The 57,272-nt window shown below is 37.1% G+C and carries 62 protein-coding genes (1 of these 62 only partly in view); 32 read left to right on the top strand and 30 right to left on the bottom strand.

Annotated elements, in window-relative coordinates; translation table 11 throughout:
- A protein-coding gene (locus L3V46_RS11025) for a TetR/AcrR family transcriptional regulator (RefSeq protein ID WP_004720703.1) crosses the window boundary here: on the bottom strand, window positions 1-30 show its 5' end (the start). Its footprint begins 624 nt before the window's first position; only the first 30 of its 654 coding nucleotides appear in the window; the start codon lies at window positions 28-30; its stop codon lies off the left edge, out of view.
- Between the two features lie 236 nt (window positions 31-266).
- Here L3V46_RS11025 and prpB point away from each other — a divergent pair, with 236 nt between their 5' ends.
- Together prpB and prpC are read left to right on the top strand one after the other, a co-directional pair.
- Entirely contained in the window at window positions 267-1,151 is an 885-nt protein-coding gene (gene prpB / locus L3V46_RS11020; protein WP_004720700.1) for a methylisocitrate lyase, read from the top strand.
- 4 nt (window positions 1,152-1,155) lie between these two features.
- Entirely contained in the window at window positions 1,156-2,292 is a 1,137-nt protein-coding gene (gene prpC, locus L3V46_RS11015) for a 2-methylcitrate synthase (protein ID WP_239045703.1), read from the top strand.
- Window positions 2,293-2,348: 56 nt separating this feature from the next.
- Here prpC and L3V46_RS11010 read toward each other — a convergent pair whose 3' ends face one another.
- From L3V46_RS11010 to L3V46_RS11000, 3 genes are all read right to left on the bottom strand, one after another.
- On the bottom strand, window positions 2,349-2,936 hold the full coding sequence (locus L3V46_RS11010; protein WP_239045702.1) for a hypothetical protein: 588 nt from the start codon (window positions 2,934-2,936) through the stop codon (window positions 2,349-2,351).
- 12 nt (window positions 2,937-2,948) lie between these two features.
- A complete protein-coding gene (locus L3V46_RS11005) occupies window positions 2,949-3,572 on the bottom strand; it encodes a hypothetical protein (protein WP_239045701.1) in 624 nt (207 codons plus the stop codon).
- A 209-nt stretch (window positions 3,573-3,781) separates the two neighbouring features.
- Window positions 3,782-5,452 (bottom strand): FMN-binding glutamate synthase family protein, encoded by a 1,671-nt coding sequence (locus L3V46_RS11000; protein WP_004821337.1) that lies wholly within the window; start codon window positions 5,450-5,452, stop codon window positions 3,782-3,784.
- Between the two features lie 186 nt (window positions 5,453-5,638).
- Here L3V46_RS11000 and L3V46_RS10995 point away from each other — a divergent pair, with 186 nt between their 5' ends.
- Entirely contained in the window at window positions 5,639-5,854 is a 216-nt protein-coding gene (locus L3V46_RS10995) for a hypothetical protein (protein WP_096734042.1), read from the top strand.
- Between the two features lie 87 nt (window positions 5,855-5,941).
- Here the strand turns inward: L3V46_RS10995 and L3V46_RS10990 are convergent, their stop codons facing one another.
- Entirely contained in the window at window positions 5,942-7,105 is a 1,164-nt protein-coding gene (locus L3V46_RS10990) for a cupin domain-containing protein (protein ID WP_239045700.1), read from the bottom strand.
- Window positions 7,106-7,248: 143 nt separating this feature from the next.
- On the opposite strand from L3V46_RS10990, the gene L3V46_RS10985 reads away from it, so the two are divergent.
- Window positions 7,249-8,019, top strand: coding sequence for a PDZ domain-containing protein (locus tag L3V46_RS10985; RefSeq protein WP_239045699.1), 771 nt, complete (start codon window positions 7,249-7,251; stop codon window positions 8,017-8,019).
- A 60-nt stretch (window positions 8,020-8,079) separates the two neighbouring features.
- On the opposite strand, the gene L3V46_RS10980 is transcribed toward L3V46_RS10985, so the two are convergent.
- Both L3V46_RS10980 and L3V46_RS10975 read right to left on the bottom strand, forming a co-directional pair.
- Window positions 8,080-8,673 carry a Maf family protein gene (locus L3V46_RS10980; protein ID WP_239046771.1) on the bottom strand — a complete coding sequence of 198 codons (594 nt, stop codon included), beginning with the start codon at window positions 8,671-8,673 and terminating at the stop codon, window positions 8,080-8,082.
- Between the two features lie 21 nt (window positions 8,674-8,694).
- Window positions 8,695-9,078, bottom strand: coding sequence for a DUF2237 domain-containing protein (locus tag L3V46_RS10975; RefSeq protein ID WP_004720680.1), 384 nt, complete (start codon window positions 9,076-9,078; stop codon window positions 8,695-8,697).
- Between the two features lie 139 nt (window positions 9,079-9,217).
- Here L3V46_RS10975 and L3V46_RS10970 point away from each other — a divergent pair, with 139 nt between their 5' ends.
- The 6 genes from L3V46_RS10970 to L3V46_RS10945 all read left to right on the top strand — a co-directional run bounded on the left by L3V46_RS10970 (window position 9,218) and on the right by L3V46_RS10945 (window position 14,438).
- On the top strand, window positions 9,218-10,405 hold the full coding sequence (locus L3V46_RS10970) for a phosphoglycerate kinase (RefSeq protein ID WP_004720679.1): 1,188 nt from the start codon (window positions 9,218-9,220) through the stop codon (window positions 10,403-10,405).
- Window positions 10,406-10,553: 148 nt separating this feature from the next.
- Window positions 10,554-10,832, top strand: a complete 279-nt coding sequence (locus L3V46_RS10965; protein WP_151803120.1) for a hypothetical protein — start codon at window positions 10,554-10,556, stop codon at window positions 10,830-10,832.
- Window positions 10,833-10,960: 128 nt separating this feature from the next.
- The gene (fba, locus tag L3V46_RS10960; RefSeq protein WP_004720677.1) at window positions 10,961-11,998 is read left to right on the top strand and encodes a class II fructose-bisphosphate aldolase; all 1,038 of its coding nucleotides are present in this window, start codon (window positions 10,961-10,963) and stop codon (window positions 11,996-11,998) included.
- Between the two features lie 116 nt (window positions 11,999-12,114).
- Window positions 12,115-12,966 carry a DMT family transporter gene (locus L3V46_RS10955; protein WP_239045698.1) on the top strand — a complete coding sequence of 284 codons (852 nt, stop codon included), beginning with the start codon at window positions 12,115-12,117 and terminating at the stop codon, window positions 12,964-12,966.
- Window positions 12,967-13,067: 101 nt separating this feature from the next.
- Window positions 13,068-13,676, top strand: a complete 609-nt coding sequence (locus L3V46_RS10950; protein WP_004821359.1) for a GNAT family N-acetyltransferase — start codon at window positions 13,068-13,070, stop codon at window positions 13,674-13,676.
- Between the two features lie 150 nt (window positions 13,677-13,826).
- Entirely contained in the window at window positions 13,827-14,438 is a 612-nt protein-coding gene (locus L3V46_RS10945) for a GNAT family protein (RefSeq protein ID WP_239045697.1), read from the top strand.
- A gap of 21 nt (window positions 14,439-14,459) precedes the next feature.
- Here the strand turns inward: L3V46_RS10945 and L3V46_RS10940 are convergent, their stop codons facing one another.
- The 6 genes from L3V46_RS10940 to L3V46_RS10915 all read right to left on the bottom strand — a co-directional run bounded on the left by L3V46_RS10940 (window position 14,460) and on the right by L3V46_RS10915 (window position 18,953).
- A complete protein-coding gene (locus L3V46_RS10940) occupies window positions 14,460-15,002 on the bottom strand; it encodes a CbrC family protein (protein WP_239045696.1) in 543 nt (180 codons plus the stop codon).
- A gap of 40 nt (window positions 15,003-15,042) precedes the next feature.
- Entirely contained in the window at window positions 15,043-16,083 is a 1,041-nt protein-coding gene (locus L3V46_RS10935; RefSeq protein WP_239045695.1) for an ATP-binding protein, read from the bottom strand.
- Window positions 16,084-16,281: 198 nt separating this feature from the next.
- Complete coding sequence (locus tag L3V46_RS10930) at window positions 16,282-16,923, bottom strand: DUF4304 domain-containing protein (protein ID WP_239045694.1); 642 nt, start codon at window positions 16,921-16,923, stop codon at window positions 16,282-16,284.
- A gap of 21 nt (window positions 16,924-16,944) precedes the next feature.
- Entirely contained in the window at window positions 16,945-17,544 is a 600-nt protein-coding gene (locus tag L3V46_RS10925; protein WP_239045693.1) for a hypothetical protein, read from the bottom strand.
- Between the two features lie 48 nt (window positions 17,545-17,592).
- Complete coding sequence (locus L3V46_RS10920) at window positions 17,593-18,276, bottom strand: hypothetical protein (RefSeq protein WP_239045692.1); 684 nt, start codon at window positions 18,274-18,276, stop codon at window positions 17,593-17,595.
- Between the two features lie 26 nt (window positions 18,277-18,302).
- Complete coding sequence (locus L3V46_RS10915; protein WP_004720662.1) at window positions 18,303-18,953, bottom strand: hypothetical protein; 651 nt, start codon at window positions 18,951-18,953, stop codon at window positions 18,303-18,305.
- 100 nt (window positions 18,954-19,053) lie between these two features.
- On the opposite strand from L3V46_RS10915, the gene ispF reads away from it, so the two are divergent.
- Entirely contained in the window at window positions 19,054-19,545 is a 492-nt protein-coding gene (ispF, locus tag L3V46_RS10910) for a 2-C-methyl-D-erythritol 2,4-cyclodiphosphate synthase (protein WP_004720660.1), read from the top strand.
- Window positions 19,546-19,698: 153 nt separating this feature from the next.
- Here the strand turns inward: ispF and rpsT are convergent, their stop codons facing one another.
- Window positions 19,699-19,965, bottom strand: a complete 267-nt coding sequence (gene rpsT / locus L3V46_RS10905) for a 30S ribosomal protein S20 (RefSeq protein WP_004720657.1) — start codon at window positions 19,963-19,965, stop codon at window positions 19,699-19,701.
- Between the two features lie 213 nt (window positions 19,966-20,178).
- On the opposite strand from rpsT, the gene L3V46_RS10900 reads away from it, so the two are divergent.
- From L3V46_RS10900 to L3V46_RS10860, 9 genes are all read left to right on the top strand, one after another.
- Entirely contained in the window at window positions 20,179-20,844 is a 666-nt protein-coding gene (locus tag L3V46_RS10900; RefSeq protein WP_239045691.1) for a nucleoside-diphosphate sugar epimerase, read from the top strand.
- 12 nt (window positions 20,845-20,856) lie between these two features.
- Window positions 20,857-21,369 carry a ribonuclease E activity regulator RraA gene (gene rraA / locus L3V46_RS10895; protein WP_239045690.1) on the top strand — a complete coding sequence of 171 codons (513 nt, stop codon included), beginning with the start codon at window positions 20,857-20,859 and terminating at the stop codon, window positions 21,367-21,369.
- Window positions 21,370-21,411: 42 nt separating this feature from the next.
- The gene (locus tag L3V46_RS10890; protein WP_239045689.1) at window positions 21,412-22,197 is read left to right on the top strand and encodes a glutathione S-transferase N-terminal domain-containing protein; all 786 of its coding nucleotides are present in this window, start codon (window positions 21,412-21,414) and stop codon (window positions 22,195-22,197) included.
- 51 nt (window positions 22,198-22,248) lie between these two features.
- Entirely contained in the window at window positions 22,249-22,731 is a 483-nt protein-coding gene (locus L3V46_RS10885; RefSeq protein WP_343212650.1) for a DUF6678 family protein, read from the top strand.
- A gap of 182 nt (window positions 22,732-22,913) precedes the next feature.
- Window positions 22,914-23,855, top strand: a complete 942-nt coding sequence (locus L3V46_RS10880; protein ID WP_004720648.1) for a Dyp-type peroxidase — start codon at window positions 22,914-22,916, stop codon at window positions 23,853-23,855.
- A gap of 109 nt (window positions 23,856-23,964) precedes the next feature.
- Window positions 23,965-24,321: a hypothetical protein gene (locus tag L3V46_RS10875; RefSeq protein WP_035370969.1), complete on the top strand. Its 357-nt coding sequence runs from the start codon at window positions 23,965-23,967 to the stop codon at window positions 24,319-24,321.
- Between the two features lie 295 nt (window positions 24,322-24,616).
- Window positions 24,617-28,078, top strand: coding sequence for a transcription-repair coupling factor (gene mfd, locus L3V46_RS10870; protein WP_154129758.1), 3,462 nt, complete (start codon window positions 24,617-24,619; stop codon window positions 28,076-28,078).
- Window positions 28,079-28,307: 229 nt separating this feature from the next.
- Window positions 28,308-28,742 (top strand): HIT domain-containing protein, encoded by a 435-nt coding sequence (locus L3V46_RS10865; protein WP_004720642.1) that lies wholly within the window; start codon window positions 28,308-28,310, stop codon window positions 28,740-28,742.
- Window positions 28,743-28,796: 54 nt separating this feature from the next.
- A complete protein-coding gene (locus tag L3V46_RS10860; RefSeq protein ID WP_004720640.1) occupies window positions 28,797-30,245 on the top strand; it encodes an adenylate/guanylate cyclase domain-containing protein in 1,449 nt (482 codons plus the stop codon).
- Window positions 30,246-30,345: 100 nt separating this feature from the next.
- On the opposite strand, the gene fdx is transcribed toward L3V46_RS10860, so the two are convergent.
- The 8 genes from fdx to L3V46_RS10820 form a co-directional block, all read right to left on the bottom strand.
- Complete coding sequence (gene fdx, locus L3V46_RS10855) at window positions 30,346-30,684, bottom strand: ISC system 2Fe-2S type ferredoxin (protein WP_004821379.1); 339 nt, start codon at window positions 30,682-30,684, stop codon at window positions 30,346-30,348.
- 15 nt (window positions 30,685-30,699) lie between these two features.
- Complete coding sequence (gene hscA, locus L3V46_RS10850) at window positions 30,700-32,559, bottom strand: Fe-S protein assembly chaperone HscA (RefSeq protein ID WP_239045688.1); 1,860 nt, start codon at window positions 32,557-32,559, stop codon at window positions 30,700-30,702.
- Window positions 32,560-32,624: 65 nt separating this feature from the next.
- Complete coding sequence (hscB, locus tag L3V46_RS10845) at window positions 32,625-33,140, bottom strand: Fe-S protein assembly co-chaperone HscB (RefSeq protein ID WP_004720634.1); 516 nt, start codon at window positions 33,138-33,140, stop codon at window positions 32,625-32,627.
- A 100-nt stretch (window positions 33,141-33,240) separates the two neighbouring features.
- On the bottom strand, window positions 33,241-33,561 hold the full coding sequence (gene iscA, locus L3V46_RS10840; RefSeq protein WP_034610390.1) for an iron-sulfur cluster assembly protein IscA: 321 nt from the start codon (window positions 33,559-33,561) through the stop codon (window positions 33,241-33,243).
- Between the two features lie 45 nt (window positions 33,562-33,606).
- The gene (gene iscU, locus L3V46_RS10835) at window positions 33,607-33,993 is read right to left on the bottom strand and encodes a Fe-S cluster assembly scaffold IscU (protein ID WP_004720629.1); all 387 of its coding nucleotides are present in this window, start codon (window positions 33,991-33,993) and stop codon (window positions 33,607-33,609) included.
- Window positions 33,994-34,103: 110 nt separating this feature from the next.
- The gene (locus L3V46_RS10830) at window positions 34,104-35,321 is read right to left on the bottom strand and encodes an IscS subfamily cysteine desulfurase (RefSeq protein WP_004720627.1); all 1,218 of its coding nucleotides are present in this window, start codon (window positions 35,319-35,321) and stop codon (window positions 34,104-34,106) included.
- A gap of 1 nt (window position 35,322) precedes the next feature.
- Window positions 35,323-35,796 (bottom strand): Rrf2 family transcriptional regulator, encoded by a 474-nt coding sequence (locus L3V46_RS10825; protein WP_004720625.1) that lies wholly within the window; start codon window positions 35,794-35,796, stop codon window positions 35,323-35,325.
- 150 nt (window positions 35,797-35,946) lie between these two features.
- Window positions 35,947-36,600 carry a hypothetical protein gene (locus L3V46_RS10820; protein ID WP_004720623.1) on the bottom strand — a complete coding sequence of 218 codons (654 nt, stop codon included), beginning with the start codon at window positions 36,598-36,600 and terminating at the stop codon, window positions 35,947-35,949.
- A 268-nt stretch (window positions 36,601-36,868) separates the two neighbouring features.
- Between L3V46_RS10820 and L3V46_RS10815 the strand changes: the two genes are divergently transcribed.
- The 3 genes from L3V46_RS10815 to L3V46_RS10805 all read left to right on the top strand — a co-directional run bounded on the left by L3V46_RS10815 (window position 36,869) and on the right by L3V46_RS10805 (window position 39,791).
- The gene (locus L3V46_RS10815) at window positions 36,869-37,354 is read left to right on the top strand and encodes a phasin family protein (protein WP_004821389.1); all 486 of its coding nucleotides are present in this window, start codon (window positions 36,869-36,871) and stop codon (window positions 37,352-37,354) included.
- A gap of 160 nt (window positions 37,355-37,514) precedes the next feature.
- Window positions 37,515-37,787, top strand: a complete 273-nt coding sequence (locus L3V46_RS10810; protein ID WP_004720620.1) for an HU family DNA-binding protein — start codon at window positions 37,515-37,517, stop codon at window positions 37,785-37,787.
- A gap of 129 nt (window positions 37,788-37,916) precedes the next feature.
- Window positions 37,917-39,791: a SurA N-terminal domain-containing protein gene (locus tag L3V46_RS10805; RefSeq protein ID WP_239045687.1), complete on the top strand. Its 1,875-nt coding sequence runs from the start codon at window positions 37,917-37,919 to the stop codon at window positions 39,789-39,791.
- A 116-nt stretch (window positions 39,792-39,907) separates the two neighbouring features.
- On the opposite strand, the gene L3V46_RS10800 is transcribed toward L3V46_RS10805, so the two are convergent.
- Window positions 39,908-40,828, bottom strand: a complete 921-nt coding sequence (locus tag L3V46_RS10800; protein WP_239045686.1) for an AraC family transcriptional regulator — start codon at window positions 40,826-40,828, stop codon at window positions 39,908-39,910.
- 191 nt (window positions 40,829-41,019) lie between these two features.
- On the opposite strand from L3V46_RS10800, the gene L3V46_RS10795 reads away from it, so the two are divergent.
- The 3 genes from L3V46_RS10795 to L3V46_RS10785 all read left to right on the top strand — a co-directional run bounded on the left by L3V46_RS10795 (window position 41,020) and on the right by L3V46_RS10785 (window position 44,682).
- Entirely contained in the window at window positions 41,020-42,237 is a 1,218-nt protein-coding gene (locus L3V46_RS10795; protein ID WP_096734064.1) for an alkane 1-monooxygenase, read from the top strand.
- A 247-nt stretch (window positions 42,238-42,484) separates the two neighbouring features.
- The gene (locus L3V46_RS10790) at window positions 42,485-42,964 is read left to right on the top strand and encodes a helix-turn-helix domain-containing protein (protein ID WP_239045685.1); all 480 of its coding nucleotides are present in this window, start codon (window positions 42,485-42,487) and stop codon (window positions 42,962-42,964) included.
- A 419-nt stretch (window positions 42,965-43,383) separates the two neighbouring features.
- Entirely contained in the window at window positions 43,384-44,682 is a 1,299-nt protein-coding gene (locus L3V46_RS10785) for a reprolysin-like metallopeptidase (RefSeq protein ID WP_239045684.1), read from the top strand.
- Window positions 44,683-44,770: 88 nt separating this feature from the next.
- On the opposite strand, the gene L3V46_RS10780 is transcribed toward L3V46_RS10785, so the two are convergent.
- The 4 genes from L3V46_RS10780 to tusD form a co-directional block, all read right to left on the bottom strand.
- Entirely contained in the window at window positions 44,771-45,082 is a 312-nt protein-coding gene (locus L3V46_RS10780) for a TusE/DsrC/DsvC family sulfur relay protein (RefSeq protein WP_004821403.1), read from the bottom strand.
- Between the two features lie 101 nt (window positions 45,083-45,183).
- Entirely contained in the window at window positions 45,184-45,468 is a 285-nt protein-coding gene (locus tag L3V46_RS10775) for a DsrH/TusB family sulfur relay protein (protein WP_239045683.1), read from the bottom strand.
- Window positions 45,469-45,488: 20 nt separating this feature from the next.
- Complete coding sequence (locus L3V46_RS10770) at window positions 45,489-45,839, bottom strand: hypothetical protein (protein WP_239045682.1); 351 nt, start codon at window positions 45,837-45,839, stop codon at window positions 45,489-45,491.
- A gap of 43 nt (window positions 45,840-45,882) precedes the next feature.
- Entirely contained in the window at window positions 45,883-46,251 is a 369-nt protein-coding gene (tusD, locus tag L3V46_RS10765; protein WP_004720599.1) for a sulfurtransferase complex subunit TusD, read from the bottom strand.
- 69 nt (window positions 46,252-46,320) lie between these two features.
- Between tusD and L3V46_RS10760 the strand changes: the two genes are divergently transcribed.
- Both L3V46_RS10760 and fumC read left to right on the top strand, forming a co-directional pair.
- Window positions 46,321-47,325, top strand: a complete 1,005-nt coding sequence (locus L3V46_RS10760) for an SDR family NAD(P)-dependent oxidoreductase (protein WP_004821408.1) — start codon at window positions 46,321-46,323, stop codon at window positions 47,323-47,325.
- 156 nt (window positions 47,326-47,481) lie between these two features.
- Window positions 47,482-48,876: a class II fumarate hydratase gene (gene fumC / locus L3V46_RS10755; RefSeq protein ID WP_004821410.1), complete on the top strand. Its 1,395-nt coding sequence runs from the start codon at window positions 47,482-47,484 to the stop codon at window positions 48,874-48,876.
- A gap of 286 nt (window positions 48,877-49,162) precedes the next feature.
- On the opposite strand, the gene L3V46_RS10750 is transcribed toward fumC, so the two are convergent.
- Window positions 49,163-49,738 (bottom strand): phosphoribosyltransferase, encoded by a 576-nt coding sequence (locus L3V46_RS10750; RefSeq protein ID WP_239045681.1) that lies wholly within the window; start codon window positions 49,736-49,738, stop codon window positions 49,163-49,165.
- 743 nt (window positions 49,739-50,481) lie between these two features.
- Window positions 50,482-51,405 carry a metal-dependent hydrolase gene (locus L3V46_RS10745; protein ID WP_239045680.1) on the bottom strand — a complete coding sequence of 308 codons (924 nt, stop codon included), beginning with the start codon at window positions 51,403-51,405 and terminating at the stop codon, window positions 50,482-50,484.
- Between the two features lie 564 nt (window positions 51,406-51,969).
- On the opposite strand from L3V46_RS10745, the gene cpaA reads away from it, so the two are divergent.
- Complete coding sequence (gene cpaA, locus L3V46_RS10740) at window positions 51,970-53,766, top strand: metalloendopeptidase CpaA (RefSeq protein WP_239045679.1); 1,797 nt, start codon at window positions 51,970-51,972, stop codon at window positions 53,764-53,766.
- Window positions 53,766-54,473, top strand: a complete 708-nt coding sequence (gene cpaB, locus L3V46_RS10735) for a metalloprotease secretion chaperone CpaB (protein WP_239045678.1) — start codon at window positions 53,766-53,768, stop codon at window positions 54,471-54,473. The genes cpaA and cpaB overlap by 1 nt, the downstream gene beginning before the upstream one ends.
- A gap of 134 nt (window positions 54,474-54,607) precedes the next feature.
- On the opposite strand, the gene L3V46_RS10730 is transcribed toward cpaB, so the two are convergent.
- On the bottom strand, window positions 54,608-55,288 hold the full coding sequence (locus tag L3V46_RS10730) for an isochorismatase family protein (RefSeq protein WP_239045677.1): 681 nt from the start codon (window positions 55,286-55,288) through the stop codon (window positions 54,608-54,610).
- Window positions 55,289-55,417: 129 nt separating this feature from the next.
- Between L3V46_RS10730 and L3V46_RS10725 the strand changes: the two genes are divergently transcribed.
- Both L3V46_RS10725 and L3V46_RS10720 read left to right on the top strand, forming a co-directional pair.
- Window positions 55,418-56,314, top strand: coding sequence for a LysR substrate-binding domain-containing protein (locus L3V46_RS10725; RefSeq protein WP_239045676.1), 897 nt, complete (start codon window positions 55,418-55,420; stop codon window positions 56,312-56,314).
- A 200-nt stretch (window positions 56,315-56,514) separates the two neighbouring features.
- Window positions 56,515-57,006 (top strand): hypothetical protein, encoded by a 492-nt coding sequence (locus tag L3V46_RS10720; RefSeq protein WP_004821426.1) that lies wholly within the window; start codon window positions 56,515-56,517, stop codon window positions 57,004-57,006.
- Window positions 57,007-57,272: the final 266 nt, after the last annotated feature.

Raw genomic sequence — 57,272 nt, 5'->3', positions numbered from 1 at the left:
AGCTTCAACTTGTGCTAAATCTTCGTTCATAAATTACTGAGGAAAAATGGGTTGTAACTATTATATCAAAGATGTCAATAAATTTCTTAGCAAACGTGCTATTGGAAAAAATGATTAAAAAAAGTGCATAAAAATGAAAAAATGAATCAAAATTCATTTTTCTTTGACTAAAGTTTTAGAGTAATATACCTAAATGGTCATATGCGAAATATAAATTATGGCTATACTCAAAACTCAATAAACAAGTGACCACTGTGGAAGGGAATATGACACAACAGACGTCTGCAGGCTTAAGATTTAGACAAGCTCTAGAAGTGGAAAAACCATTACAAATCATTGGTACAGTCAACGCTTATGCAGCGATGATGGCGAAACAGGTGGGTTATAAAGCCATCTATCTTTCAGGTGCTGGTGTGGCAAACTATTCTTATGGTTTACCTGATTTAGGGATGACCAGCTTAGACAACGTATTGGAAGATGTTCGTCGTATTACAGAACGTGTAGATACACCATTACTTGTTGATATCGATACAGGTTGGGGTGGTGCATTTAATATTGCACGGACAATTAAACAAATGATTAGTGCTGGTGCGGCAGCTGTCCATATTGAGGACCAAGTTGCACAAAAGCGTTGTGGTCATCGTCCAAATAAAGAAATTGTTTCTCAACAAGAAATGGTTGATCGCATTAAAGCAGCAGTTGATGCAAAAACAGATTCAAACTTTGTTGTGATGGCACGTACAGATGCATTGCAAAAAGAAGGTTTGCAAGCCGTGATTGATCGTGCCTGTGCATGTGTCGAGGCGGGTGCAGATGCGATCTTTGCTGAAGCAATGACCGACATTACCATGTATAAAACAGTCTGTGATGCAGTAGGTGTCCCTGTTCTTGCAAATATTACAGAGTTTGGTGATACACCTTATTACACCACCCAAGAGTTAGCTGAACAGGGCATCAGCATGGTGCTATATCCATTGTCGGCAACACGTGCAATGCAAAAAGCAGCCCTCGAAGTTTTTCGTTCAATTCGTGAAAATGGTACACAAGTTAATGTACTGGATAGCATGCAACAACGAAAAGAACTTTACGAATTCCTTGATTATCACACTTTCGAAAACACCCTAGACAAACTGTTCACGCAGGAGAAATAATAAAATGGCTGAAGGAAAAGTACTTACAGGCGCTGGATTGCGCGGTCAAGTTGCAGGTAAAACAGCACTTTCAACAGTAGGCAAGAGTGGCGCAGGCTTAACTTATCGTGGTTATGATGTGCATGACCTTGCAGAAAATTGCCAATTTGAAGAAGTCGCTTATCTTATTTTCTTTGGTGAATTGCCTACAGCAGAACAGTTGGCGACATATAAAGCTAAATTAAAATCACTTCGCCAGTTACCGCAAGCTTTAAAAGAAGTGTTGGAACGTATTCCTGCTGATTCACATCCAATGGACGTGATGCGCACAGGGGTTTCAATGTTAGGTAATCTGGAAACTGAAAAATCATTTGATCAACAACAAGATGTGGCAGATCGTATTCTTGCAACTTTGCCAGCGATCATTTGTTATTGGTACCGTTTTAGTCATGATGGTGTACGTATTGAAGAAAATACCGATGACGATTCAATCGGTGCACAATTCTTGCATTTACTACGTGGCGAAAAGCCAAATGAATTACATGAACAAGTAATGAATGTTTCATTAATTCTTTATGCTGAGCATGAGTTTAACGCGTCAACATTTACTGCACGCGTATGTGCTTCAACATTGTCTGATATGCACTCGTGTATTACTGGCGCAATTGGTTCACTGCGTGGACCTTTGCATGGTGGTGCAAATGAAGCTGCGATGGAAATGATTGAAAACTGGACATCTCCAGAACAAGCTGAACGTGAAATGCTGGGTAAGCTTGAACGTAAAGAAAAGATCATGGGCTTTGGTCATGCGATCTATAAAGACAATGACCCGCGTAATGGCATCATCAAAATTTGGGCTGAGCGTTTAGCAAAAGATGTTGGTGATACAGTGCTTTACCCAGTATCAGTACGTTGTGAAGAAGTGATGTGGCGTGAGAAGAAATTGTTCTGTAATGCCGATTTCTTCCATGCATCTGCATATCATTTCATGGATATTGCAACAAAATTATTCACACCAATCTTTGTGATGTCTCGTGTTACGGGTTGGGCAGCGCATGTAATGGAACAACGTGCTGACAATCGTATTATTCGTCCAAGCGCAGATTATACTGGTCCAGAGCTCCGTAAAGTTGTACCGATCACTGAACGTTCAGCAGCATAGTCCATTAATCAAGATTGATAAAAGCAGTAAAAATAAAGCCTCCTAAGAGGCTTTATTTATTGGGGAAGTTGACCCGTAGGAAATAAAACAACAGCTTCTTCACGGTTATATCCTTCATCAAAAGGTAAGCTGAGTGATTCAAAAGTAATAAGCGCCCCTTTGTTTTTTGGCAGTTCAAAAGCCTGTTTAAGTTTAATTTCTGGACTGTAACTGGTTAAATTCTGTTGAAGACTTTGATATTGCGGACTTGATATTGTAAATATCGAGCCATAAATTGTTTTAAATGAGTCAGAGCTTTCAGTATCAGAAGGTCTTTGTTCGAGTAGATTAACGTTAAAGTCTTGAAGCGCGATCTTTTTAAGCGGTTTGAGCTGAGTCTTTATGCTTGAAAGTTTTTGCTGAAAGCTTTGTTGATCTGTAATACCTGTAAAATTTTCATCATATTTGAGCAGATCATAGCGTTTTTCACTCAGTGAATAGCGATAAACTTTTGGAATGTCATAGCTTGCTGAGTTTTCAAGAATTAAAACCGCTTTTTTATCTGAATCATAGCCGAGGACTTCAAGTGAAATATTGCTATCACTTTTTGCAAAAGCGAGAGCGCTAAAACTGAATAAGAGCGTTGATGTGATTATTTTTAACACGATTTATCCTCATTATTGTATTGGTAAGAGCAAAATAGCATCTTCAACATCATAGCCTGTTTCTTCTGGAATGCCGAAATATTTAACCACAATCAGCAGCTTATTCTGATTTGGCACGATATAGTTCTGAGTGATTTTTATTGTTTTAGCATACTGTACAGCTTGTTGGTTTTTGCTTTTTAAAGAAGCTGTTGTAACTTTGTATATGGTTTTATATTGAGGAATCTTTTGGGATTGATCATGCCAAGCAGGAACGTAATGAGTTTGACTTTGCACCACTTGAATTTTTGCTGTATTGGCATTTCCTATAAGTAACGGTGTTAAATGCTTTTTAATTTTATTTAGGTCTTTTTCAAACTGGATAGCATCTTGATCATAGTCAATTTGATGCGTTTTGGGATTGATATATAACGATTGTACTTCAATCAACTTGTCAGGTGTTTTACTGTTGAGCTGATAATAGTATAACTGCGGCAAGCGCCCACGCTCATCTTCATAGTGTCTTAACAGATAAAGTTTTTGTTGTTTTGCTTCATAACCCAATACTTCTATTGTTTGTCCACCACCGACAGTTGCATAACAATGTAATGACGTTGTAAGGATAGTGGTGGTGATTATGTGTTTTAGAAATTTCATCCGCAAATATTCTTGATGTGTTTTAAGATATCTTGCTTAAATATTGTTTAAATTAAAATGGTGTTTGAGTAAAAATAAAAGCCAATATAAACTTAAAAAATGCGGAAGAATTAAAAACAGAAGATTAGGCTTCTTTTAACTATATAAATGCTAGATATAAAAAAAGGAGATCATGATGATCTCCTTAATGAAATTTCGCTTGCAAATAATTAGAAATGTTCAGCAGTTGCTAAGTTCCACATTCTAAAATAGAAGTTTTCTTCATCTTTATTTTCACAACTGAGCAATTCGCCGTCTTTCATCCAAAAGTGCAATTGAGCATAGTTTTTGATTTCACGGTCATTGATTCGTTGTGCCAAATGATGTGCTTTAATCTCAGCAGGATGTTGTAAGCCAGCTGCGGCAATCATTTCCGCAAGCGCTTTTAAGGTGTTTTTTTGGAAACTAAACACACGGTCTGCTTTAGATGGTACATCTAGCGCTTTTTGACGTTCTTTGTTCTGCGTTGCAACGCCAACAGGACATTGGTTGGTATGACAGCTTTGTGCTTGGATACAACCCACCGCAAACATAAAGCCACGTGCAGAATTGACCCAGTCGGCACCCATAGCCATCGTACTAGCAATATCAAAGGCACTGATAATTTTACCACTTGCACCAATCTTGATTTGAGAACGTAACCCTGCGCCAATTAAGGTATTGTTTACAAAAAGTAGGCCTTCACGTAAAGGTGTCCCCATATGATCAATCAGTTCAATAGGGGCAGCACCTGTACCGCCCTCTGAACCATCAACTACAATAAAATCTGGAGTGATTTTGGTCAGCAGCATGGCTTTTACAATGCTCATAAATTGCCAAGGTTGCCCGATACACAATTTAAAACCAACCGGTTTACCGTTGGATAGCTCACGTAATTGCTGAATAAAATGCATCATTTCAATAGGATTGCTAAAAGCAGAATGTGTTGCTGGAGAAATACAATCCACGTCCATAGAAACCCCGCGTATTTCGGCAATTTCTTTGGTGATTTTATCTTTAGGCAGAATACCGCCGTGCCCTGGTTTTGCCCCTTGTGATAGTTTGATTTCGATCATTTTGATCTGAGGCAAAGCCGCTTGTTGCTTAAATTTTTCAGGATCAAACTTACCATCTAAAGTACGGCAACCGAAATAGCCACTGGCAATTTCCCAAACAATATCACCACCCGGTTCAAGGTGATAAGGACTTAAGCTGCCTTCACCTGTGTCATGATAAAAGTTGCCTTTTTTTGCACCAGTATTTAAAGCAAGAATGGCATTTGCACTCAAACTACCAAAACTCATTGCTGAGATATTCATGATCGAAGCGCTATAAGGTTGTGAGCACTGATCATTACCAATACTAATTCTAAATGTATTAAAATCAGCAGGTGTTTTGGGTGTCATCGAATGGGTTAAAAAACGATAGTCATCTTGATAGACATCAATAATTGAACCAAAAGGCTTATCTGCATTTTCATTTTTAGCACGTTGATAGACTAAGCTTCTTTGTGCACGTGAAAAAGGTAAGGCATCATCATCAGATTCAATGAAATATTGACGAATTTCAGGACGTATATCTTCAAAGAAAAATCGGAAATGTCCCATTAAAGGGTAATTTCTTAAAATAGAATGCTGTGTTTGGATGATATCGGCAAAGCCAATTGCGGCCAATATGGATGAAATAATCCAAGCTAAATTCAGTACAGTATCTGAAAAAAAGTAATAAATATAATGACCTTCGTTAAAGAAAATAATCCAAGTCAAATATAAAGATACAAATATACAAAGGAACCAAACGGAATAACGGGAGAAAAAAGTATTGAGAAGTTGATGTCGAATTGCTTGAGCAGGACTTGCCATGAAGTAAATATCTCATTCTTTATATAGCGCTAAATTGCCCAAATTGATGAAAAAGCTCAAGTAATGATTTGTTAGACTTGAGAATGGTTCTAGATTAATAATTGAATGATTTATTTTCTAAACAATTTGAGTTAATTTAACTGAAATATTTATTCAATATGCGATGAAAACAAAAAGGAATCGAAAATGTTTGAAGAGTTTCTGACAAAATTGTTAAACCCCAGTATCAGTTTTTTAGCCATTTATGTTTCTGTGATCGTTGTTATTGCTTATATCGGGCTGTTCTTCCAGTTTTTTAAAATAAAAAATCTAAAGCAGGAAAACGAGACATTAAAGCATCAGTTAAATTCTCAAGCTCACTCAAATATCAGCTTAAGCAAGGATGAGGGAATTACTTCTTAAAAAATGGTGAAAGTGAATTGATAGAAATAAAGCCTGAATTTTCAGGCTTTATTTAAGCGTTACATTGTTAGAGTTAGATTGCGGATTTTATTCGTCAGTTGGAACAAGCATCAAGATAGATTCATTTAATAATCCAGCAATGTCCTCTAATATTTCATCATCAGACAATTCATGATTGAGTTTGACACTTTGTCCATCTGCAATCTGCTTTAAATGGGGTGCAAATTGTTCAGAAATACAGATCGATTCACCATTTGCCCAGAATAATAATTCATGATTCTGTTGAAGATAAATTAATCGAGAGGCTGGCTCAATTTGTAGTAAATAGCCTTGGTCAAGAACTTCTTCTAAATCTCCAGTGCCAATCGCTTCAGCATCTGGAATATTTTCAGGGTACTTTGCTTCAGCCATTAGACTCATAATGGCATCTTCTAACACTTTAGAATTATTTAATTTTGCCAACAATTCAGTTTTTAAATAATCGAGTTCAACTTGTGTCACTTGCCCAATCGGGTTTTGTTTATTCCGTAAGATGTCGATAAGCGGATTACGTAGTTGCTGGTCTTCGACAAATTTATCGCTGACACGGTCCATCATGTCGGCAATATTTGGCATACGGAAACCAAAAGAGTAGGTTAGGCAATCGTCTTCTGCGACACCGTAATGCGACAATCCTGGTGGGACATAAAGTAAATCGCCTGGCGCTAAAACTTCATCAAAATTGATCTCCATTTCTGGAAGTAGCTTTAACGGCTGCCCTTCAACAAATTCAGATTCAGCATCACACATTTGTCCAAGTTGCCAATGGCGGTGTCCATAACCTTGTACAAGAAATACATCATAAAAGTCAAAATGCTGACCTACAGAACCACCTTTAGCAGCATAAGAGACCATAATGTCATCACGACGCCACTGTGGAATAAAAGGAAATTTCTTCCAAAGCTCTGCTAAATCAAATGAATAGTGATCAACAGCTTGAATCAATAAGGTCCAAAGTTTTGGCATTTTTTGAAAATCACCTTTGATGAGTGGTGATGATTTTACTGACCATTGATTTGGATCTTTGTCTTTTTGCTTAATCAGGCGTGCTGTGATGTTTTCATCCAGAGCAAGCTCCATGACGTCATCTGGAACAAGGATATTGGCAATTTCAGGTAAAGCATTACGAACCAATAAAGGTTTTTTTTGCCAGTATTCTGAGAGGAATTGTTCAGCAGTAATTCCGCCAAGAACATCTAAAGGTAGGGACATGAAAATAGCCTAAGCAAATTTGAATCTATAATGTGGCTATTGTCTTATGTTAAGTAAAAGGGTGCAAGTTGATTTCTAAACCATAATTTTTAAATTTAGATTATAATGAATCAATCTTAAATTACTTTATATAAATTTAAAAAATGTTAAAAATTAAAGGATTATGCCTGGTTTTATGTTTGATTGTAAATGTATTTAGCATTAGTTACGCAGAACAAAACGTAAGTAATGCCTTTAAAATGCAGAATAAATATACTTATAGCAAAAAAATTAGAATAATAAAATCAGATGATTTTGATAAAAGTTTTAAAGAATTATTAGAAGAGGGCTATATATCTATTAAGTCTGAAGTTTTTAAAGAAAATACAGGTGACTATGATTATAAAAAAGTTGTAGAGCGAATGAACGATAATGCTAAAAAGATAAGAGCAGAGCTAATTTTATTTAGTAGTGAAAATCAGGGTTCAAGTATATTTCAAAGTAAAACTGTTCACGCAATTCCTCGTATGGCTGGTTCGAATAAAAGTAATAATGTTTTTAACAATAGTTTAAATCAAGATAATATGGATGGGACCTATATGGGAGCTTTTACTAGAACTTCTAGTACCACCAAATATAACGTTAATTATTTAATTTTTTTTAATTCTAGAATGGGAATATATCCAGTCAATTTGTCAGATATTGACAAGTCAAATAATGGATTGCAAACTGGGGTAAAAGCAATGTTTATAAAGAAAAATACTCCAGCTGATGGCCAAATTCAAGAAAATGATATAATTATCAAAATAGGTAATGACGATATTATGAATGTGAATAGTTTTGTTGAGTCCTCAAATAGCTTGAAAAGCGGTTTTATTACCCTACAGATTCTACGTAAAGGGCAAAAAATGAATAAAATAATTGCTATAAATTAACATTAGATTGAACATGAAGGTAAATATCAAAAATACTTTCACCTTCAAATCCATAGCAAACTAAGGCAGTTGAATTCCCAACTCCCTTAAAATTCCACATAACTGAATCATTGGCATACCCATCAAAGTGGTTTGGTCTTGCCCAATCATTTGTTCAAATAAACTAATACCAAGACTTTCACACTTAAAGCTACCAGCACAATGCAGAGGTTGATCAATTTCGATATAACGCTCAATTTCAGTCAAAGTTAAGTCACGAAATTTCACATGATAATGTTCGACCAAGGTTTGTTCAAAACCAGAAGCCAAATGTTGCACACTTAAGGCAGTACTAAAAAAGACATTTTTGCCTGAATTGGCTTGTAGCTGTTGAATGGCTCTTTCTACAGCTAAAGGTTTACCAATAAAATCTTGTGGTGCATGTTCACGCCAAGCCACCTGATCTGACCCAATCACAATTGCATTTGGATGAACTTGTGCAATGACTTTGGCTTTTTCAAAAGCCAGACGTTTAGCCAAATCATCGGCATGAGACTCACCCTGTGATGATTCATCGATTTCAGGAGAGATACAATGATAGTCTAAGCGCAAACGATTCATTAAATCTTTACGGGTTTGGCTGGATGAAGCCAAAATAATTTCAGGGTGATTCATCTTTGAATAATTCATGCCTAGTTATACTGCATATTCCATCAAGAGATCTAAGGGAACATACGCCAAAACAGCTTGATGACAGGCTTGTAGTTTTACACGAGGTGCCATGTCGTTTTGATAGGCCTCAACCCAACGTGTCACACATAAACACCAAAAATCACCAGGTTGTAGTCCCGGAAAGCCGTGTTCTGGCAGCGGTGTAATTAGGTCATTTCCCACTTTTTGTGAAAAATTTAAAAATTCTGAAGTCATTTCAGCGCATACAGTGTGCTGGCCGAGGTCGGTTGTTGCTGTATGGCAGAAACCATTACGAAAATAACCTGTGATTGGAGAAAAACAACAACTTGCTAAAGGTTCACCTAAGACATTTAAACCATTGATTTTAGGATCGGGATGAAAAGACATAAGCGTATAGAATTTAAAAGTTCGCCCTATAATAATCAAATCTCAACTTTTCTACAGCTTTTCTACAAAAGTATCTAACCTTTTTTTGTGTAATCATTTAGAATCTACGCGATTTTTAATATCTATAAGAGAGCTATACATGAATTTTCAGCGTATGACTGACCTCGATTTAGCAGGCAAGCGTGTACTTATTCGTGAAGACTTAAACGTACCTGTTAAAAATGGTGTGATTACAAGTGATGCACGTTTACGTGCTGCATTACCGACAATTAAATTGGCACTTGAGAAAGGTGCTGCGGTCATGGTGTATTCTCATCTTGGTCGTCCCGTTGAAGGTGAGCCAAAAGCGGAACAATCATTAGCTCCTGTAGCAGCTTATTTAACTGAGGCACTTGGTCAAGACGTTAAATTATTTACAGATTATTTAGATGGTGTTGAAGTTGCAGCAGGGCAAGTGGTATTACTTGAAAACTGTCGTTTCAATGTGGGTGAAAAGAAAAATAATGCTGAACTTTCAGCAAAATATGCAGCGCTTTGTGATGTATTTGTGATGGACGCATTTGGTACAGCGCATCGTGCAGAAGCATCAACTGAAGGCGTAGCACGCTTAGCAAAAGTTGCAGCAGCGGGCCCTTTGCTTGCAGCTGAATTAGATGCTTTAGGTCGTGCGTTGCAAACACCTGAAAAACCAATGGTTGCAATTGTTGCTGGTTCTAAAGTTTCTACTAAACTTGATGTTTTAACTTCACTTTCTGATATTTGTGATCAATTGATTGTTGGTGGTGGTATTGCCAATACATTCTTAGCCGCAGCTGGCTTCAATGTCGGTAAATCATTGTGTGAACATGATTTGATTGACACAGCGAAAGCGATTGCGGCAAAAGTATCAGTTCCACTTCCAACCGATGTTGTTGTGGCAGATGCATCTGCAATCGATTTTGCAGATTTCTTAGGTTCATTGGCAAATGCTAAAGCAACTGTAAAAAAAGTTGAAGATGTTGCAGACAATGACATGATTTTGGATGTCGGTCCTGAAACTGCAAAAGCTTTTGCTGAAATCTTAAAAACGTCTAAAACGATCCTTTGGAATGGCCCAGTTGGCGTGTTTGAAGTGGATCAATTTGGCGAAGGTACAAAAACACTTTCTTTAGCGATTGCAGAATCTGAAGGGTTCTCTATTGCTGGTGGTGGTGATACTTTGGCAGCAATTGATAAATACCAAGTTGCAGACAAAATTGGTTATATTTCAACTGGTGGCGGTGCATTCCTTGAATTTGTTGAAGGCAAAACACTTCCTGCTGTAGCGGTATTGCTTGAACGTGCTTAATTGAACAATTATTTTAATTGTGACGTTTATATGAAAGGCTGACCTCGCGTCAGCCTTTTTTATCTGAGAGATTCATTGTAAAGTAATGAAAATGAAATATAACTGCAATAAAATAGATCAAATCCAATCACCAACACTGGGAAATGTGATGAAATTTAAATTTACACTTGCAGCACTTCTTATTGCTCCTTTGGCATTTACTGCATGTTCTAAACAAGAAAAAGCACCAGCCTCAGAACAAACATCTTCTTCTGAAGCTACTTCAGCAGAATCAGCAAATACATCTGCAGAACAACAAGCTGTGATTGATGCGCTTGATCAGCCTGTTTTGGATGAAAAAAATACAGATGTAGCTGCTGAAAAAGCAAATGCTCCAGCAGATGCGGCTACGCCAGCGACTGAAGAAGAAGCACCTAAAGCTCAATAATCTTTCTAAATGTTGTTATTTGTTAAAAGTCCCTGCAAACGCGGGGATTTTTTATGAAATAGTCAATATTGTTGCTGAATTGAAATAAAGCAACATGTAGAATATGGGGCATTACTTGGGAGGATATTATGGCTCTTATCTCATTGCGCCAACTCTTGGATCATGCCGGTGAACATAGTTACGGCGTTCCAGCGTTTAATGTGAACAACTTAGAACAAATGCGCGCAATTATGTTAGCCGCTGACGCAACAAATTCACCTGTAATTGTGCAAGCTTCTGCTGGTGCACGAAAATATGCAGGTGCTCCATTTTTACGTCATTTAATTTTAGCTGCAATTGAAGAATGGCCACATATTCCAGTGGTAATGCATCAAGATCACGGTACAAGCCCAGATGTTTGTCAACGTTCGATCCAGCTTGGATTTTCATCTGTAATGATGGATGGTTCTTTAGGTGCAGATGGTAAAACACCAACGTCTTATGAATATAACGTTGATGTAACACGTCGTACTGTTGAAATGGCACATGCATGTGGTGTTTCTGTAGAAGGCGAAATTGGCTGTTTGGGTAGCCTTGAAACAGGTTTGGCTGGTGAAGAAGATGGTGTTGGTGCAGAAGGTGTACTTGATCATTCTCAACTTCTCACTTCTGTTGAAGAAGCTCGTCAATTCGTTGCAGATACCAATGTTGATGCTTTAGCAATTGCAGTCGGTACTTCTCATGGTGCGTATAAGTTTACTCGTCCACCTACAGGCGATATCTTGGCAATTGACCGTATTAAAGAAATTCATGCGGCACTTCCAAATACTCATCTTGTTATGCATGGTTCAAGCTCGGTACCACAAGAATGGTTAGCGATTATTAACCAATATGGTGGTGACATCAAAGAAACTTATGGTGTTCCAGTTGAGCAGTTGGTTGAAGCAATCAAGCATGGTGTACGTAAAATCAACATCGATACAGATTTACGTTTAGCATCTACAGGTGCAATGCGCCGTATGATGGCTGAAAAACCAAGTGAATTTGACCCACGTAAATTCTTCGGTGAAACTGTTGAAGCAATGAAACAAATCTGTGTCGATCGCTATACAGCATTTGGTACTGCGGGCAATGCAGACAAGATTCGCCCAATTTCTTTAGAAAAAATGGTTGATCGTTATAAATAATCTTTGATGGTTGTTGATCACCTAAAAGCCCACTCATACTAGTGGGCTTTTTCTTGAATCATAGGGACTCGGTTCCGCATAAATTTTGCAATGATTGGTGAGATAAGAAGTAAATTATGGAACTCATATTTTCAGCAGCACTTTGTAGTGTGCTGGTTTCAATGCTTTTAAAATGGACCAAACAAAAAGGTTTTGATGCATTGCAAATGATTGCTTGGAATTACGCAATCGCCAGTGTATTGAGCTATATTTGGTTTAAGCCTGATTTGGCCCATATTTCAATCTCAAATACACCATGGTGGTTGATTCTTGGTTTAGGCGTTGTATTACCCAGTATTTTTTTATGTCTAGCAAAATCATTACATAGTGCAGGAATTTTAAAAACTGAAATTGCACAGCGATTATCTGTGGTTTTATCATTATTGGCTGCATATTTTTTATTCCAAGAACAATTTAACCAATTAAAAATGCTTGGTATCGGTTTGGGTATCGTGGCAGTTTTATGTATTGTACTTTCCCAGTCGAGTTCATCAAATTCATCCCTCAATCAGAAAGGGATCCTTTATTTACTCAGTGTTTGGGTAGGTTATGCTTTGGTTGATGTTTTATTGAAATATACAACCAGTCTGGGCTTACAGTTTCCAGTTACATTAACCTTGATGTTTATCTGTTCATTCCTATTATCTGTCGGTTACTTGCTAATTCGAAAAACTCAGTGGAAGCTTCAGAACTGTGTTGCGGGTTTGGCCTTGGGGATCATAAATTTTGCCAATATTGCTTTATATGTCAAAGCGCATATTTTATTAAAAGATTCTCCAGCCATTGTTTTTGCAGGGATGAATATCCTTGTGGTGTTATTTGGGGTCATTGCAGGGCTGTTAATTTTTAAAGAAAAGCTTAAAGTGATTACCGCTCTAGGACTGGTTTTAGGTTTGGCTGGAGTGGTATGTTTAGCCTTGGCAATATAATGGCTTAACAGTAAGAAAGCTTCGTTGTTAATACGATTGATGCTGATCACTTTACAATGACATCAAACGGCAACTTTATAGATTAACTTGGTGGATATGAGATGGATGCATTTGAACAATTATTTATTCATTTAGATTTACAACTAAATAATATTCGCTTAGTACCACTGTCTTTTGAACACGAGCAAGGACTCGCTGAAGCGTGTCGTGATGGTGAATTGTGGAATTTACGAATTACCTCTACACCACATTACACAGAAGTTAAAAATTATATTGAAAAAGCATTAATCCAAAAAGCACAGGGCAGCCGTTATCCCTTTGTTGTCATAGAGCAAAGTTCAGGGAAAGTCTTGGGAACGACCAGTTATCACGATATTTTATTAAACGTAAAACGTTTTGAAATTGGCTATACATGGTATGCACAATCGGCACAACGGACCCATGTCAATACTAGCTGTAAACTATTGCTATTAGGGTTCGCTTTTGAACAACTTCAAGCCAATACCGTGGCGTTGCGGACTGATCAATTTAATTTTAAAAGCCAAAAAGCCATTGAACGTTTAGGTGCTAAAAAAGATGGCATTATTCGGGGTGATCAAATGCGTAAAGATGGTACGATTCGAGATACGGTGTTGTACAGTATTGCACAAGGTGAGTGGAACAATGTAAAAGCACATTTACAAGACATGTTGGCGCATTATAAAAAATAACTATTTTGTTGAATTATATTCGATTCAAGGGCATGCAAATGCCTTTGAAATCATTTGAAAGATCGTCATGGTGATTTCATATTTTGATCATAAAACTTTCAAAAACATAGCGGACAATGGAGGAGCATTCTTTACATTGGTGTAATTGCTATGAATCAAGATATCTTTTCAACGCTTTATACATCATTACAAACCCACCAAGTGCAGCTTTTACCACTACAAATAGAACATGAAAATGCTTTAGTTGAGGTATGTCAAGATGGCCGCTTGTGGGAATTGGAATATACATCGGTTCCACATTATTCTCAGATCAAGGCTTATATTGCCAAGGCACTTGAACAAAAATCTTTGGGAATACGCGTACCTTTTGTTGTTTTAAATCAGCGAAATGGTCGTATTGTAGGAACCACCAGTTTTCGTGATTTTATTTGGGAGGTGCGCCGTGTTGAGATTGGCTATACATGGTATGCACAATCAGCACAACGCAGTCATATCAATACCAGTTGTAAGTTGTTGTTGCTTGAGTATGCATTTGAAAAACTACAAGCTAACTCGGTTGTATTAAGGACGGATATTCGCAATATTAAAAGTCAAAGTGCTATTGAGCGTCTAGGTGCGCATTATGATGGTGTGTTACGTCAAGATGCGCTACGAAAAGATGGAACTGTCCGCGATACTGTTATATACAGCATAATCAAAGATGAATGGCAGGGCATTAAACAGCATCTAAGCCAGTTACTTAGCCAAAGCTATAAGGTTTAACTTAAAGGTTTGATTATGTATTTAACTACAATCTATATGCAAACGATGTTGTTGGCAATGAATGCATTGAAATAGATAGCCTGTTAAATCACCGTCGATACTGAGGTGATCTTGGATAAGCTCTACTGGATAACCATTTTCTTCGATATCGGCTTTGACCTCATCCCAAATTGGTTTAAGCATTTCACTATCCGCATAAGCGATAAACTGACATGGTTCATTGCAATGCACCAGCCAAACTTCTTGTTGCCAACTATGATAACTTGGCGTTTTTAAGCAGATTTCATCTAAAAATTCAGAGTTGATTTTTTCTGATGGATCATTTGGGTTTGAAGAAACACCTTCAATGCCACAATAGTCATTGTATTCTCCATCGTATTTTTGCGCTGCTGCACCATTGGCAATACACCACGGACAGATATAATCGGGTTCATCTACGCTATAGAAAGAGCATACGTACTTTAAATCACGTTGTTGATTGCAAGTTGAACAAATGCCATCTTCTTTTTCAAACAGATCAAGTTTGTATGCATTGGGATGATATTTAAACTGAGGATAATTCATATTTTTGATTCTTCTAGGTAGAGATTTTAACTATTGAATGTTAACAATAAAATTCTACACGAAAACTTTCAATCAGTTCAGGTGGAACACGTGTTGTTTGTCCATTGGTGCGCATAAACAATTCGCCTTTGTAATACAACGGACGGTCCGATTTATTACATTTAAAGACCAATATGGTTTTTCCTTGAATCTGTATTTCTTCTAGTGTGGTATAAATATTTGAAATTTTGTTACTTTCGTGTGCCAGTTTATCAATCAAACTCCGCTTCATTAAGTCGAGTGAATTATTAAAGTGTTCCGCAAGTTCATTTTCAATCCCTACAATGGTTAAATCATCAGCAACACCTATAAAAACATAGCCATTGCGGGTATTCATAAATGCAAAGCACGCTTTGACCCATTTATCTGATTTGCGGTTGGTTAATAGGTCTGTGGTACGTTCCTTAAATTCAATCCGTTGATTTTCACCCAGTTGAATTAAATTAAAATAGTATTCTGAACAGGAATTTTGCCGATAATGATTAAGTGTGGTCTTAATTTTTTCTAATGATTTATATGCGGCAACAGTTTCTAAATTATGAATATCTTGCCATTGGTAAATTAATTTAATCTTTAACTCGTTGGCTAAGTTTGGATCAGCAAGGTATTCAAAGCTCAAATTGAGATATTGTAAAATTTCTGTGTAAATAGCATGACTGGCAATTGGAATGGAAATTTTATTAAAGGTATTCCTAATTTTTTCTAAATTTTTGTAAAATTCAAAAGCTTCTTGGTAAAAACTTAAATATTTAAACTCATTTAAAATATGTTCATAAGGGCGATGAAATGAATTAGGAAACAGTTGCTTGGGCGGTATATGGATATATTTTTCAATCTGTTGGAAGTAATATCTTAAGGTGGGGTACTTTAAGGCCTGATCAAAATTGATTTCAAATTTCTCAGAAAGTGGCTTAGTGGTATAGGCTTGAAAAAACAGCAGTGTTTGGATTTCTTTGTATTTATTGGGGTAGTCATGCCAATGCGTTTCTAGAAACTCATTAAAATTCTTAAATTTATTGGTGAGATACATGTTCAAATCCATAGCAACACCTTTGATCCTCTATTGTTTGGTGTTCGGTATTTACAACAAATATGTCATCAGACTATTTATATATAGTTATTTATAAGTTAATTAAGTCAGGAAATAAAGCGTAAAACTTTAAATCGGATCGTGAAAGTTGTTAGAAAATATAACAAATATTTCAATTTGGTGAATAGCGCATTTGACAGCTTCATTTCGTCATTCATTGATAATTTGCGGAATTGCCGAACTTGGATCTTGGATAAATGATGCCAATCGTTCTTTTAATGTGGTGGCTCGTTCTGGAACCGCTTCAATTGCAATCTCAGCGAGCCTCTTGACCAATTGTAAATCACCAGCAGCACCAGCTACATAGCATAGGGTACACATGTGTGCGGGATGTAAGGGATTTATACAGGCCTGATGCGCTTTCTTGAGAAAATCTTCAGGCCAATGTGCCAATTCATTAAAGAAATTTTGGCTTTGACGATTCCACTCAGATACTAGAAATTGCACCATTTCGTTAGCATCTTGTTCATTTGAGGTATATGACCAATCGTTGTCATGATCATTGATTAAATAAGGTAGGATCGAACTACGCCATGCACAATCATAATCACGCATTTTTTCAATATCTAAAGCTTTACCTGTACATCGCATAACATATTCACCTAATGGGATAAGGTGAATACCGAGATTAACTTGGAAACAATGTCTTTTAATGGAGTGTTGTATATCGATGATTCGAATAACTTCTCCCTCAACCTGCCTAAATACATCGCCTTTTTTTATAAAGCCTTGTGCTTTTAAAATGGGATAAAACTGACGTTGTAATAGTTTGGAAATGACTTTTTTATCCATTAGATATATCCATGGTAGAGGCTAGCATTGCCATAGAAATTTAGCAGTTTTACCCTGAGGGCAATCGAATAGGTAGGCGGAACCTCCTCCACCAAAATTCATCTCAGTTCTATGATCAGGACCAGTCTCTAGTTGAGCAACAAAGCGCATAGGCTTTTGGCAGCAATCACATTCTGGTGTTTCATCATTTTGCAGCCACTCAGCTTGGCCAGAAAGCTGACCTAAAATTTCTCTCTTGGGCCCTTGCCAAAGTTCACGTGATTGTGAATATTCTACTTGCGAATCTTGGAAAATCTTGGCGCCATATTCCGCTTCACGTAAGGTATTTTCAGGTTCTAACGGTTGGAATTTTTCGAGAGATTGAACCTCTGTAATGACAATCACTTTATTGCCACCAACGTCTGCATCCCAGTCATCACACATACCTGGATCTTGGCTACACATAAAGATCAGTTCTAAACCGAGATCAGTTTTTACTTTGCCAAGGTATTGCATTGCACCATTACAATTTGTGCAGTGAGGCCATTCAACCTGTAAGCCAATCGTTTTAACAGGAAGACCGCCAAAAGAGGTTTGATCAAGGTGTTGTGATACTTGGTCTAAAATTAACAGTTGAGTCATGTTTATACCTTATTTTATTTCTATTTTAGCTCTGGGGGGGGGGAGATCTTAACTGTGTACAACATATCCAAAGATTCCAACCAAGCTTCTATTCTGGGTTAAGCCCAATGCAAGTCGAGGTAAGACACAACCTGTAATGATTGTTCCTTTCGGGTAATCATCCGAATTGATTTGTTCTAAAAGTGCTGAGTCACCAATCCGAACAAATGCACAGTCGATAAAATCGTGTTGTGCTGCAAACCAATCCATCATCTTGTGCCAAGGCTGAAAATATTCTGCTGGAGATTCTTCACCATCTTGTTCTACTTCTTTCCACCACTGTGTATTGGTTGTAAGCGGTTCAGTCGTAATGTTCGCCAAAGGAAAAATAGTATTGGCAAAGTATTGTTGAATCAGTTGAGGCGTAATTTTTTGGCTAGCTGAGTTGTGTGAATGCATGATATAAAAATCTTGAAAATAATCACCCGAGTTTGAACCCATGCCAACTTCAACATTTGCCATGATATTGGTGATTTCAGCGCTCAATTTTTGACAAAGTTTTAATTCATCGGAATCAATTTCATGCTGCAATGGAATATTGTGCTTTGAAATAGACCCATCATTATAAACGCTGGTAAAGCGCGAAATGATATTGTTAGGCCATTCATCTGTATCAGCACCCACATCATAATTCTGCATACATTCAGATAATATTTTTAATCTTTCTTCACTTAACGCTAGTTTTATATTCATGATTTTGCCAAATTTAATGATAAATCTTAATCATATAAACGGTAAATTCCAGTAAAGCGCTCACAGCCTTTTTGTGTTGTCGTCACAGACAAAATTGCTTTTTGGAAATTAAGCACATATTTACAGTCATGTTCATTGTCTAAAATTTGATTCTTTTTTTCAGGCGTGGTGTAAGCCAACAATGAGACAATTTGACTATCTTTACGGTTGTTGGGATTTCGGTAGGCGATGCCTTCAACTTTAATCCGATCTTTAGTCAGTTGATGGATTTGTAAATGGGCGGGTTGCTTCGAAATTTTACCATGTTCATATTTAATGAAATGTTGGGTTAAACTTTGATTCATTGAGGTGTAAAAATTTAAGTCTTCTAGGCGAATATCGAACTGTTGTTTAAAACAATCGTTGCTTTTACATTGACTTAAACGGTTGAGCCACAAACGATGTGTATCATTGATTAAGCGTATTGGTGCATCTGTGACCAGATATGCAGTGAGATAGCTCTCATTTAATTGAGCGCGTAGTTCACTATACTGCGAACCACATAACTTTTTTAAAAGTGATGAATCTTGGTGCTTACAGTCAAGAGGCAGGGCGTAAACAGCTGATGTACTGATACAGCTCAAAATGAGACCAGACAAGAGTGTTTTAATTTGATTAAATTCTGTATTCAACAGCATGATCGCTTATACTTTCACAATGTTTGCATACGTACTATAGCGAAAGAGAAAGTACGAATACAAGATTTTTAAATTTTAAAAACTGCAAAAGGAGCTAAGAATGATCATACCGATTCGTATTGGGCAGGGAATGGATGTACATGCTTTTGAAGAAGGTGATTTTGTAACTTTGGCAGGCGTTCAAATTCCACATACGCATGGTTTAAAAGCACATTCTGATGGTGATGTCGTATTACACGCATTATGTGATGCTTTATTGGGTGCATTGGCTTTAGGGGATATTGGACAGCATTTCCCAGACACAGATGCTGAATTTAAAGGTGCGGATAGCCGTAAGCTCTTAAAACATGTTTATCAATTAATTTTAGACCGTGGTTATAAATTAAATAATGCTGATATTACTGTGGCATGTGAACGGCCTAAATTAGCCAAACACAATTTGGAAATGCGTCAAAGTATTGCAGATGTGTTAGATGTTGATGTGACTCAAATTAGTGTTAAAGCAACAACCACAGAGAAATTGGGCTTTACTGGTCGTCAGGAAGGTATTTTATCCACTGCAACAGTCTTAATTTCTCATTTAGCAAAATAATTATTTTTATAGTTTAGAACTCTTACTTATCTATCTACTGAGAAATATTGATGCGGTGGTAGATAAGTTTTGATGTTTTCCGATTTTAAAGTGTTATAGTCAAATTTTAGCTACAAAAAAAGCCCTTTAAAGGGCTCTTTTCACATGCAAAAATTAGTTAGCTAACGCTTTAACTTGTGCATTCAAGCGGCTCTTGTGACGAGCAGCTTTGTTTTTATGGATGATACCTTTATCCGCCATACGGTCAATAACTGGAACTGCAGCTTTATAAGCTTCAGTTGCGGCAGCATATTCACCAGTAGCGATAGCAGCGATTGTGCGTTTGATATAAGTACGTACCATTGAACGCAAGCTTGCGTTGTGTTTACGTGCTTTAACGTTTTGACGAGCACGTTTTTTTGCTTGAGCAGAGTTTGCCACTCGTGCACTCCTTGAATTAGATGGGTCTGGGCGGGCTGAAACCACATCTGAAAACCACATCAGAGGATTATCACCAGCCCGTAAACAAGTGCCATATTGTGATTAAAGAGGCCAGTAAAGTCAAGTGTTGACATGCTTTGACAACATTTTTGTTGAAGAAAAATTTGAAATAAAACGTTAGATTAGTAATAAATCTAGGAGATTGTTTAAAAAATGACTAATTCGATAAAAAATGCGATTGTGATTGGAGCAACAGGTTTAGTGGGGCAGCGTCTCATTGAACAGCTCAATTTATTGGCTGATTGTGAAAAAATTACAGTTGTTGTGCGACGAGAAAATCCCGACTTTTCAAAATTTAAAAAAGTTGAACAATTTGTATTGGATGATTTCCTTCTACTCAATGATCAAGATGTCAGCGGTTACACTCATGCATTCAGTTGTTTGGGAACGACCATTAAAAAGGCAGGTTCTAAAGAAGCTTTCTATAATATTGATTTTGAGATCAATGCGCATTTTGCAGATTTATTTGAAATGACTGAAACCCATTTACTTTTAATCAGTGCGATGGGGGCAAAAGCCAGCTCGCCAATTTTTTATAATCAAGTGAAAGGTGAACTTGAGGACTATATACAAAAGTTGAACTTATATCGTTTTTCTAGTATTCGCCCATCGTTACTCCTTGGCGAACGAAATGAAAAGCGATTCTTAGAAGACGTAACGCAAAAGCTGTATAGTAAATTTTCGCATTTGGTACCCAATTCTTTTAAATATAAGCCAGTGACAGCACAACAAGTGGCTCATACTATGGTCGAGGCTGCTCAAACACAAACTCAAAAAATTGAAATTTATGATAATTTGCGTATACAAAATAGCAAATAATGGAGTGATAACGTGACTATAGTACCTTTTGTAACTTGTGATTTATTAGATGATCATCCAGACCAAGACATCCAAACCTTGATTCCATCTCTAGATGGCAAGTTTTTTAGAAGTTATGGGGCGCGTAAAACCTTTGGTGGTCAAATCGTGACAGTCAAGTGTTTTGAAGATAACTCAAGAGTGAAAGAGTTACTTGCTACAGATGGAACAGGCAAGGTTTTGGTTGTCGATGGTGGAGCATCCATGCGTTGTGCCTTGATGGGTGACATGATTGCAGAGTCAGCGGTTAAGCATCACTGGAATGGTGTAGTGATTTACGGCTGTGTACGTGATGTAGATGCACTAGTTGAACTTGATCTAGGTGTCCATGCATTGGCTTCAATTCCACAAAAAAGCAATCGTAAAGGCATAGGTGAGGTCGATATTCCTGTGTATTTTGGTAGTGTCACTTTCAATTCTGGTGAATATATCTATGCAGATAACAATGGCATTGTGGTTTCAAAAGAAAAATTAGTGGATTTATAAAAAGCTTTATTTAAGCGAAAACAATCATCTAGGGGGTATAAAATGGTGCATCATCAAATTAAAGTTGTACAAGCTTTGGCTTCATCACTGACTGAGGGAGGCCGTGGTGTAACAGGAACTCCGTTTCCAAACCAGCCAGAAAAGGCTTTAAAGTTATATGAGTTTGAAGGTTCACCATTTTGCCGCCGTGTACGAGAAGTAATGACCTTGCTCAATTTGGATTATGAAGTCTATCCATGCCCTAAAGGTGGGACTAAATATCGTCAGGTTGTAAAAGAAAAAGGGGGGAAATTGCGTTTTCCGTATTTCATTGATGAAAATACGGGAACAGCAATGTACGAATCGCAAAAGATTGTTGATTACTTATTTAAGCATTATGGTAAAACAGGCAAAACACCAAAGAAATATTCTCATTATCCTAAATACCCAACGGTCGCTATGGTGGGAACCATTATTAATGGTGCACGTGGGGTTTGGGTTAATAAAAAAATTGTTGATCGTGCAAGTCCAGCGCAATTATTGGAATTATGGGGGTTTGAAGCAAGTCCTTATACACGTGTTGTGCGTGCTGTGTTAACTGAATTAGAAATTCCATTTATTTTTCATAATGTGGCGAAAGAGTGTTGGCAAGATCTAGGGCCAGCAGTTTTACGTTTAAAACCCGGTAAATATATTCCTTTGGTCGGTGGCAAACGTGAAAAAATTATTCCAGTTATGGACCGCGCAAAGCAAGACATTCAAGTGCCTTATTTAGAAGATCCAAATACAGGTGAAAAACTCTTTGAGTCAGCAGCAATCGTATCTTATTTACAGAAACAATATGGTTAACTCTATGTGTTAAAAGCACCTAACATAGGTGCTTTTAATTGAAGGATAAATGTGGGTTTACAAGAAAACTATCTTGAATATCGAAATCATATAAATACTTTAAAGACTGACCAAGGCTATATAAAGTATATTTTGAAAATTCAGCAGGTCGTGCATCAACGGCAGTTGGTATCTTGTATGAGTGATTCAAAATGGCTCAAACTTCTGTATGCAATGACAGACTTGGATTTTCCACCTGCATTTATTGTCAAATTGGTGACTGAAAATAAAGATCTACAAGCTGAAGATCAATTTGTGAAGAAAATTCCGTGGTATTTGGGTGATTGGCATCCTTTCTATCACGATGCTATGCCTGTATTTATTGCAATTGAATATTTAATGGTAAAGCCTATGCTGAGCAAACCGAGAGGACGATTGATCAGTGATTTGATTTTAGATCAAACAGATCAATTTCGTACTTTGTTGCAGCATTTGAATATTATGTTTGATGAAAAAAACAGTTGTTTTAAAATTTATGCTTATTACTCAAAGTAATTTTAAAAAAAATCACAATAGAGGTGTCTGAACAAATAAGTCAAAACTGATTGCTTTAATCATTTTTCGCAACATTTCTATTCATATAAATATTGTGAATTAGTGGATTGTTAACGATAAAAACTTAAGCTTTAAAACAGCCTATGTTAGATTGTAACCAATAGAATATTTTGAGATAAATTATGACTTCAACTCGAATTCAACCTGTTATGAATCGTCCAGGGGAAAATGCCTTATTTATTGTTTTAGGATTAAGGCTTGGGGCTGAAGTAATAGATACAGTAATCGATTTTGCAGCAAATTTTTCAGCATTAACACGTAGTTTAACAAACCGTTATCCAGATGCACAATTTAGTGCAGTCATGGGATTTGGTGCAAATGCGTGGGAACGTTTATTTCCTGATCAGGCTAAACCACAAGAATTAGAACAGTTTAAAGAAATTAAAGGGCCAAAATATACGGCTGTTTCAACAGAAGGCGATTTGTTTTTCCATATTCGTGCTGATCGTCAAGCGTTGTGTTTTGAAATGGCAGATATGATCAATACGCAATTAAAAGCCGTAAGTTATCCAGTGGATGAAGTGAATGGTTTTCGATATTTTGACGGTAGAGCGATTATTGGCTTTGTTGATGGGACAGAAAACCCAGAGCCTGAAATTGCAGCTGAATATGCACTGGTGGGTGATGAAGATCCAGACTTTAAAGGTGGCAGTTATGCATTTATTCAAAAATATATGCATGATATGGACAAGTGGCGTGCGCTCAGTGATGAAGAACAAGAAAAAGTCATCGGACGTAAAAAGTTTAATGATGTTGAACTGAGTGATGATGTAAAGCCTAAAACAGCACACAATGTGGTGAGTAAGGCGCATGATGCCGATGGTAATGAAATTAAAATCATGCGTGCAAATATGCCGTTCTCAAATCCATCTAAAAATGAATATGGCACCTTCTTTATTGGTTATGCACGCAAATTTAGTGTGACTCGACAAATGTTAGAGCATATGTTTCAAGGTGATGAAGAGGGTAATTTAGATCGTTTATTAGATTTTAGTACAGCAGTGACAGGAACCTTATTCTTTGTACCTACTGTCGACTTCTTAGATGATTTGGGTGACGAATAACGCTGATGGTTTATGTTCTTCAGGTAAATGGTCGTTTTAAAACGGCCTTTTACTGCGAACTTTTGTCATCTTTGTTATGATGAAGCTTTGATTTGATTGAGTTTTAATGATGTTTGATAAAATTGCAGCATTATTTAAGGGTAATAAAAATGGTCCTGAACAAGTTTTTCTACAAGAAAATAATATTCAAATTGATGCTGAGCATGGTTTTATCGTAGATGGTATTGTTTTAAATCGTGAGTTATCTGAACGGCTGGAATACTTTTCTAACCGAAAACTCAATAATTTTGATGATTTAAAGGCTTTGTTCTATAAAACAATTTTGATCAATGAAAAGATTGATTTAGAAATCGCGACAAACAACTATGTGCAACGACTTGGCAATACAGAAGAAAATTTAAAACAATTTAAAGAAATTATTCGAAAACTCAATGATTATTATAAAGCGTTTAAACGAGAAAAATAAATCAACTTAAGGCATGGATAACATTTAGTGGAATCAGAATATTTCACCAAAGAATAATGTGTGATGTTGCTTAGTTTTTTTCTGTTATACAAATGACTATTCTCAATTCATTTGCAAGAGCTTCCATAGGCCTATAATCCTGTGAGTTTGTCTTGAGGCTGATGTGAATTCTATCCTGATGAAGAAAATGCTGCTGTTGAGTCACTGCACAGATAAATAGAATAAACAAAATCACTCAACTGAATAAAGTCATCATGTTAAACTATTGCTCATGTCTTTTAGACCCTATGCGATTATGTTTAAACAAGAAATCTCTGACCTCAATTTAAAACAACTGAAAGCAGGCGAAAAACGTTGGATTGGCACAATGCTCGGTTCATCTGCAGCCTTATTGTTTAAGGAGATCGCAGAGAAATCGGATCAGCTCTTTGTATTGGTTGCAAAAAATAATCAGCACTTGGGACAGTTGGAAAGTGAATTAGAATTTTATGGGGTAAAACCAACAATATTTCCAGACTGGGAGATATTGCCATATGATCGTTTATCTCCGCACCAAGATATTGTCTCTGAAAGACTGTCGATACTTTCCAATATGCCACAAAAAGGTATTTTATTAGTCTCTGCAACCACCTTGGCACAACGTGTTGCCCCTACATCATGGGTATTGGGTGAGCATTTTGATATACGCGTTGGTCAGAAATTTGCATTAGAACAACAAAAATTAAAACTGGTTCAGGCGGGTTATCATCTGGTTGATACCGTTTATGACCATGGTGAGTTTGCGGTACGTGGTAGCATCATGGATATTTATGCTTCTGGGCAAAATGCACCTATTCGTATTGATTTATTTGATGATGAAATAGACAGTTTAAAATTCTTTGACCCTGAAACCCAAAGAACAACAACAAAGTTAGAGCGTTTTACCGTACTTCCTGCAAAAGAATTTCCGTTAAAAGAAGCGCGTTCAACATTTCGTGATCGTTATGCAGAAAGTTTTCCAACTGCAAATCCCAAGAAAAACCCAATTTATCAAGATGTGTTAGAAGGCATTGCTTCTCCAGGATTAGATTTCTACTTCCCATTATTCTTTTCACAGCAAGCCATGCAAACACAAAGTTGTTTGGTATCGTACTTACCAAGCAATGCGATTGTCATTACAGATAAGCACATTGACGAAGGATTGTTGAGTTTTTGGACAGATGTGATGCGTCGTTACGAAGACCGACGCCATAATGCTGATCAACCGCTATTACCACCTGAAGAAATTTTTATACAACCGAATCAACTGTTTGAGTATTTAAATCAATTTTCAAGAATTATTGCCTCAACAGAAGCCATTGAATTAAAAGCAGGCTGTATCAATTTGTCGGTTGAATTACCACCACGATTGCCTGTAGACCCTAAACAAGACCAACCATTTAAAGCAGTGAAGCAGTATGTGGATGAGGCCAATCATCCTGTATTACTGGTGGCTGAAAGTGCTGGACGCCGTGAAACTTTAAAAGATGCTTTACGTGCAAGTTTAGGTGAAATTCCAGTTGTTGAAAGTTTTGCTGTATTTCAACAATCTAATTTCTCTGTCGCGATTACCAATGCGCCTTTGGATCGTGGATTGGTCATCAGCAATGATCTATCGGTTATTTCTGAAAACCAACTGTATGAACACCGTGTAGTACAGCGCCGTAGAAAACGTCAACAAGAGGTTTCAGAAGAGTTTCTGATCCGAAGTCTAACGGAACTCAATATTGGTGCGCCAGTGGTGCATATTGATCATGGTGTTGGGCGTTATGCAGGCTTAGTCACCTTAAATATTGATGAACAAGACTATGAGTTTCTGCAATTAAACTATGCAGATGATGCAAAAGTGTATGTTCCTGTGACCAATCTACACCTGATTAGCCGTTTTAGTGGTGGTGATCCTGATTTAGCGCCATTACATAAATTGGGTACAGATGCATGGAATAAAGCAAAACGTAAAGCACTTGAACAGATTCATGATGTGGCAGCTGAATTATTACATATTCAAGCACGCCGTCAGTCTAAACCTGGGATTAGCTTTGAGCTGGATCAAAGTGCATATATGCAATTTTCCAGTGGTTTTGCTTATGAGGAAACACTGGATCAGGCCAATGCCATCGAAGCGACCTTATATGATATGCAACAAGCCAAACCAATGGATCGACTGGTTTGTGGTGATGTTGGCTTTGGTAAAACGGAAGTGGCGATGCGCGCGGCATTTGTTGCTGTTCAAAATAATAGGCAAGTGGCTGTCTTAGTACCTACCACCTTATTGGCGCAACAGCATTTTGAATCATTTAAAGATCGCTTTGCCGATTGGCCAATTCGTATAGAGGTACTTTCGCGTTTTGGAACCAATAAAAGTCATACCAAAACCATTGATGATTTAATCGATGGTAAAGTTGATATTGTCATCGGCACACATAAAATTCTTCAGGAAAATGTGCAGTTTAAAAACTTAGGTTTAATGATTGTCGATGAAGAACATCGTTTTGGGGTACGTGATAAAGAGCGTATCAAAGCCATGCGTGCAGATGTTGATATGTTAACCTTAACTGCAACACCAATTCCTCGTACCTTGAATATGGCTTTTGGCGGAATGCGTGATCTTTCAATTATTGCCACACCGCCTGCACGTCGTTTAGCTGTCAAAACTTTTGTCAATGAACAAACCAATGAAACCATGAAAGAGGCAATTCTGCGAGAATTGTTACGTGGTGGTCAGGTTTATATCTTGCACAATGAAGTAGATACCATAGAACGCGCTGCGGAAAATATTCGTCAACTTGTACCTGAAGCGCGTGTCGCGGTTGCGCATGGTCAAATGCGTGAACGTGAACTTGAGCAAATCATGCAACAGTTCTATCACAAAGAATTTAACGTGCTGGTCTGTTCAACGATTATTGAAACGGGAATTGATGTTCCCAATGCCAATACGATTATTATTGAACGTGCAGACAAACTCGGCCTAGCACAATTACATCAATTGCGTGGTCGTGTTGGACGTTCCCATCACCAAGCCTATGCATATTTGATGGTGCCATCGATTAAAGGCCTTAAAGGTGATGCCGAAAAACGTTTAGATGCCATTCAGAGAGCTTCAAATCTCGGCGCTGGCTTTATGCTGGCTACGGAAGACTTAGAGATCCGTGGGGCTGGTGAATTACTGGGTGAACAACAAAGCGGTTCAATGAATGCAATTGGTTATAGCCTATATATGGAAATGTTAGCCAAAGCGACCAAAGCAATTCAACAGGGCAAGACCCCTAATTTTGATACACCACTTTCACTTACTTCTGAAATTACCCTGCATATGCCTGCTTTGATCCCAGATGAATATTTGGGTGATGTACATCAGCGTCTTATGTTCTATAAACGTATTAGTAATACCGATACTCAGGATAAACTTGACAATATCCGTATGGAGCTGATTGATCGCTTTGGTGTGCCGCCATTACCAGTAAAACAACTATTTAGTGTTCATCAAATTCGGGTTAAGGCCGAAGCCTTAGAAATTACCAAAATTGATATTGGGGCTAATGGTGGGGTGATCGAATTTTCACCTGATACACCTGTGCAAGCGATCAGTATTATTCAACTCATGCAGAAGCATCCAACTTGGTTCCGTATGGAAGGTGGACAACGTTTAAAAGTGATGGTGATGCTTGAAGAAAATGACAAGCGAATTCAGTTTATTCAGGATTTGTTAAACAATTTACTGACAGAATTAAAGCGTTAATTTATCAGGATTTTGAGCTTAAAAAATGCTCAATCTGAGATTAAAAGTGCTTATGAATTTTTTCAGGTAAATCACTTGAAAAAATTCTGTGATTCTTTAAAGTGTAATTGTGATCAGGTTCAAAACAAACTGTGTTTATTTGTACCAAAACACAAGATAACCAATATTCACACGAAAACCGATGTGTTAGTATTAGCCATCCTTTTAATTTTGCGTCATTTATAAAGATATGTTTAGTTTGCATCCACAACTTGCTCAAGATACTTTTTTTGTAGGCGATTTTCCGCTTTCAACATGTCGTTTAATGAATGATATGCAATTCCCATGGCTGATTCTTATTCCACGTGTTCCTGGTATCACTGAGTTATATGAACTAAGTCAAGCTGACCAAGAGCAGTTTTTACGTGAATCAAGCTGGTTGTCTAGTCAGCTTTCTCGTGTTTTTCGTGCAGATAAAATGAATGTCGCTGCACTTGGAAATATGGTTCCGCAATTACATTTTCATCATGTAGTTCGTTATCAGAATGATGTAGCTTGGCCTAAACCTGTATTTGGCCTGCAAGCAGTTCCTTATAGCAATGAAGTATTAGCTCACATGCGTCAAACACTGATGTTGGCGCTACGTGGTCAAGGTGAGATGCCATTCGATTGGCGTATGGATTAAGTGTAAACAGCACAAGGGAAGTGTTTAATAAAATGACATTCGAGGTAAAATATTTTGCCATTTGAACGTATGTTAGATAAAGAGCCAAAGCAATTTGAGATATTCCAGCGATTTATGGGGTATTTGATTATTGCTTTGGTGGTCATGGTTTATTATTTCACCTCCCCAATTGCAAATTATCAATTTTATGTTCCTTTTTTTATAGGCTTTATTTTTATTGTTAGCCCTAAGCTATCGCGCTGGCTAGAATATTCATATGGCTCTAAAATTCGGAAAAACATCTATTTCTTAATTGATGTCATCGTAGTTTCTACCGCATTGGCAGCTGTACATTTAAGCCTCGTGGTAACTTTTGTATTGTTATTTGCACTGATCTATACAGCGATTAACAACAAAATTTCATTTATGATGGGCTCTCTGGCAATTTTAGTTGCCTTTGTTGTGTTTTATACCAATATTATTTTTATCTTTGGTTTTTATGATTATTTTCAGCAAACTAGCCCAGAGCTATCAGTCCTGTCTTTTATTAGCATCATTTTGTTTGTAAACATCGGAAATTATTATCAAAATCGCCGTATCAAAAGTGTAGAAACCAAGAAAAACACCTATTTCAATGAAATGAATCGTTATATTGAGTTGTCAAATCAACTCAGTCGTTATGCGCCATTACAGCTTTGGCAGGCGATTATGCGTGGTGATACAGAAGCCAAGATTGAATATAAACGTAAAAAAATGACGGTTTTCTTTTCTGATATTCAAGGATTTACAGAATTATCAGAAACTTTGATTCCAGATGATTTGGCCTTTGTATTAAATGACTATTTAAGTCATATGACTGAAATTGCCAAACAATATGGTGCAACCATTGATAAATTTATGGGTGATGCAATCCTGATTTTCTTTGGTGATCCTGATTCACAAGGTGTGGAGCAGGATGCGAAAAACTGTATTGATATGTCCATTGCAATGCGCCAGCAGATGAAATTTCTCCGTGAACGTTGGGTGAAAATGGGCTATGCACCTTTGCATATTCGTATGGGGGTAAGTACCGGTTATTGCCACGTTGGGAACTATGGTGCTGTGCATCGTATGGCGTATACCATTGTGGGGCGTGATGCAAATTTAGCCGCGCGTTTGCAATATGCTGCGGATATCGATGAAATTCTGGTTTCAGATGAAACCTATAAGCTGATTAAAAATGATTATCTCTGTGCACCAAAAACTCCGATTGAGCTGAAAGGGATTCAAGGTAAGGTACGCACTTGGCAAGTGATGGAAAAATATTCAGCGACCAAGAATGAAAATCAACAATGGTTTGATTATGAATATAAAGGCTTCCATTTGGTGCTGAATTTAGAAGAAGTGCAAAACTTTGAATACCCAGAGCTGGTTGAAGTATTGGAAAAAATGGTAGAACGGATTAAGGTTCAGCAAAAACTTACCAACTCTCAAGGCGTTGCAAAACTTAATATTGAAGATGAAGTCAACTCAAATTATTTGTAAAATCCTTAAATATTAAATTAAATGCCTAAGCCATTAAAAATTATCAAGACATTAAAAAACCACTCATAAGAGTGGTTTTTTTGCTTAGATGAAAAGCAACCTAGTGGTTTTCAGAAGCGTGGTTAATTGTATACTTTGGAATTTCAACTTCCATATCTTCGTCTGTGATTTTAACTTGGCAAGATAGACGCGAATCGGGTTCTAAGCCCCAAGCACGATCAAGTAAGTCTGCTTCAACATCATCCATCTCTTCGAGCTCATCAAAGCCTTTGCGTACAATCACATGGCAAGTGGTACATGCTTTAGACATATCACAGGCATGTTCGATTTTAATACCATTATCGAGCAAGCTTTGGCACAGATTGGCGTTTGGTTCAACTTCAAACTCAGCACCATTTGGACAAATTGTTGCATGAGGTAGTACTTTAATACGTGGCATAGTCGTTACCTTAAATTAGTTTGAGTTAGACCAATCATCAAGTTTGGTGCCTTTCAGTGCATGATCAATGTGTTGATTCATGCGTTCTGCAGCAAAGGCATCGCTATAAGTTTTTAACTGTTCAACAGCATGCTCAATCGATTTGATATCGTTTGTTTCAAGCTGAGCTTTTAAAACTTCAGCAGCTTGGGTGAGTGCAGTCAGTTGTTCAGTACTGAGCAGATTGGAGTCAACCTTTAATGCCTGTGTTAAGGCTTCAAGTTCACGCTGTGCTTCAACTTTAGTTTCATTGAGATGGCGAAGATTTTTATCTTCTTCAGCGAATTTATAACCTTCTAAAAGCAAACGTTCAGTATCGGTTTCAGACAATCCATAAGAAGGTTTAATGTCGATTTGCGCATTGACCCCTGATGTGGTTTCTTTGGCTGAAACAGTAAGCAGGCCATCTGCATCGACCTGAAAAGTGACTTCAATACGTGCCTGACCTGCGGTCATTGGTGGGATACCATGTAATACAAAACGACCTAAGCTGCGGCAATGCTCAACTAAGTCGCGTTCACCTTGCAAGACATGGATCAACATGGCAGTTTGACCATCTTGATAGGTGGTGAACTCTTGACGGCGTGCAACAGGAATGGCTGTATTACGTGAAATTAAACGTTCAACCAAACCGCCCATGGTTTCTAGGCCAAGTGACAGCGGGGTAACATCTAACAGTAATGAACCATCTTTAGAATTTCCAATGAGCTGATTCGCAGTGATCGCAGCGCCAATCGCCACAACTTCATCAGGGTTGATGGTACAAAGTGGTTCTTGCTTAAATACTTCACGTACCACTTTCTGTACAGCATAAGAGCGGGTTGAACCACCAACAAGAACTACATTTTGAATATCATCGAGTTCAAGTTTTGCATCACGCATGACACGTTTACACACATTGATCGTCTTATCTAATGCCACTTGAATGATTTCTTCAAATGTTGTGCGATCTAGCGTGAGATGATGTGTTAGAACTTTAATATCAACAGAGGTTGCATCACTAAGTGCTTCTTTGGCTTTACGCGCAGAAACTATAAAATGTGCATATTCTGCATCATCTAAAGTTTCAATATTGAGTTGTTTTTTTGCCCATTTCACAATAAGGCGATCTAAGTCATCACCACCCAGTGCGGTATGACCGCCTGTGGCTAAAACCTCAAACACACCTTGAGAAAAACGCAAAATAGATACATCAAATGTACCGCCACCTAAATCATAAATGACATAGTTGCGGTCTGTTGTTAGATTGCTTTCTTGGTCCAAGCCATATGCAACAGCCGCAGCGGTAGGTTCGTTGAGCAGGCGTAATATATTTAAACCCGCGAGTTCAGCTGCATCACGTGTGGCTTGGCGTTGCGCTTCATCAAAGTAGGCTGGAACCGTAATCACAGCGCCATTCACCGGATTGCTTAAGCTTTGTTCAGCGCGATCTTTCAGTTGTTTTAAAATTTCTGCGGAGATTTCTACGGGTGTTTTACGACCTTGCGCTGTTTCAAATGCTGGCATTTCATTATCAGCACCCGCAAGCGTGTAAGGGTGTTGAAATTTAACATCTGCTTTAGAACGACCCATAAAGCGCTTAACAGAAACAATGGTATTTTTAGGGTCAGCAGTAATAAACGGTTTTGCTGCATCGCCATATTCGGTTGAATCTTTAGAATAATGTACAATAGAAGGAAGTAACACGCGACCTTGCTCATCGTTCAGTACTTTGGCTTTGCCTGATAATACCGTAGCAACAAGAGAATGGGTTGTCCCTAAGTCGATACCAATCGCAATACGGTGTTCGTGTGGCGCACTTGATTGTCCTGGTTCAGCAATTTGCAAGAGTGCCATTTGTCACATCCTTAAAATAAAAACTAAAAACAAATTCGGGTAAAACATATAATGAAAGTTAAAATTTAGAAATCATCATCTAAACTAAAATCTTCATCATCTAAAAGCTGATCTTCGGCTTTATCAATATCATTCATGACTTTTTGAAAGAATCGTAACTTGCGCACCGTGTCACGTGCTTCAGCCCAATCTTCATCCTCAAAATCAATTTTGAATTCACGAACTAAGCCATCAATCCATTGTTGGACTTCTTTTTTTAAAGAATGCAATTGTTCGGTATTGGTTGCTTCATCAAGCTGCTCACGAATTTCTAAAGCAGATTGTAAGAACTCAAAATCACTAATTGATTGATCTAAGTGATGATCTTGCTTTTTGAGTGACAGTAGATAAGCAGCACGACTGTCTACATTGGATAAAGCTTTATATGCCTGATTAATTTCACTTGATTTAATCAAAGCTTTGTCTTTATCTTCAGCTTTATCAGGATGATATTGCTGTTGTAGTTTTAGGAAATTAGCTTTTAATGTCGCTAAATCAATATCGAGTGCTTCCGGGAGATCGAACAACTCAAAATGACTCATGGGAGATACTCATCCACGATGTTTTACAGGAAAACGGTGTAATTAAATGTGATTAAAACAGTGCAAGACACTGTTTTAACATGAGAAAAAGCAGGGCAGATTATACAGTGAAAGATTCACCACAGCCACATTCACCTTTTTTATTTGGGTTATTGAACTCGAAGCCTTCATTGAGACCATTTTTAACATAGTCCATTTCCATACCATCGAGATAAACCAAACTTTTTGGGTCTACAAAAACTTTTACACCAAACTGCTCGAACATTTGATCATGAGTGTCAATATCATCAACAAACTCAAGTACATAAGCTAAGCCAGAACAGCCTGAAGTTTTCACACCAAGACGAATACCTTCACCCTTACCGCGATTCTTTAAGTAATTGCTGATATGAGTTGCAGCATTTTCAGTTAGATTGATCATGAAAACTCCGTTAAAAAATCATCTGCTAAATTTGACGAACAGATATTAGGCTTTAGTTTTCTTGCTACGGTAATCTTCAACAGCAGCTTTAATTGCATCTTCTGCAAGTACAGAACAGTGTACTTTTACAGGAGGAAGTGCAAGTTCAGTTGCGATGTCGATATTCTTAATCGCCTGTGCTTCGTCAAGCGTTTTACCTTTTAACCATTCGGTTACGAGTGAACTAGACGCAATTGCAGAGCCACAGCCATAAGTCTTAAAGCGAGCTTCTTCAATTACACCACTGTCATTCACTTGGATTTGTAAACGCATTACATCGCCACATGCAGGTGCACCCACCATACCTGTACCAACATTTTCTGCATTTTTATCCAACACACCAACATTACGAGGATTTTCGTAATGATCTATTACTTTTTCGCTATAAGCCATGTTGCTTCTCCAAACCTCGGGGTCAGCGTTGATAATATGTATTTCTACAATCTAATTTGGTGGCATTTTACTGATTTTCAATAAAATGCCGCGTTTTGATTTCAAGGAACTTAGTGTTCAGCCCATTCAACTGAATTTAAGTCGATCCCTTCTTTGTACATATCCCAAAGCGGAGAAAGCTCACGCAATTTCTCAACAGCAGCTTTAGTAATCTTAATTACATGATCAATGTCTTCTTCAGTCGTATAGTGACCAAAGCTAAAACGAATTGAACTATGTGCTAACTCGTCAGAAAGACCGAGGGCACGAAGTACGTAAGAAGGTTCAAGTGTTGCAGATGTACATGCTGAACCAGAAGATACAGCAGCATCTTTTAACGCCATCATCAATGATTCACCTTCAACAAAGTTGAAGCTAACATTTAAGTAGTTTGCAACATTGTATACAGGGTGGCCATTTAAGAAGACTTGTTCTAAATCTTGTAAACCGTTCCAGAGTTTGTCACGGAGTACACGTAAACGTGTTTGTTCAGCTTGTAAAGATTTACCAGCAAGTTCAAATGCTTCACCCATACCGACGATTTGATGGGTTGCAAGTGTACCTGAGCGCATACCACGTTCATGACCACCGCCATGAATTTGTGCTTTGATACGAACACGTGGGCTACGGCGTACAAATAAAGCACCAATGCCTTTAGGTCCATAAACCTTATGACCTGAGAAGCTCATCAAATCAACTTTCATGGTCGAAAGATCGATTTCAACTTTACCTGCAGCTTGTGCGGCATCTACATGGAAATAGGTTTTATTGGCACGTGTTAACTCACCAATTGCAGCAACATCTGTCACAGTACCAATTTCATTGTTCACCATCATCAATGAAACAAGTAACGTATCTGGACGAAGTTCAGCTTGAACCATTTCTGGGGTAATTAAACCCGTTTTAGGTTCAGGTTCAAGATAGGTAATCTCAAAACCTTCTTCTTCTAATTCACGACAAGTATCTAAAATTGCTTTATGTTCAATTTTACTTGTGATGATGTGTTTGCGTTTAGAACCGTAAAACTGAGCAACACCTTTAAGGGCAAGGTTATCAGATTCAGTAGCACCAGAAGTCCAGACAATTTCGCGTGGATCAGCTTTTACTAAATTTGCGACTTGTTCACGTGCATATTCAACTTTTTCTTCAGCTTGCCATCCATAAGCATGTGAGCGAGAAGCAGCATTACCGAATGTACCATCAAAGGTTAAACACTCCATCATGCGTTCTGCTACTTGAGGATCAACAGGCGTAGTTGCTGCATAGTCAAGATAAATCGGACGTTTCATGTCAAATACCTGTAACCGATAAAAGGGCTGAATCAAGAGGTGCTGAATTTTGGCGAACCGCAACGGTTTGTACGTTGTCACGAGCTACTAAATCCGCAAGGGTGATTTTAGCTAAATAATCGGCAATATGGAGAGAGAGTTCTTGCCATAAATCGTGAGTTAAACACATTGCACCATTTTGGCAGTTGCCTTTGTGGTCACAACGAGTCGCATCAACGGTTTCATTTACAGCTTCAATAATTTCTAAGACAGTAATTTCTTCAGCATGGCGCGCTAAGTGATAACCGCCATTTGCTCCACGAACACTTGAAACTAAGCCATGACGTTTAAGTTTAGCGAACAATTGTTCAAGATAAGCGACAGATATCGTTTGGCGGGTTGCAATTTCTGCAAGCGTAATCGTTTGTTCAGGTGGCTGCAATGCTAAGTCAAGTAGTGCAGTCACTGCATAGCGACCGCGAGTAGTTAGGCGCATGATTCGATACACATGTTTTAGACTAGATGTATGAATTTTATGAATCCTGACTAAAATAGTCAAGTATTTTTAAGTTTAATTCTGACTAATTTAGTCAGAATTTATTATTTGAACAAAAATTACTGGAAAATTTCAATTTTTGTTCAAGTTTTATGAAAATATTTGCCAAAGATTATACACGACTAATGCCATAAATAGGAAGCCCAATACGCCTAAAGCCGTATATAAACGTTGTTGGTTGAGCTGCAAGCGTTTAACACGATTTTGATATTGTTTCACTTCAACTTGGAGTGTGTTGATCTTAGAGCGTTGTTGATCAATCTTTTCAAGCAAAGGCGCAATGCGTTTTTTTGATGCTTTAGTCTGGCTGTCATCATCTGGATTGGTTAACCATTGCTTCCAGTCTGAAAGCAATTTAGGTGCAGTTAAGTGTACAACCAGATCACGAAACTGCTCCTTGAGCAGGTTATCGCCTTCCAGACGCATTTTTTTCATGCTACGACGATTAGCAAAGACAAAAATTTGGATGAAATCGATGAGTGTGCTACTCACAGAAAGGTCAATGGCTTTTTCTGGAGGCTGTAAATCAAATAGAATACCACGATCTGTAAATTGAACATAAAAGTCAAAATAAGGAATATAACTATTCATTTTAATTGTAATCTGCTGTCCGACGAATTTTTTTGCCTGTAAGCGAACAACACGATCATGTTTTAATACGAAAGAATAAATGGTTTCCAATATAATCATGACAATGTTTAGCAACAAACGAGAATGACCTTGCTTTTGTTGCGATTCATTCATAAAAAATTCCTATAGCAAAACAGAGAGTCCGATCTCTAAATAAATTTGAAACAATCTCATCCATGACTGGAAACACAATATTTCAACAATGATATAAAAATTATCTTAATAACCATTGTCGAATTGCCAAGTGTTCCTTAACATTAAAACAATTACTTTGCTTTGTAGAACAGTTTAGCAAAAGGTTCAATAGTTTTATTTGATAATATAGCAATATTTTCTACATAATTTGGTCATATAGGTCATTACACGCTGGAGTTTGGGGTAAATGGAGCAAGATATGAAAAAGAGCAACAAAGAACAAACGGATCTTTATGAAGATCAAAATGAATTTGATGAATCTCAAATAAAGCCTAGAAATCATAAAAAGTCAGCATTAGATTTCAGAAAATATACAAAACAAATCTGGTTGGCAGGGTTGGGAGCGTTCTCCAGAGCCGAAGAAGAAGGCAATAAACTCTTTGATTCTTTAGTCAAGGTGGGTGAGGAGCTTGAATCCAAGACAGTTGAAGTCACAGATCAGACAGTCAATAAAGTCACTGAAAAAACCAAAGAGTCAGTTGCAGAAACCAAAGACAAGGTTGAAAAACTTTTAGATCAGCGTGTAAATCATTCATTAAACAGAATTGGTTTAGTGACTGCTAAAGATCTTCAGCATTTGGAAAACTTGATTCTGCAACTCCACAATAAGGTCGATGCATTGGCTGAAGAGAACCAAAACTTACGCGACCAATTGCTAAAAAAAATGAAATAATTACCATTAATCCAAAAAAATCGTAAATTTTAGTCGTAATTTTTGTGAAAAGCGTGTTTGGAGTCTTGCGTTTCCCCCCAAAGCATTGCTATAAAGTCGTCATGGCCTTTGATCTACAGCCTTGGAACTTAAACAAACGATATAAGAGGACGTAATCTTCATGAATAAATCAGAATTAATCGATGCGATTGCAGAAAAAGGGGGATTGTCAAAGTCCGATGCTGGTAAAGCATTAGATGCGACTATTGCTTCAATTGGTGAAGCGCTTAAAAAAGGCGACACAGTGACTTTAGTCGGCTTTGGCACATTCAGTGTTAAAGACCGTGCTGCTCGTACTGGTCGTAACCCTAAAACTGGTGAAGAGCTTCAGATTAAAGCAAGCAAAGTACCTAGCTTTAAAGCTGGTAAAGGCTTAAAAGACTCAGTAGCTTAATCTGAGCTTGTTAAAAGCGCGCCTTTGTGGCGCGTTTTTTATGAAATATATTAAATTATCAGTGATTGCTCGTTCATTCATTTCACAATTTCAGTTAGAATCCTTACGAAATATAATATTGGAATACTCATGGAATCGTTTCGCACTCTCATAAGGGGCTGGTTTGGTAAAGTTCTCCTTGTGTTATTTTTAGCGCCATTTGCTGTGGTTGGTATTGAAGGCTATTTCAGCGGTGGGCAAAAAGCAGACGTAGCTAAAACTGTTAATGGTCAATATATTTCTAAAAAAGAGTTAGAAACGGTTACAAAAGGCTATACAGATCAATTATTGGCAAATCCTGCTATACATGGGGATGAGTCTTTATTGAACAAAGAGTTTATTGCAAATAAAGCACTTGATTACTTAATTAGCCAAAGTCTTTTAAGACAACAAGCTGATAAGTTAGGTGTGACTTTGAGCGATGCTCAAATTGAACAGAAAATTGCACAAATTCCTGCTTTTCAGGAAAATGGTAAATTTTCAAATACGCTATATGCAAACTATTTGCGTTCACAGGGTTTAACTAGCCAAGCATTTATCCAAAATATTCGCCAAGATTTTGCCTTAAGCATTTTGAGCTCTACAATTTCGGATAATGCACTGATCAGTAAATTGGATATCCAGCAAATTGCCAACTTGCAATCTGAACAACGTGAATTATTCTTATCAAGCGTTAAACTTGATGACTATAAAGCCAATGTTAAAGTGACCAATCAGGAAATTGCGGATTATTACAACAAGCATCAAAATAAGTTTAAACAAGTTGCTTCAGTGGATGTGGACTATGTGGTGCTCAGCCCAGCGACATTGACACAGCCAAATGCGGCAGTGACTGATGCTGAATTACAACAAGCTTATACTCAGTTTGTAGAAAAATATAAGCAAAGTTTGAAGCGTGATGTTAAACATATTTTGATCACGACTGATTCTCGTACGCCTGAGCAAGCTGCTGCACTTGCAAATGAAGTGTATGCAAAAATTCAGGCAGGTACGTCATTTGCTCAAGCTGCTGCGCAATATTCAGAAGACCCTGATTCTAAAGCGAAAGGTGGTGCACTTGCTGCCTACGCGCCAGGTGCCTTTGGTGATGATTTTGATAAAGCTGTCAACTCAACAAGCAATGGTCAAGTGTCTAAGCCTGTTAAAACTCAATTCGGTTATCATTTGATTGAAGTGAATACACCAGTAGATTCAGTGCCATCATTTGAGTCGAAAAAAGCTGAATTGACTGTTGAAGTTTTAAAGAATAAATCTGCTAACTATTTTTCTGACACTGTAAATAGTTTAAATGAGCAAGTGGTCAACAGTGATGCATTGGATGTGGTTTCACAAGCAGTGAAGACAGTTCAAGTTCAATCTGCAAATAATGTGAATTTAACGACAACCAATCCAGTTCTTGCTGATCCTGCTGTTAAATCTAAACTGTTTAATGACGATGTGAAAAGCGGAAATACGACGGCGTCAAGTAATATCCAAACTGCCAATGGTGATGTTGTCTGGGTTAAAGTTCGTAAGTATCATCCAGCCGGTGTACAGCCTTTAGCGCAAGCAACTGCACGTGTAAAAGCACAATTGATTGAACAAAAAGCGTTTGATGCTGCGCATGCAAAATTAAATGCCATGATTGCGGATTTCAAAAAATTGCCAGCGCAAGAGGTTACTGCGAAATATCAGTCTAACTTTGTCCATGCAGGAACATTCACTCGTTCAAAAGGCCTTAAGCGTGAGATTGAGCGTGTTGCCTTTAGCCAGCCAGTACCTAAAGCAGGCATGTGGTCTGTCAGCACTGCGAAGCTGCCAAATGAGTTAGTTGTTGTGGCTGTAGCGAATGTGAAAAAAGTAGATACTGCTCAGATGGATCCTGCTGAAGTTCAGCAACTTACGCAAATGTATCAGAAGTTCCGTGGTGAACAATTATTAGATGATTATTCGCGTTATTTAAAAGCTCAAGCAAAAATTAAATAATTGATCTTCCCAGATTTAAAAAAGCGCCTCGGCGCTTTTTTTATGTGAAATGGAATATAGAATTAGTACAGAAGCTATATCACTAAGATGTGATTAGCGGATGACTGTAATCTTTTTTAGATCTGATTGCGATATTGGCTTGGGCTAAGTTCAAATTGTTTCTTAAATGCCTGGCTAAATGCAGTTTCAGATGAATATCCCACTTGGTGTGCAATCTGCTGAATAGGCAGTTGCCCCTGTTTGATTAGCTGGCTGGCAAGACGTAAGCGATGTTGTTGCAAGTAGGCTAAAGGTGTTTCCCCAATAATTTGATTAAATAAGCTGGCAAATTTAGAACGCGACATACAACAGGTTTCAGCTAAGCTTTCTACGGTCCAGCTCTGTTCTGGACGGCTGTGAATGGCTGCAAGTGCATTTGAAAGTTCAGGATGTACCAGGGCATTTAACCAGTTATTGTGATCTTGCATTTGCTCAATATAGTCACGTACACACTCAATCATCAAAATACTGACGACGTGGTCCATAATTTTATTTTTACCCGCCATAGTTCTACGGGTTTCAGCAGAAACAAAATATAATCCAATTTTAAGCCATTCAGGTGCCTCATCACTCAAGGCATTTTGTATATGCAAATATCGTGGCAGTGCATTGATCAATGGACGAGCCATGATTGCATTCATATGGCACCGTACAGAAAGGATAAGGGTCTTTTCTGAGCTTCCTTGACCAAATTCAATTGCGTCTTGTCTTAATCCATCAAACAGTGATTCTATATTGAGGCTTTCAACTAACTGCGTGTCTAAATGATTTTTTACCGTGTGTGCTAATCCTGCTGGAATTAAAAACATATCGCCGGTTTGTAGTGCAACAGTCATTTTGGGTGAAAATTCTAAATAAGCATTTCCATACAGAACAATATGCGCGATCACGGCATCTTGTTTTGGGCTCTGAAACGACCAATCACCTTGAGCTTGAAGGTAAATATATTCTGAATGGTTGAGATGAATATCATCAAAAATTTTACTTAAAGCATCCATAGATTCAGTTCAAATTTCCTATTCTCAAATAATAAAAATGTTTCATGCTATTAAAACATGTGCGCAAAGGACAAACTCTATGTTGAAGATGCCAAAGACTTTTTCATAGGTTTTATGGACGCTTACAACTGTCTTTAAGTTGAATTTTACATAAATATATAACTAAGTAGAAAGATAGGGAAGATATAGCCATGAATGCACCAGTTCAACTGACAGAGCAGCAATTGCAACAATTAAAACCAAAGTCAGGTTTGGCACTTGATAAAAAGCGTTATCTTTGGATGATTAGTCCATCACTTCCAGTGATTGGGTTAGGAATCTTAGCGGGATATCATGTTGCACCTAAGCCACTGAAAAAAGTTTTTGCATTGGGTGGGCCACTGGTACTGCATGTGATTATTCCAGCCATTGATTCATTGATCGGTAAGGATAAAAACAATCCGACCAGTGAAGATGTAAAATTACTTGAGCAAGATCCGTATTATTCACGTTTGGTCAAATCCTTTATTCCGATTCAATATGTTGCCAATGTATATGCTTGTTATTTGGTGGGACGTAAACAAACATCTCTTTTAGATAAGATTTTGCTTGGTGTCTCAATGGGTGCAATTAATGGTATTGCCATTAACACAGCACATGAGTTAAGCCATAAGCATGACCGTATGGACCATATTTTATCGCATTTGGCATTGGTTCCATCAGGCTATAACCATTTCCGTATCGAACATCCTTATGGACACCATAAACGCGCTGCAACGCCTGAAGATCCAGCTTCATCGCAAATGGGTGAAACCCTCTATGAGTTTTTACCACGTACCGTCATTGGTTCATTTAAATCAGCGATTGAAATTGAAACCAACCGTCTTAAACGTAAGGGTCTTGGATTCTGGTCTAAAGATAATGAGTTATTGCAAGGCTGGACAATGACCGCAGCATTCCATTCATCTATGGTCGGGTTATTTGGTAAAGGTATTTTGCCTTATTTGGCAACCCAGTCAGCTTATAGTATTACGTTGTTTGAGATCATCAATTATATTGAGCATTATGGTTTGTTGCGCCAAAAAGATGAAAATGGCAAATATGAACGCACAATGCCTGAGCATAGTTGGAACAATAACAACATCGTAACGAATTTATTCTTATATCAGTTACAACGTCATTCAGATCATCATGCCTTTCCGACACGCCCATTCCAAGCGTTACGTCACTTTGATGAAGCACCTGAATTACCAAGCGGTTATGCAAGTATGCTGTTGCCAGCGATGATCCCGTCGTGGTGGTTTAAAATTATGGATAAGCGGGTATTTGATCATTACAAGGGTGATTTAAATAAGGCCAGTATTTATCCAAAACGCCGAGCAAGCATTTTCAAAAAGTTTGGTGTCGTGGACAAGTTGTTGAATAAGTAAATTTAATTTTAAGATAAAAGCCCAGAATTGGGCTTTTATTGTTTTTGAGCATTAAAATATTCTAGTTTTTTTAATGTTGACTAACACTATTTTTAGTTGTGAGTCATCCTTGTTAAAGCATAAGCACTTGTCGCTTAATTTTAATGAATGTAAAAAAAATCCCTGAAATACTATCTTTCTTTTTCTGTTTATTTCATAGTATTCAGCAATGGTATTTTAAATTTACAAATGTAATTTGGAACTTCGTATGAAATGGGAAGAAATAGGCAATCAACCGTGTTCAATTGCGCGTACATTATCTGTATTGGGTGATCGATGGACCATGCTTATTTTACGTAATGCTTTTATGGGTTTACGTCGTTTTGATGATTTTCAAGAAAATTTAGGTGTGACAAGACATGTATTGTCTGAACGGCTAAAACGTTTGGTTGAGCATGAAATACTGGTTAAAGTGGCTTATGTCGATCGACAAGAGCGTTATGAATATCGCTTAACTGAAAAGGGCTTAGATCTATATCCTATATTATTAACCATGGTGGCATGGGCGGATAAATGGATGGATGAGGGGCTGGGGGCGCCTATGGTGTATCAACATACCGTTTGTGGTCATGAGTTTACTCCGATATTGGTATGCTCAGAATGTCAGCAGGCGGTGAATGCAAGACAGGTGAAGCCAATCGTTAGCTCTGCGTTTTTTCAATACATAGCGCAGAAAAAATTAGCTTGATTGCTATTCCCTAGATGATTTTCAATATTTATCATGAATTAATTTTAGATTAAGTTGTTGGTAAATATCATAAAAATATAAAGACATGTGCACTCATGATCTTTAGTGTTGGTGAAAATATTTAGATGAAGCGTTGCAAGTAATTTGAAATTTTAATTACTGATATTGTTTTTGATTTTTGTTAACAAGATATAAAATATGTGATTGTTCAATTTAAAAAATATATAATTTAAATTAATAAGTAAAAGTATGAAAAACAGTAACTGTAATCCTAGTTTAGAAAATAAGGTTTATTGCTTGATAAAGAATAGAGCGATTTTTTAAACAGATAATTTTGATCAAGTCATTCACTTTTATATACTTATTTAACTGATGCAAAATTTTAATAATTTATAAAATATTTAATATGGAGTAATCGAATGGGAATTGGTTCAAGCCCAACAGTCGGAAGTACTTGTGATACGTGCCTACAGAAGTTTACGATTCATTTTCGAAGATGTGAAGATAACATATATGATGGAAGTTATGGTTTTGATTGGTACAGACCTGAATATTTTAAAAAATTAACCAACTATAGACCGAATGCAGCAACAAAATTTGGAAACAAAGTTGCTTTAGTCAGTGGTTCGATACAATCATTAAAAACAACATATACCCAAGACCAAATTAGCAAAATTAGCCCATTTGGCACAGAATATATCCCTGCATGGTTAGCAATGTACCCAAGCTCACAAGAGGATATCAATAGTTCTAATTCTGTCAATCAAGGGGTTAGGCTTAATTTAGAGTTGAGGCTATTAGATTCAGAAAATAATTTTTCATTAAAAAATGATGGAACAAAGATTAAGTTTGAAGTTTCAAATCCGAATATTATTATTGAACCAGCAGAGCTCAGTGTCGAAGATTTTATTTACGCCAAAAAAATGACGCGAGATTTAGGCGAAGATACTAAAAGAGAAGAAGAGATTTATTATTTAGCTTCAGAAATAGTGAATATTAAGTGCACAGGTGCTTTGCAAAAACATGAAGAAATCATTGTAACAGCAATAAAAGGAGAGACCCAAGAGAAAGTTGGGAAGCTAATGCTTTATCATAATGCCGTGATTCCTACTATATCAGTTATCTTTGTAGACGTTATAACTGATGGAAAAAAACCAAGCCGTTCACATGATTATGAAAATTTTTTAAAGCATAACTCATTTAACCAAGCTTTAATTAATGTAGAAATAAAAAATGCCCCAACATTTGATTTAAACAAATATCGTAGCAAAGACGATGATGTTAATATATCTTTGAATAAATTAAATATAAATGACACGGGTTATTTTTTAAGTGACTTAACTAAGTTTTATAAAAAATATCAAGATAAAAACTTAGCGACAAAAAACTATGTTTTTGTAACAACTGTAGAAATAAAGAATGCAGTTGGTGCTGGTGGTGACAGCGTTACCTTATTTAACTGTCCTCAAAATATATTTAATCAAGTCGTGGTACATGAATTAGGGCATCGTTTTGGATTGGATCATTTGTTTGAATCACAGAAAATAACAGCCAAAGGATCGAGCTTTCAATTTATACAGGGTACTACAGCTAATTTTTTAGATTATGATCATTCGGATGGCGTAAATTTAAAAAATAAAACTGCAGTCAATCCAAATCAAACACTAAAATATTTTTTCAAATACCAATGGGATTTTCTCAGGAAGAAAGTGAAATAATTATGCTATCGCCAATTTAGATATTTACTCGCTATATTGATGGGTTTGATCTCATATTGAATTAAACGAATCAATTTTTATAGAGTGATCACAAACAATTTGCAGGTTTAGGGATACCCGCCAAACGGCTTAAATGGCGGGCAACCAGTCCTGTATTAAACTTGTCTTGTAGGACAGCATTATCAATTGCTGGGTTGATCGTTTTCATTAAAAATTTAATCAGTGGACGAGTTGCAGGAGAGTGGCCAAACTGGGTATAAAATTGACGTACTGCATGCAACACTTCAAAATGCCATGGGGTCAGTTGTAGATCTAAACTTTGTGCTAACTCTTGGGCAACCTGTTCATTCCAAATGGTGTAATCTACTAAATGACCGTCTTGGTCTAACTCAAAGCTCATAAAACAACCTAAACAAAACAACTGAAACAATGTAACTTTTGATCAGCAAAACATCAAAGATTGATTTTTAAAAAATCGAAGATAATTGACAACCTAGCCCACTATTTTAAACTGATACAACGGCTAAAGTCTAAAACCAACTGAGCAAATTGTGGGTAAGAAATTGATTTAAAATTTTCAGGAATGGATTCAGATAAAATCTCAGCATCATTTTCAAGAAGATAAAGATTCTGTTTGTTTGTTAAACGCTGGTCTGCTGCAAACAGTACCGCATCACCCATTAAAACAATGTGATCATGAGAACCGTAGAGTTGATCCAACTGATTCAATATATGGTCTGTATGTATAAAAGAAGATTGAATTAAATAAAGCGTTTTATCTGACATTTAAACTTTCCACCCACAGCTTACCAATACAACACATGTTCAAAAGACTGAATAAATTCAGCATTCAGTTCTACAAATTCCAACTCTTGTTGTGATTGAGTAAAAAAAGTCGAGGATTTATTCATATTCTCTACTAAAACTGGTGTTAAATCATAGAATTCAAAGCTATCGACCAGATTTGAAGCAAGCTTAAATACGTGATTTAATTGGCTAAAAGCCATTTCTGATTTAAGTAGGCTTAATCCAGCGTCTTTAAGTAACACTTTGACTTTACAGCCAAAAGTTGCAAGCACCATGGTTGCTGACAAACTTTCATGTACCTGCAATGTATTTAAATTTGCTTGGGTTATCACAACGAGCACAGTATTCACACAAATTACCTTTTAAATGCAACACGCTAATGGGATGATCAACTTAGAATTGAATGATACGATCTGTAGATTGAACAGCATCTGCAAGTTCGCCTAAACCCACAAGTTCAAAGCCTTTTGCAAGATTATCGGCTGGAATTTGGTGACGTTTGGCATTCTCTTGATCTGTTATCCCCCGCGCTAATGCAGCACTCACACAGACAGGAAGTCGAATTGAGAGTTTTTGCCATTCTACAGATAAATTACGTTGATCGTCAGGAACCCATTGCAAGTTGTTCGCAACTTGTACACCATCTTGATAAAAGAAAACACGAAATTCTTGATCTTCAGCTTGCAGTGCTTGAGCTAAACCCAATGCATGCCATGCATGGATTGAAGTCGGTGCTGCGGTGATTAGTAATAAAGTACTCATTTGATGGCGATTCACTTGGAGAATGGACAGTTTGCAACATTCAAACTTGATAATGATAGGTAGTATACAATGATTTTAGTGACTGGTGGTTTAGGCTTTATAGGCTCGCATGTGGTTTTAAGTTTGCTAGCTCAAGGGCAAGCGGTCGTCATTGTGGATAATCTAGCCAATGCCAATCTGCAATGCTTAGAGCGCTTAGAATTTATTACAGGAATGTATATTCCCTTTGTCAAAATTGATATTCGTAATACCCCCGCTTTAAATAAAGTATTTGAACAATATTCAATAGATACCGTTGTGCATTGTGCGGGTTTTAAGTCCATTGAAGAGTCAAACCTAAAACCACTTGAATATTATAATGACAATCTCAGTTGTATTATGAGTTTATTACGCGCGATGCAGCGTACTGGTGTCAGAAATTTGGTACATCTTTCTAGCCTTATGGTTTATGCGCAATCGAGTTTAGAACTGAATGAACAAACCGCATTTAATTATAGTTATCCCAATCCTTATATAAAATCTCAGCAAATGATTGAAGAAATCATTAAAGACACCTTTAAAACTGATGAAGAATGGAAAATTGCCATTTTAAGGGTTTCAAATGTCGTCGGTGCATTTGAGCATGGTGTCTTGGGTGAATTTGTTGCACCACTACCTAAAAATGTTGTCCCTTTGGCTTTACAAGTTGCAGCTCAACAACGTGATCTAATTGAAGTACAACGTAATTCAGAGACTGCGGATAAAACGACTGAGCGTAGCTTTGTCCATGTACTTGATGTATGTGAGGCAATTAAATCAACTATTCTTTGGCTACATGAGCAGGGTAATGTTTATCAAAGTTTTGATATTGCAGGTCCTGTCAGTTCGATACAAAACCTGATCAACTTGATCGAAGAGGTTACGGCGAGTCAAATTCATCAAATTGATGCGGTGTATAAATTAGATGAACTGGATCAGGTTGCATCTACCAGCCAAAAAGCATTTGAGGTTTTAAAATGGAAAGCCCAGCGCTCGCTTAAACAAATGATTGAAGATGAATGGCGTTTTTATCAAAATACTTTAAACAACCGATAAAAATCCAGAATAGATGATTATTGTAAATAATTATCATTTACATGTTTGGTTGATTTGTTTAGCATAATCGCTTCGCTGAAGCTGGTGTTTTTACGCAGATGTTGTCAAAACAAGCTTTAACTTGAAAATAAGATATGGATAAAGAAGAGGTTGAAAATGCAAACACGTATTGAACATGACACAATGGGCGATGTTGAAGTCCCAAGCGAAGCAATGTGGGGCGCACAAACTCAGCGAAGCGTAGAAAACTTTAAAATTGGTACAGAACATATGCCACGCCCGATGATTCGAGCGATGGGGCTGGTCAAAAAGGCAGCGGCAATAACCAATGCCAGCTTAAACCAAATTCCGCATGATCTGTCACAGTATATTGTCGATGCTGCCGATGAAGTAATTTCAGGCAAATGGGATTCACAATTTCCTTTGGTGGTTTGGCAAACAGGTTCAGGTACGCAAAGTAATATGAACTGTAATGAAGTCATTGCCAATATCGCCAATCAAAAATTAGGTAATCCATTAGGTTCGCAAAAGCCAGTGCATCCGAATGATCATGTCAATCGTGCACAATCTACCAATGATTCATTTCCAACAGCGATTCATGTGGCTGCTGCGGTACAAATCAATGAGTTGCTTATTCCAGCAGTAAAACGCTTACGAGACACTTTACATCGCAAATCTGAAGCGTTTGACGATATTGTTAAGATTGGTCGTACTCATTTACAGGATGCAACACCACTTACATTAGGACAGGAATTCAGTGGCTATGTTTCACAGCTGGATCATGGACTAAAACGTTTACAACAGGCTTTGGTGTGGCTCTATGAGTTACCACTTGGTGGAACCGCTGTTGGTACAGGTTTAAATGCGCATCCTGAATATGCAGACAAAGCAGCGGAAGAATTAGCCAAACTGACGGGGTTACCATTTATCAGTAATCCCAATAAGTTTGAAGCACTTGCTGGTCGTGATGCTGCTGTATTTGCTTCTGGTTCATTGAAAACCTTAGCTGCGAGTTTAAATAAAATTGCCAATGATATACGTTGGTTAGCAAGTGGACCACGTTGTGGTTTGGGCGAGTTGCGTATTCCTGAGAATGAACCTGGTTCAAGCATCATGCCTGGTAAAGTCAACCCAACCCAATGTGAAGCAATGACCATGGTGGTTGCGCAAGTGATGGGGAATGACACCACGATTAATTTTGCAGGTGCAGCGGGGAATTTTGAACTGAATGTTTATATGCCTGTGATTGCATATAATCTTGTTCAGTCGATTCAATTGCTTGGCGATGCATGTAACAGCTTCGACGAACACTGTGCTGTAGGTATTGAGCCAAATCGTGAAAAAATTGATTACTTCTTACATAATTCATTGATGTTGGTAACAGCGCTGAATCCTGTGATTGGTTATGAAAATGCTGCTAAAGTTGCTAAAACGGCTTATAAAGAAGATAAGACTTTAAAAGAAGTTGCGATAGAACTTGGTTTTGTCACGGCTGAACAGTTTGATGAAGTGGTACAACCTGAAAAAATGGTACGTCCAAACGCGAAATAATGAGTTATAAGCGACTATACTTTTGATGATTTATTGAGCAAGTATCAGTCGTTTAAAAAAGCACCTTAAGGTGCTTTTTTATTTTGAATTTGGAGGAGTTATAGGACTCGCATTAACCATGTTTCTCGCGAGTTTCATGGCAGCTTTGAAATCCAGCCTCAATGAGTCGATTTCTGATTTCATCAAGGCTGTTGGGTTTTTTGAAATGTCCGAGTTCGCCTTGTGTGAGATATTCGAGCGGGAATCCGAATTCATGTTGCCACCATTGTTCGAGTAAAGGATGCTTTCATTTGATGAAATCTAAAGTCGTTTGTAATGGGACGAGATCAAGATTGTTGTATCCTGTCAGTGTCATAGCTAGTATAACCTTTCCGCCATTATATTCAATGTATCCTTTAAGGGCAGCTAAAGTTCCTCCCATAGAAACAGTATCATCAATAATTACATAATTTCTATTAGGTTCAACAGCCCCATCAAAGATAGGCTGGCGTACAATTCTTTGATAAGAACTTGCATTGGTATGGTTTGCTTTGACGGTTTGTACAATATCATCACAAACTTCAAATCCTAAATAACCACTTAGGATTTCGGCAAAAACTGCAGGAATTCTATTTTTCCCTAAATGCTCTTCAGCTAGAACAGGTACAAGTATAGGATTTTTACTAAATACTAATTTTCCGAAATCATAAATATCTTTTTCTTTTAGTACATTTTGAAAAAGTAGATTAAATGCGGCTTGTACATCTCCACTTTTAGCTGATAAATAAAGATCAGGATCAGTATTTTTTAAAGTGCCAGATTGATATAAAACTTTGACTGGAGGAAAATCACTCCAAGGAGTCCTTATTAACTTTAAAGTCATTATTTTATTCCTAAAGTTTTTATTTCTATGGATTCGGCTACCAATAGCAGATTTCATTCAACCATTTAAAGTTTAAATATAGATAAGTTGATACTCAGAGTAAATGGAAGAATAGACTTCTTTCATAAGTCCTTTTTAAAACCATAAATCAATATAAAACCCCCCTCATCCTAGCCTTCTCCCAGAGGGAGAATGAACTTTCAATACCAATATAATTCACTCCACATGATCATTTTTTGATTTATGAAAGATCTTTAATATAGAGATAAGTAATTTTACTTGTTCAACCAGAGTGAAGATGTTTATTCTTTTAATCATGAGCAGAGTTAATGTCATTAAAACAAATAAGCCAATATTAATTAGATTCATAAATGAATATGTTGATACAGTGTTAAGGTTAAAACAATGTTTTTAGTGGGAGTGTTGTTTGAAATGGGGAGGAGTAATAATGTGTCAATACTATGAATGGTAGTGAAAAATTACCGTTATGGTATGATTTTAAAAATGATACTTATTATTGTTAATAGTCTTTCGATATGAAAAAAATTATCTATAATATTCATGTCTTTAATTCCTGTTGCCGTTATTGCTCAACTTGATCCTGACTTTAGTAAACCTTTAGAGTTCAAATCATCATCCCACCAAATAGTACAAAAGAAAATATGCTACTCATACAGTGATTACATGAGCCTCCTTTATAGAAGGCTTTTTATACGCGCAATTTACATTGTGGCATGCTCTATTTAATTGAGCGCCGTTTTCTCAAAATACTGAACAGCAGGTGAACGTGACATATAGGCTAAAGCCTGTTCTGTATCACCTTCATGAAGCGGATTAAACTTTGGAGAGGTCCAACGTAGAGTGGCTTTCCATAGGTATTTAATGGTCGGTAGGTGATCTGTTTTGGTTGCCGTTTTTTCAAACTCTCGAATAAAAGCAAAGAATCCACGGCGCATTAATTTTTGGATGTGCTGATGTTCAGTATCTTGTTGGCCAAGACTGAGAGCAAAATCAACAAGGAAGTAAATAAAAAGCGGAAAAATTCCCATCATAATGATTTGTCTGGAAACATAAAAACCTAGCTTTTGTTGTAATAAATGCTCAAACAAATCATAAGCGACACAACGATGTTCAACTTCTTCCGCAAGATGCCAGCGGAATAAATCAGCCATAGCTGGATCTGCTTTATCCCAAGATTTGCTATCAAGTGTCCATTGCCCAATTGTACCTGTAAAGTGCTCGATCGCTGCAATAACACCTACACGAAAGATTAACCAATATTCGTCAAATTTTTTTCCTTTTAAAAAAGGAATTCCTAATGGTTTGTCACCTAATAAAATGTTGAAAACAAGATGAGCACGATTTAATGGTTCTTGTATGTCATAGCCATTTTCTCTTAAAAAGTCTTGTACTTTTTCATGTGCGCGTGCATGCGCAGCTTCTTGGCGGACAAAGCCAATAACGTCTTGTTTTAATTTTTCGTCGCTAATATGTGGAAGGGTTTTATTAAATACTCGACAAAACCAAAACTCGCCCGCAGGCAAAAGCATATTGATACCATTGGCGATATGTGAACAGAGTGGATCATCTGGCATCCAACATACAGAAGACTCAGAAAAATCGAAATATACTTTTCTTGCTTTAATTTGATGACTTTCCGTGATCATTGTGGTTATCCAACATGAAACTGTTAAGCGATTAAAAGTTTTTACCATTTAGAATAATTAGCGACCATATCCTTTGAGGACACTTTTTTTGTGATTTTTACTCTTTTGAGTAGAAAATATTGCTTTAGAAATTTAATATTATTTTTTTAAGTTATTGATATTGTTATTTCTTAATTTAAAAATCCAGAAAATAAAGACGTGAAAATCAATGTGGATTAGATGATATAAAAATAATTTTAATAGGTTGAATCAGCTATAGAAATATCAAATTACTATATTGCAATACTGAGATTTGAATTCAGCGATTGTTCAACAAAAAAAAGGATAATTCACGAATTATTGATTGGTTTATATTGATGATTTTACTAAGTTTTATTTTATAAGTTCTGCATTGTTTTTGGGTTGTAATATTTACTTTTACTTATATATCAGATATTTATAATTTAATAAAACCTAGGGTTGCTGTTGGTTTTATCGATTTTATTAACAATTTTTAATTTTATTTTTCAATAAAAATTAATTTATAGTGTCAGCTCAACTTTATAATATTGACTCAGGTATAACATGAATAAAAGAAAAGTTATTACAGTCTTCATTACAAGTGGCATGGTCACTTTTGCCATAGCCGCAACCACACTATCACCAAACCAGAATAACCAGAGTGGAATCATCCCAACAGGCTATGATGATCTGATATTTAGTGTATCCAATGGCAATTGGGTAAAGAATATTTCCTTACCGAATGTAGCAAAAGAAGGTGCCTTAATTACAATTCAATCAACTGCGGGTTATGACAGTGATATTGATTTAAGTAATGTAAATATTGAAAAAAAAGGCGTTCTCACACTAAAGTCTGGAAACAGTTATCGTTTTAAATTTAGTAATGGAAAATGGGAGTTTTATGCGCCTGAAACTGCCAATTTTACGCCTGAAAAAAATGGCAATACCATTCCCGTATTTCAACAATCACAGGCCCAATATGTTGTAAGTGATGCTGCTTGGACTGAGACAATCCATTTACCGCAAACAGGTCAGAATGGCCAGATCCTTGTGGTTAAGTCTAATGCGCTTAAATCCTCCAAAATTAATTCACAAAATGCTTTATTTCCAAGTACATTGGTTGTCAATAAAAATGATGCATATATCTTCCAATATAATCAAGAACTGAGTAAATGGGTTCCACTGTCTGTTCCGACACGTATTATCAACGTGATCAATGGTAATACTGCGGCATTAAATACAGCTTTGCAAAATTTAACTGCAGCTAAAACAGAAATTCGTTTTGCTGATGGCGCGTGGGTGTCTTCATTAAAATTACCGCAAACAGCAAACGACCGAGATCGTATCATTGTTAGCTCAACTGCAAGCTGGCAATCAGTGATTGAAAATGAAAATACCAATACCACCGCAACCCTAAAACTCAACAAAGGCAATCGTTACGAATTCATTTATATTGCAGATAAATCGTATTGGGTGTTGGCTTCCTCTCCTAAAACCGTATTCACTGCAAACACCGCTGCACAAGGCTTTACATTTAAAACCCCTGTTGTTGAAATAACCGCTGATAATGCGCAATGGGCACCTGTTGTAAACTTGCCAGCGGCTCAGTCTGGTGACAAGGTTATCTTATCTAATTCTGCGGATACAGCGTTTACAGTTTCAGGTAGCAGCATTAGTGCAAGCTTAAAAAAAGGCGATAAAATCCGTTTGGTATTTAACAATGGTGTTTGGAACACCGATAGTTATCAGATTGATTTGCTGCTTGTGAATAGTCCCGTAGTCAATGACAAGCTCGGTGCAACTGCTGCAAAAATTCAAGCCCGTGAAGCACTTAGATTAACCAATGAAGCGCTTGAAAACTCGCAAGCAAAAGCCTACTACAAAGAAGTTGGATACTTGGATTATCGAATCCCTGGAACGACACTCGGTGATGCGATTAATTTAGGGCGTTCAGATGCCACCGTACAAGCGGAAAGAACCAGAACAGGTGCTGACGCGGTATATACCATTACAGATCATTCGGGTTGCGGTTTAGCTTATATAAATAGCACTCCGAGTAAGTACAATATGATCGGATCACATAACTATGGTTGTGGTATCACCGCAATGCGGCATGAATTAGGGCATAACATGGGACTCGGACATAGCTTTGATCGAACCACAGGTTATAACTGGGGATTTGGTCATCCTTTAGGCAGTACTATTATGGGTGGAAATCAAATTGGCTTATATTCAAGCCCTGATATCTATAGCCCTGAATATGGCGTGCGTTTAGGTGAAACTGACAAATTTGATGGCTTAAGAAAAATTAATGAGAATGTTGAAGCCATTTCAAAATTTTTAGTGGCGGTTAATCCATAATGAATAAACGGATATATCTCATTATTTCCGTTGTTTTAACTGTTTTGTTGGTTTCTTTGTTGGCTTGGTTCATCTCAGGTCAACAGGAGGCAGCTGATACAGCTAAAGCGATTGCGTCTAAACAAAATGAACAAATCGATCAAGTGAATTCACCGAAGCTAAATACAAAACTAACCGAAACACAAGTATTGCAACGTATAAAAGACAGCCATGCTCGCCGTAAACTTGTATCGCTAGATGAAGACAAATTACGTGCAGGAATTTTCAATCAACAGATGTTCAATTTGAGTACTGTTGATACCGTGTCTATGCATAATCCTGTTCCTTTGACAGATGCACAAAAAAAAGATGGGCGAATATTTCTGAGGAATGATCTATATACCTTAGAGGCGAAGAATGTCGGCGATCAAATCGTATTTAATGTGCCAGGCTATGGTTTAAACAGACAGGCCGTTATAGAACGTATAGAGGTAGATCCAGATGAAGATATTGTCAGTTGGTCAGGCTCTCTAGAAGGAGGAGATCAAAATAATGAGAAATTTCATATTACTCAAACCATTAAAGACAATTTTACCATGGGTACGATTACAGCAGATGGTAAAACCTATGCCATTTTGATGAAAAATGGCTATGGATGGGTCAATGACGTTGCCAATGAATCTGCCGCACTTGAGGCAGCGGAAAAGGAGATGGATCATGTACATTAATTTTTTAATCTAAAGACATGATTTATTCTCTAAACTTGAAGTAGCAACAAAATGAGTGTAGTAATTACTGCGTCATAGTCATAACAAAGATTTAGACACCTCGAAAGGTGTCTAAAATCATCATTGATTTAAAATTATTTACGAACTGAATCAAGTACTTCTTTGTTTGTCACAACTTCTTGTGCTTTTGAATAACTTTCAATCAGTAATTGATAAGCAGGGAAGATTTGAGTGTACACTTGAGCCCATTCAGCAGCATCTTCACGGTTCCAAGTTTGTTGAATTTCTGAAGCAACCGCCGCTGTATCCATCGGTACCGCACCTGCTTGAACCACACGTGCTAAGGTAATTTCTTGTGCCATTTTGCTATATGTACCTGATGCATCAACCACAACAAAAACTTTATAGCCATCAGCAATTGCACTAATCGCTGGAAAAGCCATACACACGCTGGTAATCGTACCCGCAATAATCAGGGTCTTTTTACCTGTTGCTTTAACCGCTTCAACGAACTCTTGATTATGCCATGCATTAATTTCGCCTTTACGTGCGACATATTTTGCATGGGGTACATTTGCGTGTATTTCAGGAATCAGTGGGCCATTGGGGCCTTGAGGAACTGAGGCCGTGGTAATGACAGGCATGTTTGATAATGATGCTATTTTAGCTAAGGCTGCTGCACGTTGGCGTAGTTCTGTCATTGGCATATCAGCAACGGTTTGAAATAAACCACTTTGATGATCAATTAACAGCATAACGGAATCATTTACATCAATCACTGGGGCTTGGCCATTAAAATTAGCTGGAGTAGACATTTTATATATCCTTAGTTAAGCAATCATTTGCTGTTTTTAATACTAACAGTAGGACAAATATTGAATTATACTATTTATATGACATATTGTCTTATATAGAGAACAGTTGCGATATTTAAGGGGGATATGATGAAAGACTTAAATGACCTGTATTATTTTACCAAAGTGATTGAATATGGTGGCTTTTCAGCTGCAAGTAATGCGTTGGGTGTGACCAAATCATTGTTAAGTCGAAGAGTTGCGGAATTGGAAAACCGTTTAGGAGTAAAACTTCTCAATCGAACCACCAAAAGAATTTCGATTACAGATGTCGGGAACATATATTTACAACACTGTAAAGCAATGCTTGTGGAAGCTGAATCAGCTGATGAGGCAATCGCACTGTTAAGCGCAGAGCCGACTGGAATTGTAAAAATTTCTTGTCCTACAAATTTATTGCATATTAATGTCAGTAAAATGTTGAATAAGTTTTTAGCACGTTATCCGAAAGTTAAATTGCATGTGGAAGCGACAAATAGAAAGGTAGACTTGTTTAATGAACGTTATGACGTTGCAATTCGAATCAGACCCTTACCTTTAAAAGATAGTGATTTGATTGTACGTAGCCTATCTATTTCAAAACAATTTATTGTCGCAAGCCCTGATTTGTTGAATCAACATTTCTTGATTAAAACACCAGAAGAATTAACAAGATTACCTATTTTAATGATGGAGTCTTTGTCCTTTGAATATCATTGGGATCTATATAACTCTAAAAATGAACTATATGTGGTTAAGGATGAGCCTAGACTAACCACTACTGATTTAAGTGCATTGCATTTAGCGACTTTAGATGGCTTGGGAATTGCAAAACTACCGGAATTAATTATTGCTGAAGACTTAAAAGCGGGCAGACTGGTTAAAGTGATTCCTGAGTGGGAACCGATGCCAGAGCTTATTCATTTGGCCTATACTTCTAGAAGAGGTCTATTACCATCGGTAAAAGCTTTAATCGAGTTTTTGGTCACTGAGTTTGATCAAGTTTAATTCTTTACAAGAATCAGCTTTATTCACCCGCCAATATCTTTGATCGACAACAGGTGAATACTGCAATTGGCATTGAATAAACTGTCATAATTGTTAGAATGCATTTCTTTCGCTGTTTTCATGTTATTTTTATTTTGTATTTAGGCTGCAAGATGACCAATAACGTTATAGTAAACAGTATTTTAATTAAGGATTTTTTAATGTTATCAATTTATTTAACAGATGTTCAGGAAAATGTGCAGTTTAAAGATTACCCTGGTGAGCACCCTGTTAAATTTATTTTAAATTTCAAAAAGATTTTTCCAAGTGTAATGGAAATTTTACTCCCAGTACTTCCTGATGATGAAGACTTGGATAAAATGACTTGGGAATCCACAACTGAAGATTTTGAGATTTTTAAGAAACTCCTTACAGGTTGGGGCGTGATTGAGTTACGTTTACAAGCGATTAGCCAATATAAGAATAAAAATTTCGCAGACCAACTGCTTAAACAAGCTCAAGCCAAACGTAAAGAATTTGCAAAAAAGCAGCAACAATTGTCTACGGTTGAACTGGACTACTTATTTATGCATGAAACACATGCATTGATTGACGCTGAATTGGTTGAGTTAGGTGAAAAATTCTATTTACCTACTTTGCGAGATATTTGGAAAAATACTGTACCTGCCAAAGTGCTGAATGCTAATTTCTAGTCAAACATAAGCAATAGATTGAAATAATCAAATTCAAGTATAAAAGGCAGTTTTAAACTGCCTTTTATTTTTTTATTCATCTGTTTACGTTTTTTAAATTGTAGGCCCAAGCGTATAAAACATAAAAAATAGAATAAATATTGAACTGATGATACTTAATATATTTAAAACTTTCATTTTTTAACCAATTGCGATATCTAAATTTTGAGTGGAAACATTTTTAATGCTTGGATTTTATTCGGCAGTTGTTTAAGCATGATGACAAT

Source organism: Acinetobacter sp. AG3 (assembly GCF_022343575.1).
GTDB classification, from domain to species: domain Bacteria; phylum Pseudomonadota; class Gammaproteobacteria; order Pseudomonadales; family Moraxellaceae; genus Acinetobacter; species Acinetobacter guillouiae.
This window is presented reverse-complemented; position numbering and strand designations above follow the sequence as displayed.

What these genes read in the sequence shown, in the direction of transcription:
- cpaA (WP_239045679.1), top strand. Translation starts at nt 51,970, where the DNA reads ATGAATAAAAGAAAAGTTATTACAGTCTTCATTACAAGTGGCATGGTC.
- L3V46_RS10990 (WP_239045700.1), bottom strand. Translation starts at nt 7,105, where the DNA reads ATGTCCCTACCTTTAGATGTTCTTGGCGGAATTACTGCTGAACAATTC.
- hscA (WP_239045688.1), bottom strand. Translation starts at nt 32,559, where the DNA reads ATGGCACTCTTGCAAATTGCTGAACCAGGACAATCAAGTGCGCCACAC.
- ispF (WP_004720660.1), top strand. Translation starts at nt 19,054, where the DNA reads ATGATCATACCGATTCGTATTGGGCAGGGAATGGATGTACATGCTTTT.
- L3V46_RS10950 (WP_004821359.1), top strand. Translation starts at nt 13,068, where the DNA reads ATGGATGCATTTGAACAATTATTTATTCATTTAGATTTACAACTAAAT.
- hscB (WP_004720634.1), bottom strand. Translation starts at nt 33,140, where the DNA reads ATGAGTCATTTTGAGTTGTTCGATCTCCCGGAAGCACTCGATATTGAT.
- L3V46_RS10890 (WP_239045689.1), top strand. Translation starts at nt 21,412, where the DNA reads ATGGTGCATCATCAAATTAAAGTTGTACAAGCTTTGGCTTCATCACTG.
- L3V46_RS10955 (WP_239045698.1), top strand. Translation starts at nt 12,115, where the DNA reads ATGGAACTCATATTTTCAGCAGCACTTTGTAGTGTGCTGGTTTCAATG.
- L3V46_RS10875 (WP_035370969.1), top strand. Translation starts at nt 23,965, where the DNA reads ATGTTTGATAAAATTGCAGCATTATTTAAGGGTAATAAAAATGGTCCT.
- L3V46_RS10915 (WP_004720662.1), bottom strand. Translation starts at nt 18,953, where the DNA reads ATGCTGTTGAATACAGAATTTAATCAAATTAAAACACTCTTGTCTGGT.
- L3V46_RS10945 (WP_239045697.1), top strand. Translation starts at nt 13,827, where the DNA reads ATGAATCAAGATATCTTTTCAACGCTTTATACATCATTACAAACCCAC.
- mfd (WP_154129758.1), top strand. Translation starts at nt 24,617, where the DNA reads ATGTTTAAACAAGAAATCTCTGACCTCAATTTAAAACAACTGAAAGCA.
- iscA (WP_034610390.1), bottom strand. Translation starts at nt 33,561, where the DNA reads ATGATCAATCTAACTGAAAATGCTGCAACTCATATCAGCAATTACTTA.
- L3V46_RS10940 (WP_239045696.1), bottom strand. Translation starts at nt 15,002, where the DNA reads ATGAATTATCCTCAGTTTAAATATCATCCCAATGCATACAAACTTGAT.
- cpaB (WP_239045678.1), top strand. Translation starts at nt 53,766, where the DNA reads ATGAATAAACGGATATATCTCATTATTTCCGTTGTTTTAACTGTTTTG.
- L3V46_RS10805 (WP_239045687.1), top strand. Translation starts at nt 37,917, where the DNA reads ATGGAATCGTTTCGCACTCTCATAAGGGGCTGGTTTGGTAAAGTTCTC.
- L3V46_RS10730 (WP_239045677.1), bottom strand. Translation starts at nt 55,288, where the DNA reads ATGTCTACTCCAGCTAATTTTAATGGCCAAGCCCCAGTGATTGATGTA.
- fumC (WP_004821410.1), top strand. Translation starts at nt 47,482, where the DNA reads ATGCAAACACGTATTGAACATGACACAATGGGCGATGTTGAAGTCCCA.
- L3V46_RS10785 (WP_239045684.1), top strand. Translation starts at nt 43,384, where the DNA reads ATGGGAATTGGTTCAAGCCCAACAGTCGGAAGTACTTGTGATACGTGC.
- L3V46_RS10925 (WP_239045693.1), bottom strand. Translation starts at nt 17,544, where the DNA reads ATGACTCAACTGTTAATTTTAGACCAAGTATCACAACACCTTGATCAA.
- L3V46_RS10820 (WP_004720623.1), bottom strand. Translation starts at nt 36,600, where the DNA reads ATGAATGAATCGCAACAAAAGCAAGGTCATTCTCGTTTGTTGCTAAAC.
- L3V46_RS10725 (WP_239045676.1), top strand. Translation starts at nt 55,418, where the DNA reads ATGAAAGACTTAAATGACCTGTATTATTTTACCAAAGTGATTGAATAT.
- L3V46_RS10970 (WP_004720679.1), top strand. Translation starts at nt 9,218, where the DNA reads ATGAATTTTCAGCGTATGACTGACCTCGATTTAGCAGGCAAGCGTGTA.
- L3V46_RS10965 (WP_151803120.1), top strand. Translation starts at nt 10,554, where the DNA reads ATGAAATTTAAATTTACACTTGCAGCACTTCTTATTGCTCCTTTGGCA.
- L3V46_RS10920 (WP_239045692.1), bottom strand. Translation starts at nt 18,276, where the DNA reads ATGAATATAAAACTAGCGTTAAGTGAAGAAAGATTAAAAATATTATCT.
- L3V46_RS10980 (WP_239046771.1), bottom strand. Translation starts at nt 8,673, where the DNA reads ATGAATCACCCTGAAATTATTTTGGCTTCATCCAGCCAAACCCGTAAA.
- L3V46_RS10930 (WP_239045694.1), bottom strand. Translation starts at nt 16,923, where the DNA reads ATGGATAAAAAAGTCATTTCCAAACTATTACAACGTCAGTTTTATCCC.
- prpB (WP_004720700.1), top strand. Translation starts at nt 267, where the DNA reads ATGACACAACAGACGTCTGCAGGCTTAAGATTTAGACAAGCTCTAGAA.
- prpC (WP_239045703.1), top strand. Translation starts at nt 1,156, where the DNA reads ATGGCTGAAGGAAAAGTACTTACAGGCGCTGGATTGCGCGGTCAAGTT.
- L3V46_RS10790 (WP_239045685.1), top strand. Translation starts at nt 42,485, where the DNA reads ATGAAATGGGAAGAAATAGGCAATCAACCGTGTTCAATTGCGCGTACA.
- tusD (WP_004720599.1), bottom strand. Translation starts at nt 46,251, where the DNA reads ATGAGTACTTTATTACTAATCACCGCAGCACCGACTTCAATCCATGCA.
- L3V46_RS10780 (WP_004821403.1), bottom strand. Translation starts at nt 45,082, where the DNA reads ATGAGCTTTGAGTTAGACCAAGACGGTCATTTAGTAGATTACACCATT.
- L3V46_RS10935 (WP_239045695.1), bottom strand. Translation starts at nt 16,083, where the DNA reads ATGGATTTGAACATGTATCTCACCAATAAATTTAAGAATTTTAATGAG.
- L3V46_RS10995 (WP_096734042.1), top strand. Translation starts at nt 5,639, where the DNA reads ATGTTTGAAGAGTTTCTGACAAAATTGTTAAACCCCAGTATCAGTTTT.
- L3V46_RS11005 (WP_239045701.1), bottom strand. Translation starts at nt 3,572, where the DNA reads ATGAAATTTCTAAAACACATAATCACCACCACTATCCTTACAACGTCA.
- L3V46_RS10985 (WP_239045699.1), top strand. Translation starts at nt 7,249, where the DNA reads ATGTTAAAAATTAAAGGATTATGCCTGGTTTTATGTTTGATTGTAAAT.
- fdx (WP_004821379.1), bottom strand. Translation starts at nt 30,684, where the DNA reads ATGCCACGTATTAAAGTACTACCTCATGCAACAATTTGTCCAAATGGT.
- L3V46_RS10880 (WP_004720648.1), top strand. Translation starts at nt 22,914, where the DNA reads ATGACTTCAACTCGAATTCAACCTGTTATGAATCGTCCAGGGGAAAAT.
- fba (WP_004720677.1), top strand. Translation starts at nt 10,961, where the DNA reads ATGGCTCTTATCTCATTGCGCCAACTCTTGGATCATGCCGGTGAACAT.
- L3V46_RS10760 (WP_004821408.1), top strand. Translation starts at nt 46,321, where the DNA reads ATGATTTTAGTGACTGGTGGTTTAGGCTTTATAGGCTCGCATGTGGTT.
- L3V46_RS10795 (WP_096734064.1), top strand. Translation starts at nt 41,020, where the DNA reads ATGAATGCACCAGTTCAACTGACAGAGCAGCAATTGCAACAATTAAAA.
- L3V46_RS10815 (WP_004821389.1), top strand. Translation starts at nt 36,869, where the DNA reads ATGGAGCAAGATATGAAAAAGAGCAACAAAGAACAAACGGATCTTTAT.
- L3V46_RS11000 (WP_004821337.1), bottom strand. Translation starts at nt 5,452, where the DNA reads ATGGCAAGTCCTGCTCAAGCAATTCGACATCAACTTCTCAATACTTTT.
- L3V46_RS10865 (WP_004720642.1), top strand. Translation starts at nt 28,308, where the DNA reads ATGTTTAGTTTGCATCCACAACTTGCTCAAGATACTTTTTTTGTAGGC.
- L3V46_RS10810 (WP_004720620.1), top strand. Translation starts at nt 37,515, where the DNA reads ATGAATAAATCAGAATTAATCGATGCGATTGCAGAAAAAGGGGGATTG.
- L3V46_RS10975 (WP_004720680.1), bottom strand. Translation starts at nt 9,078, where the DNA reads ATGTCTTTTCATCCCGATCCTAAAATCAATGGTTTAAATGTCTTAGGT.
- L3V46_RS10825 (WP_004720625.1), bottom strand. Translation starts at nt 35,796, where the DNA reads ATGCGCCTAACTACTCGCGGTCGCTATGCAGTGACTGCACTACTTGAC.
- L3V46_RS10775 (WP_239045683.1), bottom strand. Translation starts at nt 45,468, where the DNA reads ATGTCAGATAAAACGCTTTATTTAATTCAATCTTCTTTTATACATACA.
- L3V46_RS10750 (WP_239045681.1), bottom strand. Translation starts at nt 49,738, where the DNA reads ATGACTTTAAAGTTAATAAGGACTCCTTGGAGTGATTTTCCTCCAGTC.
- L3V46_RS10830 (WP_004720627.1), bottom strand. Translation starts at nt 35,321, where the DNA reads ATGAAACGTCCGATTTATCTTGACTATGCAGCAACTACGCCTGTTGAT.
- iscU (WP_004720629.1), bottom strand. Translation starts at nt 33,993, where the DNA reads ATGGCTTATAGCGAAAAAGTAATAGATCATTACGAAAATCCTCGTAAT.
- L3V46_RS10745 (WP_239045680.1), bottom strand. Translation starts at nt 51,405, where the DNA reads ATGATCACGGAAAGTCATCAAATTAAAGCAAGAAAAGTATATTTCGAT.
- L3V46_RS10720 (WP_004821426.1), top strand. Translation starts at nt 56,515, where the DNA reads ATGTTATCAATTTATTTAACAGATGTTCAGGAAAATGTGCAGTTTAAA.
- L3V46_RS10800 (WP_239045686.1), bottom strand. Translation starts at nt 40,828, where the DNA reads ATGGATGCTTTAAGTAAAATTTTTGATGATATTCATCTCAACCATTCA.
- L3V46_RS10900 (WP_239045691.1), top strand. Translation starts at nt 20,179, where the DNA reads ATGACTAATTCGATAAAAAATGCGATTGTGATTGGAGCAACAGGTTTA.